A 57671-nucleotide genomic window follows, 5' to 3' on the forward strand; every position below is an offset into this window, starting at 1 on the left:
GTAATAAATTTATCAAGCCCCAAGGTATCAACCCCTTTTTTGATCTTTAGCTGGTCAATATGATCAAATATCTGTTTAAAGCCGCTATCTGCCAGTTTAGTAGCTTGTTGTTTAATATCGCTACCCAGTTTTTTGAATGGTATCATTTTCATAGCCTGTTTGTTTTAATCAGGTATAATACTTTATAATTATAGTGCTATTCACGTGCCAGTTTATAAACGACCGGCAAAATTTTATAGTACAGTCTTTATTGTGTAATAAGTAATTACCTTTTGTTGGTAAACAAATCCAAAGTCGCTGGCATTATGTAAATTCGCCCTATTAATAAATTAGTTACATTGAAAAATAATATTCTTATTGTTGATGATGTCCACCCCATATTCATGGAAATGGCCGAGGCCAAAGGTTATCACTGCGATTACAAACCACTTATAACGGCCGCCGAGGCCTTGCAAATAATAGGAGAGTACGCCGGTTTGGTTATCCGGTCGAAATTCCTGGTTGATAAACAGGTAATAGATGCTGGCACTAATCTGCGTTTTGTAGCGCGGGCCGGTGCCGGTATGGATAATATCGACGAAGCCTATGCTGCCGAAAAAAACATTGAGCTGATCAATGCGCCTGAAGGTAATTCAGATGCGGTTGGTGAACATGCTATTGGCTTGCTGTTATCATTAATGAATAATTTAAACCGCGGCGACGCGGAGATTCGTGATGGTAAATGGCATCGCGAGGCTAACCGTGGCTATGAGCTTAAAGGCAAAACGGTTGGTATTATTGGTTATGGACACATGGGGCAAAGCTTTGCCCGGAAGTTATCAGGCTTTCAGGTTGATGTTATTGCATACGATAAATATAAAACCGGCTTTAGTGACAGGTATGCCCGTGAAGTAAGCATGGAAGATATTGTAAAGCACAGCGATGTGCTGAGCCTGCACATACCACTGACAGCTGAAACCAACGGGCTTGTTGATAACGAATATCTGTTCCATTTTAAAAAGCCCATATTTTTTATCAATACATCGCGGGGTAAAACCGCCAAAGTAAGCGCGGTGCTCAATGCCATTAAAGAAGGCAAAATTTTAGGAGCTGGATTAGATGTATTGGAAGTTGAAAAGTTTCCGGCCCTTGCAGAGCAGGCTTGGTTCGATGAATTGCGCCAAAGCGGCAAGGTATTGCTGAGCCCACACGTAGCCGGCTGGACATTTGATTCGTACCGCAAAATAAGTGAAGTAATGGCCGGGAAGCTGGTCGCTGTGTGAGTTGTGAGTTGTGAGTTGTGAGTTGTGAGTTGTGAGTTGTGAGTTGTGAGTAATTTTGGATTAACAAGTTAATAAAAATCCAATGAATCCTTGAATCACAGAAATCGTAGTTCATATAAAAAATCAACGAAATCAGCGCCATCAAAAGCAATCAACGGTCAAATAAATTTGGATATTAAAATTTAAATAACTTATCTTCGTTAAATACCAAACAAGACTATGTAGGCCCAGCCCATATAGTCTTGTTTGTTTTTATGGTCATAGCGTCCTTCTTAAAAAGGGGGGCGGTTTTTTTTGGATGACCAGTCAGAATAATAATTAAATAAATAAAGTGTTATGGCAGAGGTATCATACTTTACCAAAGATGGTTTAGAAAAATTAAAAGAAGAATTACAAAGATTAAAAACAACCGGACGTGCAGATATATCAAAGGCGATAGCTGAAGCCCGGGATAAAGGCGATTTATCAGAAAACGCCGAATACGACGCGGCTAAAGAAGCACAGGGTTTGCATGAGGCTAAAATTGCTCAGATACAGGAAACCCTAGCTAATGCCCGCTTGCTTGATGAATCAAAAATCGATGTATCAAAGGTGCTTGCCTTATCAATAGTTAAAATAAAAAACCTGAAAAACGGCGCTACCATGAGTTACCAGCTGGTAGCTGAAAGTGAAGCCGATATGAAATCAGGAAAAATATCGGTAACGTCACCTATTGCCAAAGGTCTTCTGGGTAAAAAGGTTGGTGAAACCACCGAGATCACCGTACCAGCAGGTAAAATTGAATTTGAAATACTGGAGATCAGTAGGTAGTTTTGGGTGCTGAGTTTTGAGTTATTTGCTGAAGCTAATTAAACTCAAAACTCAATACTTATTACTCATAACTTAAAACAAAATGACCATTTTTTCAAAAATAATAGCAGGGGAGATACCTGCATATGTAGTAGCTGAAAGTAATGAGTTTTTGGCTTTTCTGGATATTAATCCACTTGTAGAAGGTCATGTGCTGGTAATACCCAAAAAAGAGGTTGATTATATTTTTGACCTTGACGATGAAACCTATACCGGTATGCAGATATTCGCTAAAATTGTGGCTACGGCACTTAAAAAAGCCGTTCCCTGCACCAAAGTAGGGGTAGCTGTAATTGGTTTAGAAGTACCGCATGCCCATATCCACCTGATACCCATGAACCGGGTTGATGATATGAACTTTGCCCGCCCCAAATTAAGTTTTACACCCGAAGAGCTGAGCGCTACCCGCGATAAGATCAAAGCCGCACTGAGAGATTGATTTAGATTGATGTGCGGATGTGAGAATTTCAAATGTGCGGATTAATAAAGAAGTAGTATTTAGATAAAACGGTTATCTGCACATCTATACATTTGCATATCCCCATATCTATTTCACAATTCTTTTCGCGTTATCTTTTACAAAGGTATCCCAGCCAGAGTATGATTTTTTGCTGCCAGAACCGGATTTGCTGCCGGTACTAATACGCTGAAAGGAATGGCAAACAGCAATAGCCAAGCCATCTGTAGCATCTAAAAAGTCAGGTGTTTCCCTGAATTTTAACAGGTTTTGCAGCATAGCCGCTACCTGTTCTTTAGTGGCGCTGCCATTACCGGTAATAGATTGCTTTATTTTACGGGGCGCGTATTCTGTGATTTCTATATTACGCGATAATGCTGCCGCCATAACTATACCTTGCGCCCTGCCCAGTTTTAACATTACCTGTATATTTTTGCCGTAAAAAGGTGCTTCAATAGCTAAACAATCCGGATGGTAATTATCAATAAGGGCTACGGTTTTTTCAAATATGCGTTGCAGTTTCAGCATATGATCATCGGCTAAGTTCATCTTCACTACACCGAGGGCAATAAGTTCAATTTTGGGACCGGTTTCTTTAACCAGGCCATAGCCCATAACGGCCGTACCGGGGTCGATGCCTAAAATAATACGTTCTTTGGTGTTAGCTTGCTGCACGTTTCAAAGGTAGGTATATCGTAGCTAAAAGCGGAAGGCTTAAAGCCGAAAGCCCATGTGAATTTTTACGCAGAGCTATTTACCTGCTTAAACCGGATTGTAAAGCAGCCATATACTGTTCACGACTAATCATTCGCGCACCCATTGATTCCAGATGTTTGGTGTGTATCTGGCAGTCTATCAGCTCAAACTGTTTGCTTTGGCAGAAATGGATCAAGGCTGTTTTTGAAGCATTACTTACACGGCTGAACATGCTTTCGCCACAAAAAACTTGGCCTATCTGCACACCATAAAAGCCGCCAACCAACTCCTGATCTTCCCATACTTCAACAGAATGTGCGTAGCCTTCGGTATGCAGCTTATTGTATGCCGCAATCATTTCATCAGTTATCCAGGTACCGTCTTGTCCTTCGCGTGGTGCGGTTGAGCAGGCTTTGATCACCTCATTAAAACAGGTGTCGGCAGTTACGGTGAACTTACCCGACCGTAGCACCTGTTTCATAGATTTGGATATTTTTAGCTCCTGCGGATATAATACAAACCGTTCATGAGGCGAATACCACAGTATGGGTGAATCGTCACTATACCAGGGGAAGATGCCGTTTTGGTAGGCCAGTAGTAATCGTTGGGTCGATAGATCGCCGCCTACAGCTAAAAGCCCGTCTGGTTCTGCCAGATCGGGCTCAGGAAATAGTAATCTTTCATCGAGCCTGAATATCATCAGGCGCAAATTTACGCTTTGCGATGAATCACGAGTTTTTTATTTTGCGCTTTGGCAACAGCGTCCAGATAAACCTGCATTTCGTTGTATTTTGCTGCAGGAATAACCTGGTTAGTTAGGTTAAATCTGGCGGTACTTACTACCTGATTTTTAGTAGCATCATACTTGTATTTTACCTCATAAGTGCCATAAGTAAATTTAAGGTTCTGGTCTGTTGGTAATGTTTCTATTTCAAAACCCGCAGGTAGGTCAATAGTGGTTGTGCAGGTTTTGAGCATGGGCGAGTTAAAATAATAGTTTGATCTCCGCTTTTCTTCGGCAGGTAAAGTGGCCGACCAAAGCATAAACGGCTGTGGTTTATAAAATTGCTTATCGCCTGTAGCTATATCACAATACTTATCATATTCCATATTGATAGTGACTTCTTTAAATCCATCTTTATCAGTTTCCGGTACATACTCAAAAACAGAAGGCTGTTTTATACGGAGCTCTTTAATAAGCATTTCCTTTTGCTCATCAACTTTATAATAAGGTAGCCTGTCAACAAACATACTTCTGTACTCGCCGTTGCTTGAAATTTTAATTTGTGCTTTTGCACCCCCGTCAGCATCAAGCACAAGGTGAACATAACTATTGAATTGATTGTCGGCAAAAGTACTTTTAGGCGTATTAACTAATTTACCGCCCTCGTCTGTTATTAATAAAGCATTGCGATTTTCGGTAAAGGGGCCGAGTTTGCCAAAGGCTGTAGTGTTACTTGTACATTCGAGCCAGGTGGTGTCATTTTTAAAAGGAATACATAATATGGCATGGTTAAAAGTGTTGCTGGGGAAAGCAAAATCTGCAGGCTCCGCGTTATAACCAGCCCTGATAATGGCATAGTTTGAAGGTATATTAACTGCGCTTAGTAATGCTCGCATGTAATTTGACAATGCTTTACAATCACCATATTTTTTTTGATCAACAAAAGTTGCCGGAAAAGGCTTATAACCACCAATACCTAACTGTATACCTACATAGCGCATGCTTTTTTGCATGTATTCATATAAAACGCGCGCCTTGTCTTTATCGGCCTTAATGGTATCGGTCATTTTTTTTACTTCGGCTATGCGCTCCGGGCTCAGCGTACAAACATCATCATTTAATGATTTTATCCAGTTACCAAAAGATTGCCAATTGTTGAAATCACCTGGATAGCCGTAACAGTTAAAAAGGTTGGTTGCGAAGGATATTTTTTTTTGAATATTCCAAGCCATTACGTTTTCTTCTTTTTTGATGGCTTTCAGGTTTTTAACCGTCCAGGTATAAGTGTCAAGTCCATCTGAAGTGCCTTTTTCAGGTTTAATATTGGTATTGCTGGCTTTATATCTGAAACCAACTGATGGATTTACAGAAATTTTGCAATATTCATTTTGCACAGCCTGCTCCATTTTATCCTGCACGTACCAGCTGCTAAGGCCTATAAAACTGCTCTCGTTTTCTTCGTAAATAATTTCAACGGTGGTTGGATAATTGGCAATAGCGTGTTTAATGGCCAGGTAACGATCATCTGTTACCATAGTTTCATCGTTAGCGGCAGAGCCGTCATACATATCGCTTTTGCGGTACTTTTTAATAAGTAAGCCTTCGGCGTTATAAATATTTAGTTCAATATTGCTATAGGTATCATACTTGCGGTTATAGGCTATTTCAAGTATGGCATCATTATCTCCCTTGTCATTAAGTATAGTTACAATGCTATGTTCTTTTGTTGTTTGCTTACCTGCTTCTTTGATGATAGTTTCGTGCGCCTCATATCGGATCACCACATTTGCATCCTGTTTCAATGAATCAGGTATAGTTGCCGCTAAGTATAGATCTTTAGGGATGTTTTTGTCCTGGCTATAGCTATGGCTATAAAAGGTACATAAGGCCACTATCATCAATAACGGCCTTTTATAGTTTTTAGTAAACATATGATACTATGATTTTTTAAGTACTATTTGCTCGTTAAGCATTTCATACATCTTTTTACAAAATTCATGGAACTCGGGATAGTTCTCTTTAAAATACATTGACTTTTTAAAATCAACATTTAAACGTATCATAAGTGAGCCATCCTGTTCGGCCACCATTCGCCTGAAAACAACACTTTTGTCGGGTATCATCATACTGATGCTTTTGGGTAGGGCATCAACTTTATAACCGGCGGGCAGTTTAAATACGCCTGTAATGGAATAATTATCCTGATATCCAAAATCAATATCAGTTACACGGGTCTCATTTAAAAACGGATTGGTTTTAAGGTCTGTAAACAGGTTGGAGTTAAAATAGATATAGTTATCATCCGAGCCTGTGAGGTCAAGGTTGAAATCCATCTTTTGCCTGAGCGGTAAGGTGTCAACCTCCATGTTTTCAAATGTAACCGATGCTATTTTCATATTGTTATTATCATCCCTTATATAGTCGATGTATTTTTTTTCGCCGTCGGTTTTGTATTTTTTGATGTAGTTAATGCGGTTGTAGCTAAAGCTGCTGATATCTGCAGATCCGCTCATTTTTCCATCAGGCTTTATTTCAGCATTGATGAGTACTACCTGCCTTACCGGGTCTTTGTCATCTAAAAACTTAAGGTCATAAACCTTATCATCCTTGTTTACAGATAGGCCAAACGAGTTTAAAAAGTTGTTAGGGATCTGGTTGTAAATATTGTATTTGTTAGAAGCATCAAGCACATAGTATTTATTGCTATCAACCGGGATGTAAGCCACCGCGCTGTTAAACTGGTATGAATTTGGATAAGCGGGATTGATACGGCCATGATTGCGCGTGCTTACCAGCATTGGATATGCTTTTACACCTGATTTTTTTAATAGGTGAGTAAGAATAAGGTTAATTTCGGCCGAGTTGCCTATCTTTTTATCCCATACTTTCACTGTTCCCTCATTAGCATAACGAGCGTATGTCTCGTCCCACTTCAGCGTGTTTTTAACGGTATTAAATAAATAAGCGATTTTATCCTCATCAGTTTTTAAGCTTTTTGCCTTGCTGATAATTGCTTCTTCGCCATTTAATTTACGATTTATCTGACCGCCAAAATCCTCATCGTCGGCCCAGTTTTGGCCAACTTTCGTCCAGGTATCAGAAAAAGTTTGTACCATACCCTGTGTTGGTTTTATGCTTAACAGCTGAAATAATATACGTTCGGAGTTATCATTACGGGCTCCCATAAAAGGTTCGTCACGTAGCGACGGAATGTTAGCCAGCGCCTGGATATGCATATTTGACGAATTTGTTTTATCGATAACGTATGGATAGTGCAAACTTTCCAGTCTTTTGTAATATAAAACATCAGGTATATTAGTACCTAATTCGCTATATCGAGTGGGTAGGTGGCTTTGAAAATACCAGTCAGGGAAATCGCCTATAGATGCTGCGGTTAAATGGTATTTAAATTCAATAATTGAGCCTGGTTTTACATTAGGAAATGAAAACACAACGGCCGAGCGGTATTTATCAACCACTTCGGTAAATATCTGCTTTTTATCTACTTTAATAATTTCCGGTTTACCGTCAGTAGTATTTATGGTTTCTGCCTGCAGGCCGGTTATGTATTCGGCCCGGTTTGCACTGTAGTATTCAATACGAATGTTGGCTTCTGATTTGCCATTGTCATTGAAAATTTTGATGCGCTTATGTCTGTCTGTTACAATGTTATAATTGGTATCAAAATAAACACCGGCCTTGTCAAAAAGAATTTCGGCATTAGCATCCTTTTCAAATTCGCAGGCTTTAAGCTCAAGATCGCTTTGATCAACTTTTCCGAAAGCTTGTGCAACTGGTATTGAAGGAGTGGTTTGAGCGTTAGCACTCAATGCTAAACACCCTAAAAAGAATAGAGTAAAAGTTTTATTCATGTGATGAGGTTTAATATTAAAAAGTTTAAATTGGTAGTAAATGTACTATAAGGAAGTAAAAAATAAAAAATAATTAAAACAATATGAATGCTTAATTGTATTAAAGGGCTTTTGGCGAAAAAATATTATTTCATAAGCAACCTGACATCATTTGAAAGCCTTGTATACATATAGAAATATAAGATTGCTTTTATGTAATTTTGGCATTAATAAATATGCCGGTGCATAATTGTATGCCATATATCAAACTGGCATTCAGATTGATAATAAGTAATTAATGAAACAAAAATTTTATGATACTGCTGTGAAGCAGGAAAAAGCTGTTCTGGTTGGGGTAATAACCGCCAACGAAACAGAAGAGCAGGAGAAGGAATACCTGGAGGAGTTGGAGTTTTTGGTTGCCACAGCCGGTGGTATTACCGTAAAAAGCTTTACCCAAAAGCTACAGCGGCCGGATAGGGCAACTTTTGTGGGCTCGGGAAAGCTGGAAGATATTAAAGCCTTTATAATTGAAGAAGAAATTGATATCGTAGTTTTTGACGACGGACTTTCACCATCGCAACTGCGTAATATTGAAAACGAATTACAGGTAAAGGTGCTTGATCGTAATAACCTGATACTGGATATTTTTGCTAACCGGGCCCAAACCGCGCAAGCTAAAACTCAGGTTGAGCTGGCCCAGTTACAATATTTACTACCCCGCCTTACCCGTTTATGGACGCACTTAGAGCGCCAGAAAGGTGGTATTGGTATGCGTGGTCCGGGTGAATCGCAAATTGAGACGGACAGGCGTTTGATCCTGAATAAAATAGCCTTGCTAAAAGAAAGATTAAGGCATATTGACAGGCAAAACGAAACCCAGCGGAAAAACCGCAGCCAGATGGTGCGCACCGCGTTGGTTGGTTATACCAACGTAGGTAAATCAACTATCATGAACATGATCTCCAAATCGGAAGTGTTTGCCGAGAATAAATTGTTTGCCACGCTTGATACAACGGTGAGAAAGGTAGTGATTGAAAATTTACCTTTTCTGCTGTCAGATACGGTTGGGTTTATCCGCAAGCTTCCACATCATTTGGTGGAGTGCTTTAAATCTACCTTGGATGAAGTGCGCGAGGCTGATATATTGATTCACGTGGTTGATATTTCGCACCCTAATTTTGAAGATCAGATACTTACTGTTAATGAAACCCTGAAAGATATTGGTGCCATTGATAAAAGGATAATTACTGTTTTTAACAAGATAGATGCCTTTAAACCCGAGGAACATCAGGTTGAACAACATCCCGAACCGCTTACTTTAGATGACTTTAAACATAGCTGGATGGCTAAAAACAACAGCCCGGCCATATTTATATCTGCCACTAAAAAGGAAAACCTCGATGAGTTTAGAAGTTTACTTTACAACGAGGTAAAAACTATTCATGTTGATAGATATCCTTACGATAAGTTATTATATTAACATATGAAAAAGGGCGCATATCATATGCGCCCTTCCTAAAAAACACCATAGAGATGCATTATATGCGTCTTTTTTATTTTAACTTAAAAACAATTCCTCTTGTATAGCCGGAATGGTGTTGTTTTTTAAAGCGGTATCAAAAAGCAGCGTTATCGCTTTGCGTCCTTCCTCGCCCAGATCAACCGAATATTTGTTTACATAAAGTTCAATGTGCTTGTACATTACCTCTTCGCTCATTTCCTGCGCGTGCGAGCGGATAAACTCTAAGCCCGATTTTGGATTGGCAAAGGCAAACTCAACAGATTTGCGCAGCACCCTGTTTAATTTATGCTGAACATCTGTAGGTAAGTTACGGTTAGCCACAATGCCGCCCAGCGGTATGGCGCAGCCGGTTTGTTTTTCCCAGTAATCGCCCAGGTCAAGTATTTTTTTCAAATCTTTGTCCTGATAGGTGAAACGGTTTTCATGAATAATGAGGCCAACATCAACCCGGCCTTCTAACACGGCGTTTTCAATATCAGAAAACACTAATTCTGTTTTATTGGTAGCATTCGGAAAAGCATAGCCCAATAAAAAATTTGCAGTAGTATATTTTCCAGGAATGCCAATGCGGAGTTCAGGGTTGCTGGAGCTCAATTGCTCACGAAGTTCATTTTCATCGCCTTTGCATATCAGCATTGGCCCAACACCATAACCCAGGGCGCTGCCAGCGTCAAGCAGCACGTATTTATCAGCTACGTAGGCAAAAGCGTGATAGCTGAGTTTGGTAACATCCAGTTCGCCGCGAAAAGCTTTTTGGTTAAGGGTTTCGACATCATCATAATAAACCTCAAACTCCAAGCCTTCGGTGTCAATTTTATGATGTATGAGCGCGTCGAAAATAAAAGTATCATTAGGGCAGGGCGAAAAGCCGAGGGTTAGTTTCATAGTAGATATTTTTTATTGGATCAATGATGTTTGGATTAAGGATCAAGGATTTTTTCTTTATTCCTTGCTCTTTTCATCCTTGTTCCTAATTATTACTGATCCGGTTTATCAGCTCGATGGCAAAGTTATTCAGATTTTTAATGGCCAGTTGTATGTCCCAGTTATCGCGATTGCGTTTTTCTACATAATTTGACACTGCCCTGATCTGCAGGCAGGGTAAGTTGAATTGGCGGCAGGCATAGAAGAAGGCGGCACCCTCCATGCTTTCGATCTGAGGGTTTAAACGAGAATGTATTTTTTTGATGGATTCCTCGTTGCCGTGAACGGTGTTTACCGTGATAGCGTTGGCCCTGGTTAGGTAAAGGGAATTACAAACGTTTTCAAGCGTTGTGGTTGGTTTAAAAGTGTTTTCGCCAAAACCAAGTTTGCTGATAGGGATAAATTCCTGGTCGTCCTCGGCACCGGTCTCAGAAAAAGTATCTTCTGTTATTTCCACAACATAGCCCGGGTGGATGCTTTTGTCAAAGCTGCCGGCTATGCCCAGGTTAATTACAAGGTCATATTTGTGCATACTAAACTGACGGCCTAAAGCAAAAGCCGTAGGTACCATACCTGCTCCAGTTATCAATATATCAAGCTTGTGGCCAAGGCTATTTGCCAAAGGATCAACCTCAAAGGCTGTGGCGGCAACAATCAATATCAGCATATTGCTTTTTTTTGACGGCTAAGATAAAACAACTCAGCTATTTTTGTTTTGTATATTTGCACCTACGATTATTATGATGATACATATTACGCGCAAAGAACATTTTAATGCCGCTCACCGGATGTACCGTGAGGAATGGAGCGCTGAAAAAAACAATGAGGTATTTGGCAAATGCGCCAACCCCAATTGGCATGGGCACAATTATAACCTGTTTGTAACGGTTAAAGGCGAAGTTACGCATGCAACAGGTTACCTGATGGATCTGAAAGAGCTGAAGATAATTATCAATGAGTATGTTATTGAAAAGCTTGACCATAAAAATATCAATAAGGATGTTGAATTTATGGCAGGTAAAATGGCTTCGACAGAACTATTGTGCATTGAGATATTTAACCAGCTTAAAGCGCCAATTGAAGCGTATGAGGGCGTTTTTTTACATTCGGTTAAACTATACGAAACCGAAAATAATTCTGCCGAGTACTTTGGCGGATAACCTGAAGAGATGAACAGCAACAACAACAATAACATTCCGGGACGGGATGATGACGATGATGATGACATTGGCGGCGGATACACCAAGGTTGACAGGTATAACCCAACACTGATCCACAACCTTTCTACTCATTATCATGATGTTTTAAAACAAATTGGTGAAGACCCAGAACGCGAAGGTTTATTAAAAACACCCGAACGCATGGCTAAAGCCATGTTATACCTTACACATGGTTATGACCTTGATGCAAAAGCCATCATGCAATCGGCTATGTTTAAAGAGGAGTATAGCCAAATGGTAATTGTTAAGGATATTGAGGTTTACTCCATGTGCGAGCATCATATGCTGCCTTTTTTTGGTAAGGCGCATATAGCTTATATCCCTAATGGATATGTAGTGGGCTTAAGTAAAATACCCCGTATAGTTGATGTGTTTGCCCGTCGTTTACAGGTACAGGAACGCCTGACCAACGAGATCCGGGATTGTATTCAGGATACCCTTAATCCCATAGGCGTAGGTGTAGTTATTGAGTGCCGGCACTTGTGTATGAGTATGCGTGGTGTACAAAAACAAAATTCTGTAACTACTACATCTGCGTTTACCGGTGAGTTTTTGAAAGAGAAAACCCGTACTGAGTTTTTAAATTTAATATCTGCAAAGCTGAGCTAATCCCTTTAAAAGGTAACAAAAGCTATTAATAAACATAAATTATAAATATTTTACAACAATTTCCCCTTTAGGGGGTTAGGTGGCTAATGAAAGCATACATTTTTCCTGGGCAGGGTGCTCAGTTTCCGGGTATGGGTAAAGATCTGTACGAACAATCAGAAAAGGCTCGTGAATTATTTGAAGAAGCCAATGAAATATTGGGTTTCCGTATTACCGATGTCATGTTTGATGGTACAGCTGATGATCTTGTGCAAACCAACGTTACCCAGCCTGCTATATTTTTACATTCGGTTATTTTAGCCGCTGTTTTAGGCGATGATTTTAAACCCGAAATGGTAGCTGGCCACTCACTGGGCGAATTTTCGGCATTGGTAGCTGCAGGTGCTTTATCATTTGAAGATGGCTTGCGTTTAGTAGCGGCGCGTGCCAATGCCATGCAAAAGGCTTGTGAATTGCAACCATCCACAATGGCTGCTATTTTAGGCCTTGATGATTTTACCGTTGAGGATGTTTGCCAGCAGATTACCGAGGTTGTAGTAACCGCGAATTATAACTGCCCGGGCCAGCTGGTAATTTCAGGCAGCATTGCCGGAATTGATGAAGCCTGCGAGAAATTGTTAGCGGCAGGTGCCAAGAGAGCCTTGAAACTAAAAGTAGGCGGCGCTTTCCATTCTCCATTAATGGAATCGGCCAGAGTTGAACTGGAAACAGCCATTGTTGCTACAACAATTAACCAGCCGGTTTGCCCTATATATCAAAATATCGATGCTAAACCATATACCGATCCGGAACTGATCAAGAAAAACTTAGTTGCTCAGCTTACGGGCCCTGTAAGGTGGACGCAAACTGTAAAACATATGCTTGAAGATGGTGCTACCTCTTTTACAGAAGTAGGGCCAGGTAAGGTACTGCAAGGCCTTGTAAAAAAGGTAGACGCGGCAGTAGCCATAAACAGCGCGGTTTTAGAACAATAATAATTAAAATACAGGCACTGCAAAGTGCCTGTATCATTTACTTGAGGTTTATTTATATAAGGAAATTTGACTTACTCCGGGAAAATACGCTTGTTGCTGACCGTTATAGGAATAGGCTTATTATTAACGGCTATTATTGTTCAAAAAACTTATTCACCGGTAAATAACCTGGTCAAATCTGGCCTAACACTCGAAGATAATCTGCATAAAAAGGAAGCTTATGTAAATGAGCTGATCAATGATAAGCTAAAATTCAGGCTGCTAAAATACCTGCCGGCTAATGAGCAGGATGCGCTTAATAATATTAGCGAGGTTACCGTTAAAAACCGCATTTTATTTGTAACACTTCATAATAACCGGTTGGCATTTTGGAGTGGAATAAAAGTTTTGCCAGAAAATTTATCGGCCATAAAGGAGGGCTATTCCTTTATAAAACAACCTAATGGTTATTTCGAAACCATAAAAAAAACCAAAGGCGATTTCTCTATCATCTTTTTTATTCCGGTAAAAACCAGCTACGCCTTTGAAAATCAGTACCTCCGCAATGTTTTTGATAAAGATCTTGTTAAAGATGACAATATTGATATTGCCGATTTTTCTGATAACAATATCTACGAGGTACATACCAGCAGCAACGAATATTTATTTTCAATAAAGCTTAAACCTCAAAGTGTTAATTACGCTTTTGTATACTATGAGCTCATATTCTGGATATTAACTATTATAGTTTTATGCGTTTTGATGCATAAAGTTTGCAGTTATATAGCCTTAAAAGGCTACGCGATGTTATCAGTTGCGTTGTTGGCCGTATTTATAATATTGTTCAGATATTTTAGCTTGCGTAGCAACCTGTTTGATTTTACTTACACGCTTGCTTTATTCAATCCGGTATACTACGCCTCAAGTATCATTTATCCCTCCCTGGGCGATTTTTGTATTAATATTCTGTATATACTATGGTTTGTTAGCTACCTGTATCAGCAAAGGCACCGGCTGTTTGTCGCGGTGCCTGGCAGGGCTGCAAGTTACCTGATCACTACAGCTTGTATAGTTGTACTTATAGGTTCTTCTACACTGTTGCTTAACTTATTTTATGGATTGGTTATTAATTCAAAAATAGGTTTTAACGTTAACAATGTACTTAGCCTTTCGGGCTTTAGCCTGGTTGGGGTATTAATGTTATGCTTTAGCTTCCTGATATTTTATATCATTAATGAAATTGCCCTGTTCATTTGCTTCAAGTTAGTAATACCCCGAACTCATCAGTTGTTTATGCTGGTATTGGGTGTGGTTTTAACAACAGTTGTTTTTGCATTATACCAGGAATATACTTCGTTTTATATTTTACTGTTCATACTCATTATTATAAGAGGCTACGGTTTTATATATCACAACGGGAGACTTAATTCAGCAACGTTTCTGGGAATTGTATTAATATGTTCGCTCATTTCGGCTATTAAGCTTAATCATTTTGAAAATATTAAAGAGCAGGAAACCCGAGAGGCACTGATCCAAAAACTCGAAATTCCGGATGATGCCACAGCTGATTATATCTTCAAAAAAATAGAAGGTCAGATAATCGCCGATTCTGCCATTATTGGCTACTTTAACAATACCGCGCTACATAACGCTGATTTTCTCAGGACCCGTTTTCAGAAACTATATTTTGATGGCTATCTATCCAAGTATGAGTTTAAGGTACACGAGTACAATGAGCAGGATCAGCCCATCGCCGATGATAATTACTCGTTAAATGTATTTAAAGATCTGGTACTGTACAGCTCATTCAAGGTGTCTGATTATTTTTATCGGGAAAATGAATCGTTTGGGTTTCAGAATTACTTTGCCATATTACCTGTAGTGCATGGCGGCCGGCAGTTAGGTACTTTGGTAATTGAGTTAAAGTCAAAACCTTTGCAGCCATCAGGTTCGTTTCCGGAGTTGCTGGTAGATGGACATATCAAATCTGAAGATGAATTTAAAGATTACTCCTACGCGTTTTATATAGATAATAAATTGCTGAGCCAAAAGGGTAACTACGTATATACCCTTAACAATACAGAATTTACAGGCAGCATTAAAAAGTATCAGCTCAAAACCACCAGCAACAACAATGGCGAATGGTATGAAAGCTTTACCAATTACAGTCACCTGATATATAAACCCAGTAACCGTAATTTAATCATTGTAAGTAAGGAAGAAAATCCTTTATACAGCAGCGTTACATCACTTACATTCTTTTTTGTACTGTTGCTGTTGTTTAGCGGCACTATAGTAGTTATCAGGTGGGTATGGGTACGCATGCGGATATTGAACATTAGCGATCATGAAATAAAATGGTACTTCAAGATAAACTTTGACAGGATATTATACCGTACGCGTATACAGTTCTCCATGATATTCGCAGTAATGATAACGTTGCTTATGGTAGGTTTTATCACCTTTGTATCTATCAGTACCCAGTACCATGCCCAACAGGATAAAATGATACGTGATAAAATTACCCGTATTGTTACAGCCTTTGAAACCGGTGCTTTTAATAAATACATCTATAATGTGAACGAAGAAAGCCAGGTAAGCTTTAATGAACTGGCCAATAACTATTCAACAGATTTAACCTTGTTTGATACCAATGGTGTGCCCTTGGTAACCACCCAGCCCAAAATTTATGAATACGGCTTAACGGCTAAAAGAATGAATGCCCGTGCTTTTATTTATTTGAGCAAGCTGCAAAAATCGGAGTTTGTGAATGAGGAAAAAATTGGCGGATTGAGTTATAAAGCAGCTTATGCACCTATCATCAGTTCAAATAAAATTATAGCCTACATCCAGTTGCCTTATTTTTCAAACGAGGCGGATTACAAAGAACGTATCAGCGGATTATTAAATGTGATGATCAATGTTTATGCCATTGTGTTTATCGCTATCGGTCTTTTTGCCATTATTATAGCCCGGCAAATTACGGCTCCGCTGAATTTTATCCAGGAAAGCCTGAGTAAAACCATCTACGGTAAAAAGAACGAGCATATTAAATGGGCGCGTAATGATGAGATTGGTGCATTGATAAAGGAGTATAATAAAATGATATCGGCGCTGGAGCATAGCGCGCACAGACTGGCACAATCAGAACGTGAAAGTGCCTGGCGCGAAATGGCCAAGCAGGTTGCCCATGAAATCAAAAATCCTTTAACTCCTTTAAAGTTGGGCTTGCAGCTGTTGGATAAATCATGGAAGGATAAAGACCCGAAGTTTGATCAGAAGTTTGAGCGTTTCAGCAAATCATTCGTAGAGCAGATCGAGAGCCTGTCGTCAATAGCGTCCGAGTTTTCGGCTTTTGCCAAGATGCCTGATACCCGGATAGAACAGATCAATGTTTTTGAGATGCTGGGGCAGGCGGTTACGATATTTAAGCAAATGGATAATATCCATATAGCTTATCAGGCACCTGAAACCTCATTTATTATCAGTGCCGACCGCGACCAGCTTTTACGCTGTTTTAACAATCTGCTTAAAAACGCTATTGAGGCTACCCCGCCTGACAGGCAGGGAATAATTGAAATTAACTATCTGATAACCAGTAAAAATGTCTTGCTTACCATAAAAGATAATGGTAACGGCATACCCGAAAACATGCGCGAAAAAATATTTGAGCCTAACTTTACTACCAAAAGTTCCGGAACGGGTTTAGGGCTTGCGTTTGTTAAAAACTCTATTGAAAATGCCAATGGTAAAATCTGGTTCGAAACAACCATCGGCAGCGGCACATCATTTTACCTGAGTTTCCCAGCGGCAAGTTGAGTGTCAGGTGAAAGGTCAAAGGCAAAAGGTTTGCTGAGCATTCATCAAGAATTATGATTCACTTTATCCTTTCGTCTTTGCCCTTTACCCTTTCACCTATGCTTTCACAGCAAATTTCTTAATCGTTTCTGTAATATGGGCCAGATGGTGCCTGCCATGCCATGAATACATAGCTAAAGCTCTGACAAGTGAGATCGTATCACCCGATTCGGGATGAACAAATGTCCGGGCCCATTCATTTTCGGTAAAGCTTTCCAGCAAGGCCACAAAGCGCTGATGTATGCCTTCCAGCATTTTTAGTGAGGGTTCTACAGGCAAACGGTAATCGGGTAGTAAGGCCCAATCAGCTTCTTCATATGGTTTTATAGTGGGGTTATTTTCAGTTAATGCCAGTTTAAACCGGGTAATAGAGTTCATATGGCTATCGGCCAGGTGATGTATTACCTGCCTTAACGACCAGCCTCCGGTACGGTATGGCGTATCCAGCTCTTGATAATTTAAACCTGTTATAGCATGCCTTACTTTGCCCGGTAAGGTTTTAAGGTCATCTATCCATTTACGAATATCTTCATTAGTATAGGATGCCGGCGGGGCAAATTTCCCTATCGGGAATTTCATCTGTTCGTCTGTCATAGTTAAAAAAAAATTAATTTAGGGATAATTTAAAACTACCGCAAGCTTTGCTATAATTTAGCGGTTAGTACCTATTTGCTTAAACCGATGATTAAGAAGATATTTTTACTGCTGTTTCTTTTAAATACCTCATTTACTTATGCCCAAACTATTAAAACAGAGATTTTGGTAATTGGTGGCGGAGCTGCTGGAACAGCGGCGGCTATACAAGGCGCACGCAGTAAATTAAAGACCATGTTGGTTGAACCAGGCCCTTGGCTAGGTGGCAGCATGACCGCAGCGGGGATGTGCGTGGTAGAGGGTAACAGGAATTTGCCATCGGGTATCTGGGGCGAATTTCGCAGGCATGTAAGAGATTTTTATAAGAACAGGCTGGGGTATGATACTACCATAAACGCTACCCTGCGTTTTGAGCCATATACCGGGGCGGCCATCCTGAAAAAAATAACCGATACCGTAAAAAATTTGACTGTAAAACTTAATACTCCTTGGACGGCTATTGAAAAAGATGGTACAGGCTGGCAGGTTACTATTACCCTTGACCATAAAAATACCACCATAAAAGCCAAAGTAGTTATTGACGCAACCGAAACCGGCGATGTAGCCGCTAAGGCAGGTGAAGCGTTTGTTTCAGGTTTTGATAGTGCTCAGGATACCGGCGAGGAGCTGGCCCCTCCATCGGCTTTACCACGTATACAGGATATTACCTGGATAGCCCTTGTAAAAGATTTTGGCAAAAAAGCTGATAAGACGATTATCAAACCACAAGGTTATGACGCGAATGAATATGCCTGTTTGAAAGGTAAAAATATCACTAAGATGCTTGATGACGGCAGGCTCCCTAATGATAAATTCATGATCAAATGGGCGGGGTGTGGTAACCAGTATCCAACCACGGTTGAAGATCTTAAACTCGCCAATCGGGATGCATTTTATGCTAAGGCACGTTTGCATACCCTTGGCCTTATTTATTATTTGCAAACAGAACTGGGTTTTAAAAACCTGGGTTTGGACGATGAGTTTCCAACACCTGATCATTTGCCTTTTATCCCATACATCCGCGAAGCTGCCCGTACAAAGGGAGTATTGCGGATGACGCTTGATGATGTTTACAAACCTTACGACCGCCCGGCTAAACTGTATCGTACAGCTATAGCTGTTGGCGATGCCTCACCTGGGCAGCATTATGGCGAGGGTACAGCACCTAAAACCAATTATCCACCTTTTATGGCTTATAGCATTCCACTGGGTTCAATTGTGTTAAAGGATATGGATAATTTACTGGTTACAGAAAAAGCCATGTCTGTATCGCATCTGGTTAATGCCAGTAGTATGTATCCTTCCGTTCAAATGGCGGTAGGGCAGGGAGCCGGGGCAACGGCCGCCTTTTGCGCGTTCTTTAAAACCACTACAAAAAAACTAAACGTACGTGTTATACAGGGCGAGTTACTTGATTTTAAAGCTTATTTATTGCCTTTTGCAGATATTAAACAAGCCGACCCTTATTTCAGATCGATGCAGCAGGTTGGTGCTACCGGTTTGCTAAAAGGTGTATCAAAAGTAAACGGGAATAGCGCCCAATTACTTTTCATGCCCGATTCTGTAGTAAGCACAGCTGAGGTTGAACCCTTTTTTAAAGAGATTTATACGAGGGCTTTTTTATGGTTCAACAAAGAAAAGCCTGGCGATAAATTTACCCAGGGTAACCTGCTGTCGTTCATCAGCGAAATTACCCTGACCGATCCTAAAACCTTGCAAATAGGCATGCAAAAGGCCTGGAAAGCTCAATACAAGTTTACATCTGATTTTGATATGAACCGTCCGGTTACCCGGCGTGAGTTTGCTGTTTTGGCCAATAAATATTTAAATCCCTTTGCCCGCACAGTTGATCTTTCCGGCAGAATGGTGAATTAGTTGGTAGTGGCCATTATTCAGGTTTCAGTATGGCATACATGTGTTTATCTATTACTTTACCGTGTTTAATAATAGCATTGCGCATAATACCTTCTTTAATATATCCGGCTTTTTCCAATACCCGCATTGATGCCGCATTTTGGCCAAATACACCTGCCTGTATACGTATAACATCTAAATTTTTAAAAGCGTAATCGGTTAGGAGTTTAACAGCTTCGGTTACAATACCGCGGCCCCAGTAAGGTTCGCCAAGCCAGTAGCCTATTTCGCCCCATTTACTATTTGCATCAATCGTTAGATCAATAGCTATGCCTCCGCAAACGTGGTCATCAATGGCAATAGCAAAATTGGTTTGTTTTTTTTGATGCCGCATGTAGGTAACCCATTTGTCGGCATCGTTCATGGTATAAGGGTAGGGAAAACGGTCTAACAAATAAGTAGATACATTGGGGTTATCGGCATGTTTTTGCAGTGATTCCTCGTCGCCATCAAGCCATCCTCTTAAAATAAAGCCCGTTCCGTGAAGTTCCATATTGTAACAATAAAATGTCTAAAAATAGCAATGATTGCCGAAACTGCTAAATTGCAAACATTTTATTGCCATTAGGCATCTCATTAATTCATGAAAAAATTATTTATAATACTTCTGCTCATTAATACTACCGGCGTCTTTGCGCAAAAATTGGATACACTTACCATCGAAAAGATCATGCGCGATCCTAAGTGGATCGGGCTATCACCATCAGCTATTCGCTGGACCGACGATAGTAAAAAAATATTATTTAACTGGAATGCTGACCAAAGTGGTTCTGGAGAGTTATACAGTATTTCGACTGTTAATGCCAAACCACAAAAGGTAAACATTGCCGAACAGCGAAGCTTAAGTGCTTCTGATGGCGATTGGAATAAAAGCCGTACACTGAAAATTTATGAAAAAAATGGCGATCTGTTTTTGGCCAATATCAAAACAGGTAGTACTATTCAGCTAACCAATACAGAGCAGCCTGAAACTGCTCCGGTTTTTAATGCCGATGGTACCGAGGTTGTATTTAAGCAAGGCGCCAACCTGTTCGCCCTTAAACTCAACAGCGGGCAACTAAAACAGCTGACCAACTTTGTACGCACGGCAAAAAAAGATGGTGAAGAACCATTAAACAATCAGGAACAATGGCTTAAAAGGCAGCAGCTGGAGCTTTTTGATATTATTAAAAAAGAGACTAAAGAGGAAAAGCTTGATTCAGCAAAAACAGCTGCTTTAGCACCTCAAAAGCTAAAAGAGCTGGTTACAGGTACCGACAAGGTAAACGCAATTAAAATAAGTCCCGATAGTAAATACATAACCTACCGGCTTACTAAACCGGCCAGCGGTGTAAAAGATGCCATTGTACCTAACTATGTAACAGCTTCAGGATTTACAGAAGATATCCCCAACCGGTCAAAAGTTGGCAGGCCATCTTCAACTTCACGAATGTTTATTTTTGATACCCGTCGCCAGTCGGTATATCCGGTTTTAACCAATGATATCCCCGGCATAAAGGATCTGCCTGATTATCTGAAAAATTACCCCAATGAGCTGGCCGAAAAGAAAAAGCAGAATGCTGATAGAGAGGTAACGGTTGCCGGCCCGTTTTGGAGCGATGATAGCAAAAACGCCGTTGTAGTAATCAGTTCACAGGATAATAAAGACCGCTGGATTATGCGCCTTGACCCGGTGACCGGTAAATTATCCCTGCTTGACCGCCAGCGCGATGAAGCCTGGGTAGGTGGTCCGGGTATAGAAAACTCCGAAGCAGGTAATGTCGGCTTTGTTGATAACACACATTTTTATTTTCAGAGCGAAGCCAGCGGCTATTCGCACATTTATTTGGTTGATGTGCTGAGCGGCGTGAAAAAACAACTGACCAGCGGCAAATGGGAGGTGCAAACCTTGCAGCTATCCAATAATAAAAAAACATTTTATTTTACTGCAAATATAGATCACCCGGGCGTTACTGATTTTTACAGTATCCAGGTAAGTGGGGGCAACCCAGTTAAAATAACCGGCATGAAAGGGGGTAACGAGGTAACCTTATCGCCAGATGAAAAATGGCTGGCTATCCGTTACTCTTATTCCAACAAGCCCTGGGAGTTATATATTCAAGCGAATAAACCCGGGGCAAAAGCAGTGCAGGTAACTCATTCTGTATCACCTGAATTCACCTCATACCCGTGGCGCGATCCCGAGATCATTACCTTTAAAAACCGTTATGGCAATGATGTTTACGCGCGCCAGTATCTGCCTAAAAAAGCAAATCCGGCAAAACCGGCAGTTATTTTTGTACACGGCGCAGGATACTTGCAGGAAGTAACCTACTCCTGGAGCTATTACTTCCGGGAGTATATGTTTAACAATATGCTGGCCGATAATGGCTATACCGTATTGGATATTGACTATACTGCAAGCGCGGGCTACGGCCGCGACTGGCGTACCGGAATTTACCGCCACATGGGGGGTAAAGACCTTACCGACCAAGTAGATGGCGTAAAATATTTAGTTGAAAAGTTTGGTGTTAACCCTAAACATGTTGGCTTATATGGCGGTTCATATGGTGGTTTTATTACGCTGATGGGTATGTTTACAGAGCCCAATGTTTTTACCGCAGGCGGCGCTATTCGTTCGGTGACTGACTGGGCGCATTATAATCATGGCTACACCTCTAATATTTTGAACGAACCTTTTACCGATGAAAACGCTTATCGTAAAAGCTCGCCTATATATTTTGCTAATGGTTTAAAAGGTAACCTGCTGATGCTGCACGGCATGATCGATCAGAATGTGAATTACCAGGACATCATCAGACTTACCCAAAAACTAATAGAGCTACATAAGGAGAACTGGGAACTGGCCTCATACCCGGTAGAAGATCACGGCTTTGAACAACCAAGCAGCTGGACAGATGAGTACAAACGTATATTTAAACTGTTTGAGCAAACGCTTAAAAAGTGATGGAGGGATTGAACTGCAAGCGTCCAAAGTTATTACCCTCTTTCTGGCGCAGCCAAAGAGAGGGTCGGCCAGCGAAGCGATGCCGGGGTGAGTCTTCGCCTCTATTCAAGCGTCTCTTGAAGAAACGGACTTGTTATATTTGGATATTTTTATTTTTTTTCCTTACGGGTTGTATCAATAGCCCACAGGCTCCCGTAATTCAGGTAAGTGTGGTTAACGGCAGGAAGTCGGTGAAGATTACAGGACTCGATAAAGCTATTGTGCAAGAGATCGCACGCGATTCTGCCGGAGGCAACTGGCAGGCGCTGATACCGGTTTACCGTATGCCTGCCGATACTGATTTAAAAAATTATCAGCCGGTACAGCCCGGAATATACCATGTTCAGGATAACGCCGTTATTTTTGTACCTGATACTCCATTTATAACCAATCAAAAGTATTTTGTACGGTATTATAAATTTGATGCCGGTACCAAGGTTACTGATTTTGTTACGGGGCGTAACAGACCAGGAAGTTTACAGTATTCTGATTTGGAATTTAAGTAATAAACTGCGCTGAATTGCTTGAAAATCAAATATAATTATGTATATTTGCACCTGATAAAATAAAAGAGGGGGCAATTTAGTCCCCTCTTTTATTTTATCGATCAAATTATCAATCAAAAATATCGAAGGGTAATGAATATTGAAAAAAGGGTAAAAGAGCTGGTTGAAGAAAAGATTGCCGATAAGCCCAATTTGTTTTTAGTAGATGTTAAAATGCACTCGAACGGAAAACTAATTGTGTTGATTGACGGTGATAACGGTGTTGGGATTGATGATTGTGTACAGGTAAGCAGGCATGTTGGCTTCCATCTGGAAGAGGAAAATGTGATCGAAACTGCTTATAACCTGGAAGTATCATCGCCCGGGATTGATTTTCCGCTGTCATCACCAAGGCAGTACGCCAAAAATGTAGGGCGCAACCTGGGTATAAAAATGGCCGATGGGGCCAAAAGAGAAGGGGTGCTGACAGCTATAACAGAAGATGCTGTTATCATTCAGGAAAAAGTAAAGGAAAAGGGAAAAAAAGCTGAAACTGTTGAAAGCGTTATCCCGATTGATCAAATAACAGAAACAAAAGTTTTAATATCATTCAAGTAGAAAATGAGCAATATTAATTTAATTGATTCTTTTCAGGAATTTAAAGATTTCAAGAACATTGACCGCCCAACCATGATGAGCGTTCTGGAAGACGTTTTCAGAAGCATGATCAGGAAAAAGTTTGGCACCGACGAAAACTGTGACGTAATTGTTAATACGGATAATGGTGACTTGGAAATTTGGCGTACACGCCAGGTGGTTGAGGATGGCTTTAGCGAAGATGATGACCTGGAAGTAGAACTGGCCGAAGCTAAGCTTTTTGACGCCGACCTGGAAGTGGGTGATGAGCAGATTGAGCAGATCACGCTGGAAAGCTTTGGCCGTCGTGCTATTTTAGCAGCTCGCCAAACACTGGTTTCAAAAATCTTGGAACTGGAAAAAGACGAGATATTTAAAAAATATAAAGACCGTGTTGGTGAAATTGTTACAGGTGAGGTTTACCAGGTTTGGAAAAAAGAAACTTTGGTACTTGACGATGAAGGTAACGAATTGTTGCTTCCAAAAACCGAGCAGATACCAGCCGATTACTTTAAAAAAGGTGATAGCGTAAAAGCGGTTGTATATAAGGTAGATATGCTGAACAGCAACCCTAAAATTATCATATCACGTACCGCTCCTGAGTTTTTACAACGTTTATTTGAGCTGGAAGTACCGGAAATTTTCGACGGATTGATCACTATCAAAAAAATTGTGCGTGAGCCAGGCGAAAGAGCAAAGGTTGCCGTTGAATCATATGATGACCGTATTGATCCGGTAGGTGCCTGTGTGGGTATGAAAGGATCACGTATACATGGTATAGTGCGTGAATTGAAGAATGAAAATATTGACGTAATTAACTTTACCAACAATATTCAGTTATATATTCAGCGTGCGTTATCTCCGGCAAAAATCACTTCAATTAAGCTTGATGATGAGAAAAAGACCGCTGCAGTATATTTAAAACCCGATCAGGTATCATTAGCTATTGGTCGTGGTGGTCACAATATTAAACTTGCAGGCAAGTTAACCGGCTACGAAATTGATGTTTACCGTGAAGCCGATGAGCATGACGAAGATGTGGATATCGAAGAGTTTTCAGATGAAATTGATAGCTGGATCATCGATGAATTTAAACGAATTGGTTTAGATACAGCTAAGTCGGTACTTGCTTTAACAGTAGGAGAATTGGTAAAACGCACAGATTTGGAAGAAGAAACTATAAAAGAAGTGCTATCAATATTGAATGCTGAGTTTGAATAAGCATAATAACCAAAATTAAAATCGTATTTTTGCGATAATTAGCAGAGAAAATTTAATAAATGTCAGAAGACAAATCAATAAAATTAATTAAGGCAGTAAAAGAACTCAACATTGGTATGGGTACCATTGTCGATTTTTTGGCTACAAAAGGCTATAAAGTTGAAAAGCAACCTATGGCTAAGCTGGATGGCGACATGTATACCGCATTGTTGAAGGAGTTTGCTGTGGACAAAAGTATTAAGGAGGAAGCCAAGCAGATCAGTATCGGTAAGATCAGAAAAGAAGAACCTGCTCCGTTTCCGGAAAAACCGGTTGATAACCGCCGCTCAAGAGATTTTGAGAACGAAGAGATATTGATCAAAAATGCTGGTCAATATGCTTCGCCACAGGCAGAAAAACCAAAACCGGTTGAGCCTTCAGCGCCAGAAAAGACTGAAGAGCGTAATGACGTTTTGCCAGGTGTTAAGGTAGTTGGTAAAATTGACCTTAATAATTTAAATGCAAAACCGCAGGCGCCTGCTGAAAAAACAGCAGAAGTTAAACCTGTTGAAGTTGTTAAGCAGCCAGAAGTAGTGGTGCCGGAGCCAAAACCAGAGCCTAAGGCAGAAACACCCAAAGAGGTAATTGCGCAAGCACCTAAAGTGGAAGAGACGCCTAAAGTGGAAACACCAAAGGTTGAAGAACCCAAACCGGTTGTTGCTGAAGCACCTAAAGCCGAAGAGCCAAAAGCACCGACCCCTGCACCAGCTCCTGTTGTTGCACCTGCACCTGCCTCAGAGCCGGTTGCAGAAGAGCAAAATACCCAGGAGCCTGATGTGATCAGGGCTAAGGCCGAAAGATTGACCGGCCCTAACGTGATTGGTAAGATACAGTTACCGGTTAACGCTCCTAAGCGTAACCCGATAGCATCTTCATCAAACGCCAATAATGCTGATCATAAACGTAAAAGAAAGCGTAAAGATAATCAGGGAAATCCTCAGCAAGGTGGTGGACAAGGCGGTGGCAACAATCATCAGCACCATCCACAACAGCAGGGAGGTGGTCATAACCAGCCACCGGCCAGTGGAACCATTAATCCTAATCGTCCTGATTTCAGGAACCGTGGTAACAATCCAAACGCAGGTGGCCCTAACCAGGGTGGCGGCAATCGTCCTGATTTCAGGAACAGGAATGCCCCTCAAAACAATGTTCCGAAAGAGGAGCCATCAGAAAAAGATATACAAGACCAGATCAAGGCAACACTGGCCCGTTTAAGCGGTGCCGGTAAGTCAGGTAAATTTGCGCAAAGGGCCAAATTCCGTCGTCAAAAACGTGATGATGTAGCCTCTTCGGCAGAAGAACTGGCACTGGAGCAGGAATTACAGTCAAAAGTATTGAAAGTTACAGAGTTTGTAACTGCAAACGAATTGGCGCTAATGATGGATGTATCTGTAACACAGATCATATCTACCTGTATGAGCCTGGGGATGTTCGTATCTATTAACCAAAGGCTTGATGCCGAAACACTGAGCATTGTTGCCGATGAGTTTGGTTACCAGATTGAGTTTGTAAAACCGCAGGATGAAGAAGCTAACCTTGACCAGATTGATGATCCGGCCGATCTGATACCTCGTGCGCCAATCGTAACCATTATGGGTCACGTTGACCACGGTAAAACATCATTGCTTGACTTTATACGTAAAACAAACGTAATAGGCGGCGAGGCCGGCGGTATTACCCAGCACATTGGTGCATATGAGGTAACTTTGCCGGGCGATAAAGGTAAAATCACCTTCCTGGATACACCTGGTCACGAAGCGTTTACCGCTATGCGTGCAAGGGGTGCGCAGGTTACAGATATTGTAATTATAGTAATTGCTGCTGACGATAGTGTGATGCCGCAAACCCGCGAGGCCATAAACCACGCGCAGGCTGCCGGAGCACCTATTATTTTCGCCTTCAACAAAATTGATAAGCCAGGAGCTAATGCTGATAAGGTGCGTGAGCAACTTTCGGCCATGAATATTCTGGTTGAAGAGTGGGGCGGTAAATATCAAACCCAGGAAATATCAGCTAAAACAGGTTTAAATGTTGACTTGCTTTTAGAAAAAGTATTACTGGAAGCTGAATTGCTTGAGTTAAAGGCTAACCCTAAAAAACGTGCAGTAGGTACTGTTATTGAAGCAGCCTTAGATAAAGGCCGTGGTATAGTAACTACCATATTGGTACAGGCAGGCAGGTTAAAAGTAGGCGACCCGATACTGGCAGGCTGTTACAGCGGTCGTGTTAAGGCGTTAACTAATGAGCGCGGTCAAAGAGTTGAATCTGCAGGGCCTTCAACACCGGTACAAGTGTTAGGTATGCAGGGCGCACCTACAGCGGGTGATAAATTTAACGCCTTGGAGAGCGAACCGGAAGCACGCGAAATTGCTAACAAACGTTTACAATTACAACGTGAGCAAGGTTTACGCACCCAGAAACACATCACGCTTGATGAAATTGGCCGTCGTTTGGCAGTTGGTAACTTTAAGGAACTTAACATTATTGTTAAAGGTGACGTGGATGGATCTATCGAAGCATTATCCGATTCCTTACTTAAATTATCAACAGAGCAGATACAGGTTAACATCATATCTAAAGCGGTTGGTCAGATATCTGAATCTGACGTATTGCTGGCATCGGCTTCTGATGCGATCATTATAGGTTTCCAGGTTCGTCCGTCAGGAAGTGCCCGTAAATTGGCCGAAGCTGAGCAAATAGATATCAGGTTATACTCTATCATTTACGATGCGATCAATGAGATCAAAGCCGCGATGGAAGGTATGCTTGCACCAACCTTTGAAGAGAAAATTGTTGCCAACGTTGAGATACGTGAAACCTTTAAGATCAGTAAAGTTGGTACCATTGCAGGTTGTATGGTGCTTGATGGTAAAATTAACCGTAACAGCAAAATACGTGTAATACGCGATGGTGTAGTAATATACACTGGTGAACTGGCATCATTGAAACGCTTCAAAGATGATGTTAAAGAAGTATCTACAGGTTATGAGTGCGGATTAAACATTCAAAACTTTAATAACATTGAAGTAGGTGACATTGTTGAAGCTTATGAAAATGTAGAAGTAAAACGTAAATTGTAACAGTTTTGCTAATGGCATAGAAAATAAAAAAGGCCCTTGTCAAGGGCCTTTTTTATTTTACATTTTGTGATGATGGTGTACCATATGATGATGACGATGGTGTACACGATGATGACGGTGACGTGTTTGAGCATTTGCTGCAGTGCAGGCAAATGTTGCAACTAAGGCAACAGCTATTATTTTTAGAGCTTTCATAAAATAGTTATTATAAATTAAATTATAATGGATAGACTGATGGTAGCTGTCTGGGTTTAGTGTGCACTGATATTTTTATTAATAAGCAGGCGATAAATCCTTTCTATCGGGAAGGTCTTCAATACCAGGTTATTGCTCAAATTCAAGAGCTATATCAATATTTAGTGTTTATGTGACCCTGACAATTGTAACATCATTAATACATTTGGATGAATTTACAGCTATTATTTTTTTAATTATTTGATTTTCAGTTAAAGAGATGTAAATTCCATTTCATAAATCATTTAATGATAAAAATCATAAACCTATATCTTATTGTAATATTCTTCATACTCCTGAGCAAACCTGTTCTGGGGCAAATATCACTTCATGACACAGCTGCACAGCAAATCGTGTTGAATCATATCAAAGAAGTATATAATACCGCTATCGGGCAGCAATCCCGTTTGTATAATGGTCCTGAATACGATGTTTATAGCCCGATAATAAAAGGAAATGCTAACTTTTTGGATAAGGTTGAATTTGTACCAGGCACAGTTACATATGATGGTATATTTTATAAAGATGTGCCCATGATGTATGATCTTAACAAGAATGTTCTTGTAGCGCTTTTGTACAATAAGTTTTCAAGATATGTGCTGCTTAATGAACGGGTACAAAGTTTTGATCTGCTAAATCATCACTTCATTCATATTATAGCCGACTCTGCAAACAATAACACGGTAATCCGTGATGATTTTTACGACTTGGTTTATAATAAGGAACTTGTAGTGCTTGTAAAACGGTCGAAATCTATTCAGAATACTTCAGGAACTAATACGCTCGAAACCTACTTTACGCCCACCTCCCTTAGCTTTTATTTAAAAAAAGATAACAATTATTATAGCGTAGGCGGGCAAAATGCCCTATTGACTGTTTTAAAAGATAAGAAGAAAGAATTATTGCAGTATATAAAAGCCAATAAGATCAAATTTAAAAAAACACCAGAAGAGGCTATGATTGCCATAGTTAGCCGATACGATGAGTTATCAAAATAACAGTTTGCGCTATATAATAAGGTAGTGGGCTGTATTAGCTACCTCAATACATTTTTACGGATTAAACAGCGGGAAAATAAAATTGCTAATGAAAAAACTTTACTTTTTGAGTTTGTGTTTCTTGATGCTGTGTAAGCTGAACTATGCCCAGCAAAATGCGGGGACGTTAATAAGCGTAAACTTTCAACAGGCTGGCATTAGCCAGGTAGTTGCTGAACTGGAAGCTAAAACAGATTATCATTTTTATTACAATCCTTTACAGTTTGATAGCCTTAAGGTTACCATTCAGCTAAGCAATAAACCTCTTGAAGCTGTTTTGGAAATGGCCTTTAAGAACACAAATTTTCGTTATGCTATAACATCCGGACATCAGGTATTCCTTACCCGCGGTCGCGAAATTCAAACCAGGTTGGCTGCTGATTTTTTTGGAAATAAACCTGGAGTTAATCAATCATCGCCTAACATAGTTACGAATGTTGCTACTGCTAATTTTACAGATGAAAAGGAGGTAAAAGTCCCTGAAGCTACTACTGAGAATAAACTTTACGAAATAGGGATAAAAACAAATACGGTTGAGCCGGGTAAAGCTACACTGTCTGGTTATGTACGTGAAGGTAAATCGGGCGAATCGGTGGTTGGAGCCAGTATTTATGTTACCAACACCAAAACGGGTGTAGCTACAGATCAATTTGGCTATTTTACTATTACGTTGCCCAAAGGTAGGCAGATCTTAAGTATTCGTGGTATTGGCATGCGCGATACCCGCCGGCAAATTATATTGTACTCTGATGGTAAGTTAAATATTGATATGCAGGAGCAGGTAACGAGTTTGAAGGAGGTAAAAATATCGGCCGAAAAGGTTGCCAACGTGCGTAATGTACAATTAGGAGTAAATCACCTTGATATTAAAAGCATTAAACAGGTACCCACTGTATTTGGCGAGGCCGATGTATTGCGTGTGGTACTTACGTTGCCCGGGGTACAAACAGTGGGTGAAGCATCGACCGGATTTAACGTGCGTGGCGGCTCGGCCGATCAAAATTTGATATTGCTGAATGACGCTACCATTTATAACCCGTCGCATTTTTTCGGATTTTTCTCGGCATTTAACCCTGATATTGTAAAAGATATTGAGCTATACAAAAGCAGTATACCTGAAAAATTTGGTGGGCGCTTATCATCGGTGCTTGATATAACCGATAGGGAGGGAAACAAAAAGAAATTCACCGGATCGGCCGGTATAGGCTTATTGACCAGCAGGCTCAATGTAGAAGGGCCCATTATTAAGGATAAGACCTCTTTTATATTTGGCGGACGTGTTACTTACTCTGATTGGTTACTCAATCTGCTTCCCGAGGCGTACAAGCATAGTCAGGCATCGTTTTATGATTTTAATCTGGATATAAGCCATCAAATTGATGATAAAAATAATATTTACATAACAAGTTACCTGAGTAAGGATAAGTTTAAATTAAACAGTGATACCGCCTACAGTTACAGCAATAAAAACATCAATATTAAATGGAAGCATAACTTTAACGACAAGCTATTCAGTGTAATTACAACCGGTATTGATCATTATCAATATGATATTGCAAGTTTTGATAATGCTGTAAATGCCTACAGGCTTAATTTTGATATCAACCAAACAAACCTAAAGGCCGATTTTACCTATTATCTTAACCGTAAAAACACGATCAATTTTGGTGCAAGTTCTATTTACTACAAATTGCATCCAGGCAACCTGCAGCCGAATAATACACAATCGTTGGTAATGCCTGATGTAATACCTGCACAACAAGCACTGGAAAGTGCCGCTTATGTAGGTGATAAATATGACATTACCGACGACCTGTCGTTAAGCGCAGGTATCAGGTATTCGTTATACAACTACCTGGGGCCGCAAACGGTTTATAATTATGCACCGGGCCTGCCCAAAACCAGTGCTAACCTTATTGATAGCACAAGCTATACAAAAAATAAGGTGATCAAAACCTATTCCGGGCCCGAGTTCAGACTATCTGCACGCTATAACCTGGGCGATAATACATCCCTAAAAGCAGGCTACAATACATTAAGGCAGTATATCCACTTGCTTTCCAATACCACGGCCATTGCACCAACCGATGTTTGGCAGCTTAGCGATCCTAACATTAAACCACAATATGGCGATCAGGTATCATTAGGTATATACCGTAACCTGAAATCAAACACCATCGAAACTTCGGTTGAAGTGTATTATAAAAGATTAAGGGATTACCTTGATTACCGGAGTGGTGCTAACCTCATTCTCAATCACCACATTGAAAATGATGTACTAAGCACCGATGGCAAAGCATACGGAATTGAGTTCCTGATTAAAAAAGCTACAGGTAAAGCCAATGGGTGGATAAGCTATACTTATTCACGTACATTTTTGAAACAGGACGACATAAACGCCGGCGAATTAATTAATGGAGGGGCTTATTATCCAGCCAACTTTGATAAACCACATGATTTTAATTTTATAGGTAATTACAGGTTTTCGCACAGGTTTAGCATATCATTAAATGTTACTTATAGTACCGGCCGGCCTATAACTTTGCCAATTGCCAAATATTATTACGGTGGTTCGGAACGTATTTATTATTCAGACAGAAATGAGTATCGAATACCAGATTATTTCAGGTCTGATTTTTCAATGAATATTGAAGGTAACCATAAGGTACATCAGTTAACACATAACTCATTTACTATAGGCATTTATAACCTTACTGGCAGGCAAAATGCGTATTCAACGTATTTTACGCAGCAAGGTGGGGTAATTAACGGGTTTAAGCTATCCATATTTGCTAAACCAATACCATTTATTAACTATAACATCAGGTTTTAATAACTGTATGATATGATATATACAGGCAATTTAATTTTAAGATGGTGAAAATTAAAAATATATACTGTTTATTGGTGATAGGGGCTATTGTATGGGGCTGTAAAAAGCCATACAACCCGCCTGTGGTAAGTAGTGATAATCATTATTTAGTAGTTGAAGGGGTGATTAACAGCGGGAATGATTCAACCGTGATCAACCTGAGCAGAACAGTGAAATTGACCGAAAATGTAAGCACGCAGGCTGTAAGCAATTTTAGTGTAGTTGTTGAAGATGCACAAGGGAATGGCTATACGCTAAAGCCAGAAGGCAATGGTAAATATGATATTGGTCCTATGCATCTTGATATTTCAAAAAAATATCGTCTTCATCTAAAAGATCCTACAGGCAAAGAGTATGCTTCAGATTATGTAGAGGTGAGGCAAAATCCACCTATAGATAGTATTGGTTTTTTTCCGAAAAATAATAATCTTCAATTGTATGTAAGTACACATAACGCTACCAATAATACACGTTACTACCGCTGGGATTACGCAGAAACATGGAGATTTCATACCCGGTATCAATCAGGTTATATAGTTGATACCGTAACTAAGGAAGTGCGAGGGCGGCGCATAAATGAACTTGTATATTTCTGCTTTGCCGGTGATAAGTCAAGCAATATTATATTGGGTTCATCAGAAAAACTTGTGCAGGATGTAATAGCTCAGGGGCCAATAACAACAATTCCAAATACTTCCGAAAAGCTGGAATTGAGGTATACTATATTATTAAAACAATATGCGCTAACCAAAGAAGGCTACCAGTTTTGGGAAAATATGCGGAAAAACACTGAACAATTGGGTAGTATATTTGATGCCCAGCCTTCGCAGTTACAAGGAAATATTCATAATATAAATGATCCGGCCGAACCTGTTATCGGTTATGTAAGTATTACTGATATACAGTCAAAAAGAATATTTATTGATAATTCACAATTGCCGACGGACTGGATTGCAAAATACCCTTATGATTGCGGCCCACTTGATACCGCATATTATAGTGCTCCTAAAAGTGGTCATAATGATGTAGAAGATCTTATTATCAAAGGGAATGGTATTCCGGTAGTCCCATTTGGAAATTTTAGAGTAGAAGGTTACCTCTATACTTCAGCAGGATGTACAGATTGTACCATAAGAGGCCGGGTGATGCAACCTTTGTTTTGGAAAGAGAAATAGTTAAATGGTATTGCTGCTACGAATAAATTAAACAACTGTATTTTGACTATGGAGAAAATTAAAGGATGTATTAAAAATGTATTTACACCAGTTTTAATATTGTTGCTACTGCAAACTATATGTGCGGCACAGGGAATAAGCCAAATTAAAAACAGTTTTGTCCAGAACCAGCAGTTAACACTACAGGAAAAGATATTTGTAAATACAGATAAAAGCGCTTATTTAACCGGAGAAATTATCTGGTTTAAAATTTATTGTGTTGACGCCAGTTTTCACAAATCGCTTAACCTGAGCAAAGTGGTTTATGTAGATGTACTTGACAATAACCAGGGTGCAATAATGCAAGCCAAAATAGCTATGAGTAATGGCATAGGTTCGGGCTCCCTGTATATTCCGGTAACGGCAGTTAGCGGGAATTACAAACTAAGGGCCTATACCAACTGGATGAAAAACTTTAGCCCCGATTATTATTTTGAAAAGCAGCTAACCATTATAAATACTTTTAAGCCTTTAGAGCAAGCTGCCAAAGAGCAAACTGCAACTTATGATATTCAATTGTTCCCGGAAGGTGGAAACTTAGTAGGAGGTATTGCAAGTAAAGTAGCATTCAAGGTGACTGCGCCTGATGGCCGGGGACTTACAACTTATAATGGTGCTATTGTTGACCAGCATAACGATACTGTAGTCCGGTTTCAGCCATTAAAATTTGGTATTGGGAGCTTTGTGTTCGTACCAGAGGCAAATGGTGTTTATAAAGCTGTTATTAAAGTTGGGAAGAGGACTGCTGTTAAGAAAGACCTCCCAGCTATTAGTAATCAGGGTTATGTAATGCAGCTGAAGGATGACGGAGGCCCTCGGCTCGAAATTACAGTGAGGAGTGCAGGTATCAATTCAGACGAAGTATACCTATTGGCCCATACCAGACAAACAGTTAAAGTTGTTGCTAATGTCAATTTAAATGCCGGTGTGGCCGGCTTTACTATTGATAAAGACAAGCTGGGCGAAGGGGTATCGCACATTACTATTTTTAATAGTGCCAGGCAGCCGGTATGCGAACGGCTTTATTTTAAAAGGCCCAAGCAGCAGGTACTCATTGAAGCCGCAACAGATCAGTCTCAGTATGCCCCACGCAAGAGGGTGGGGCTGAATATCGGGGTAAAAAATGTTTCTGGCACTTATCTGCCGGCTAATTTATCATTAGCTGTTTATCGTATCGATTCTTTGCAACATGCTGACAGGGATGATATTGTTAATTATCTCTGGCTGAAGTCTGATTTGCGAGGCTATGTTGAATCGCCTGATTATTATTTTAAAAATATTAATGCTGAAACTGATGCAGCCATCGATAATCTGATGCTTTCGCAAGGATGGCGAAGATTTCAATGGAATAGTATATTAAGTAACGCAAAGCCAGCATTTAATTTTCTTCCAGAGTATGACGATCACCTGATATCAGCTAAAGTGGTAAATGGGGTCACTGGAGCGCCAGCTGACAATTTGGTGGTCTATTTGAGTGTTCCGGGTAAAAGAGTACAGCTGTACGCCTCTAAAAGTGATTCTCTGGGAAGATTGGTATTTAATACCAAACAACTGTTTGGTGCAGGTGAAATTATAGTTCAAACAAATTCAGAGCGCGATACTAATTTTCGTATAGATGTTTTAAGCCCGTTTTCGGAACAGTACTCAAAAAATACCAATGCTAAATTTAATTTAACACCAGGTATGCAGAGTGCAATAGAAGTGCATAGCTTAGGTATGCAGGTACAAAATATATATGCAAGTAATAAAATAAAGCAATTTTATAATCCCGGAGTTGATAGTGCTGGCTTTTACGGAAAGCCTTATAAAACCTATCTTTTAGATAATTACACCCGCTTTACAACTATGGAAGAAGTGCTGCGGGAATATATCAGGGAGGTAAACGTGGTACGGTCACAAAAAAGATATCATATAAAAGTGATGAACGATAATGGGTTTTTAAATGGCGATCCGTTGGTAATGCTGGATGATGTGCCGGTATTTAATATGGACAAAGTGATAGCTATTGATCCGTTGAAAGTAAGAAAGCTTGAAGTGATAAGAGACAGGTATTTTTATGGCCCTTCTGTACAAGAAGGCATATTGAGTTATACCACCTATAAAGGCGACCTCGGTGGTGTTGAAGTAGATCCGCACGCCGTAATACTTGATTATGAGGGCTTGCAGTTGCAAAGAGAGTTTTATTCGCCGATTTATGATACAGAGGATGCAGTTAAAAGTCGGATACCCGATTTTAGGAATTTGCTGTACTGGCAACCTAATGTTAATATAACCGCAGCGGGAAAAGTTCAGTTGTCTTTTTATACCTCAGATGAAAAGGGAAAATATATAGGTTTGATTCAGGGAATAACCAGTAATGGGGAAATTGGGAGCCAATATTTCGACTTTGAAGTGAAATAAATATTTTTTTCAAAAAAAATGAGCAGGGATTTTAACGATAGATGGTGTTTATTGATAGTTGATATTGAGTTATTTATGATGTTTTTTAGATATGCGACGTCGCCTTTTAAAGATCAAAAAGGACTTGGAAAGAGAATTTAAAACAGATTTTTTTGAAAAATCATTTGCGTAATACAAAAAGCTGCGTATATTTGCACACCGAAAAAAACGGAGTGGTAGTTCAGCTGGTTAGAATACATGCCTGTCACGCATGGGGTCGCGGGTTCGAGTCCCGTCCATTCCGCAGAAAACAATGTAAAAATTGACTAAAAGCCTGTAAATCATCGATTTACAGGCTTTTTTGTTTAGCCGAAATACACCAAATTATGCATGTTTTAGCATAAAAAAGGTGAGCAATTCGGTGAGCATATTAAAGCTGGAAAAATGCTCACCAAAAACACCATAAGTAACTGATTTATAAGATGTTCAGCGAGTGAACATCTTGATTGCAAATGATGGAATAATCAATTTTGTTTCACTATTTAATTCATTTGTAATGAGAACTAACATCAATCTGCTTTTTTATTTAAAGAAGCGCTCTACCCACAAAAATGGCCCCGTAGCTATTTATCTGCGGTTTACTGTTGACGGCCAAAGAGCAGAAGCTTCAACAGGCAAAACTTGCGAACCTTCTCGCTGGAATGCACAAGCTGGCCGTGCTATCGGCACCAAAGAAGAAATTCGCACCCTAAACGCTTATCTCGACACCTTACAAGCCAAAGCCCAGGAGTTTCATCGATGGATGACGGCTAATGATGAAATGGTTACTGCTGAAAGCCTCAAAAATCGCTTTATTGGTAAAACAGAAAAGGTACGCACTTTGGTTAGTGTTTTTGAAGATCATAATCAAAAGATGCGCAGCTTGGTTGGGCAGGAATTTGAAAAGAGCACCCTGCAGCGTTATGAGACAGCCTTAATGCATACCAAAGATTTTATGCAATGGCAGCACAATGTATCTGATATACCAATCAATAAAATCAATTTTGAATTCCTAAATGACTTTGAATACTATTTGCGGAGCGTGCGCCGGTGTGCTAATAACTCTGCGATTAAGTATATTAAAAACTTAGGCAAGATTGTCCGTATCTGTTTGGGAAACGGCTGGCTTACTGTTGACCCCTATCTGAATTATAAACCCAAAACAAAAAAGGTTCATCGAGTAGTATTGACAAAAGAGGAATTGAGAGCGATTGCGGATAAGCAACTTCCTGTAGATAGACTAAGATTAGTTAGGGATATTTTTCTGTTTAGTTGTTATACTGGTCTAGCTTACGTCGATGTTAAAAAGCTTAAACGTTCTGAAATGGTTAAGGGGATCGACGGTGATCTCTGGATCTATACCAACCGCCAAAAAACGGATACTTTATCCCGCATTCCTATTTTGCCAGCGGCATTGAAGGTTATTGAAAGATACGAAGACAATCCGCAATGCATTGTCGATGATCTATTGCTGCCGGTAATGAGTAACCAAAAGATGAATGCCTATTTAAAGGAAATTGCGGATCTGTGCGGCATTTCTAAATTACTAACCTTCCATATAGCCAGGCATACATTTGCGACAACAATAACGCTTAATAATGGCGTTCCTATAGAGAGTGTGGCGAAGATGATGGGTCACACCAGCATTAAGACCACGCAGATTTATGCTAAGGTAATGGATCATAAGATCAGCTCCGATATGGCAACTCTTAAAATGAAATTATCATCAATTAACTAATTACTTACAGTCAATTGACAAATATTCACAAATATTAGGCAGTTTATATAGTTTTTGGTTAAATTTGGGTATGGTAAAAGAAATCAATAAAAGGGTGGTATTGGTGCAATGGAAACGTTTTGCAGGAGTTGATATTGATGTTTTTTCAAGTCTGAAAGGTTTTTGCGATAGCTACCCTGATTTTAATTATCATACCCTTAATAATTATCTTTCTAAAAAAAAGGTTCCATTTGAAAACGACGAGGTTAAAATAGAACGGCAGCCACTGATACAAAAAATCAGCAGACCCAATTTATCGCCCGTGTTATTCTGGGACTTTGAGTTTGATAAAATTGATTGGAGACGGTCTAGGCTGACTATTATTGAGCGAGTGCTTAACAAGGGCGACCAATCAGACTGGGAAGAAATAATACGATTTTATGGCCGGGATAATTTGATCCACGCTTTAAAGGAAGAAATCAACTATTTAACCGACATGACTGTAGAAGCTGTTTGTGAATATTTTCAGTTGAGCAAAAATGAGCTCAAATGTTACACGAAGAAACAGTTAAACCAGGGACACTGGATCTAATCCACAAGCTGATGCGTGATCAGCAATTCAAATCTTTTTACCTTGTTGGCGGAACCGCCTTGGCACTAAAATTAGGCCATAGAGAATCCATTGACGTAGATCTTTTTAATACCGGGGATTTTGATGCCGTAAAATTAGCGGCGCATCTGGAAAAACAATATCATGCATTGATCAGAAGGCAAAAAAGCAACTACGTAAGTGGGAATATTTTTGATGTGGATTTTGACCTGATTAGTCATAAATATCCAGCAGTTAAACAAATCGAAACCATTCAAGGAATTCGAATGATGTCTTTAGAAGATATCGCCGCAATGAAAATAAATGCAATAGTTCATAGCGGGCAACGGATAAAAGACTTTATTGATATTCATTATCTACTTCAACAATTTGAGTATAATGACATACTGGAGTTTTATTGTAGCAAATATCCTAATGTGGATCGAACTCAAGCTCGTAATTCACTTCTTTACCACAATGATATTGATTTTAACGTTCCGGTAATTCTTAAAGATAAAAGCTTAAAATGGCAGCACGTAAGTACGAGTATTAACAATGCCATAGCAAAACATGATAGGGAGCAGCAAAATCGAGGATTTTATAAGGATAATAATGGCAACTCTGAAGATATAGGCCCGAATAGAGGTGGATTTAGAAGATAGTATATTTTGTCATTTTTAAATTGATGCGGAGAATCCCGACTATATTCTCCGCAAATTTGCGGAGAATAATACTGGCAATATATATCTGTGTAGCTATATAACGGGATATACAGCTACACAGATATATAATTACTTTAGATGCCCTCCTTATCTTTCTCTGTAAGCAACTCATCATAAGCATTAATAACCGGATCAAGCCAATCTGCTTTATGATTTGCCCATGAAAGCCATTCGTGGTCTGCGTTTGGTATGGCAGTAAGATACTCACGAATTAATTGGGCTTGCTTCCACCGTTTAGCCTTGACCATCAGTTCGTGGAATCCTTTTTGTTCCTTTCGCTGACGCATTTCTCGCTCTGCTTGTATTATCCTTTGCCTTTCCCAGTTTTCTTGCCATAGGCGTGCCTTCTCTAAATATTCTTCCTCTTGCTTAGCGGCCAATTCAAGTTTTGCTAATATCTTGGGTAGCTGATCCTCAAGTAACTGAGTTTTCAAATCCTTCCATTCTGCTTTTAGTCTGCTATCAAGACGAAATGATAATTTACCGTTAGGACGCCATTCAAAATCCTGGTATGGCTTATTATGCACCCTGAATTTATTTGTCTGCTCGCGAAAATTAACACGAAGTTTAATATCATCTACAATAACGAAGTTACCATCGTTATTTACTTCAAAAAAATAACCTCTCGCACGTACGCATTTAATCAGCGTATCCATAAAGCGAAGTGCCCGGCCAGTGTTTGCTGGGGCTACACGAATGTCTAATTGGCCTTTTGTTGTGACAACCATTCCAGGATAATTAGCATCAGTAAGTTTAGATAGACTTTCTTTAGCATCAACAATTAAAATATCTGGTTTGGTTAAGCGTTCAGGAACTTTAAAAGGAAGTTTCTCCAATGCGACTTGCTTAACAAGCCTATCCAATTCAGAAACTTTCTTGACCTGCTCGCCAGGTGGACGTTCGTTAAGTTCAGCGAACGCTTTTCCTTTCCATGCTGATGATAGTTTAGGCTTACTTAGTTTATAACCAGCTTTTACTTTAGCCCAATCCCCATTTTTCGGAATGGGAATATTCAGACGAAGACACAATTTACGAAAGCCAACATCCGATATTATATACCTTTTAGCGATCTCAGTCATTGGTAATTCCCAAACCATGTCGTATATTTCTTCACGGGTAAGCCTAATCATAGTACTGGTGCTGCTGCTCTTAATTCATCTGTATTAAATTCACCGAGGCTCCGCAAATATTTAAGTGTTACAACTACCGAGGAATGTGCCATCATTTTCTGAACAACATATACATCTTTAGTTCGTCTGAATACATTGATTGCGGCTGTATGCCGAAAGGAATACAAGGTTTGTTTTGGACAGACCAAGCCATGACTCAGAAGTTTCTTTCTCTCCCGTGACCATTGTTTAGCAAAATACGTATAATTGAAGGGCTCTTTAGTTAAGCTAAATATGTTGTCGTCTCTTTTTAGTTGGGCGAGCACCGGCTCAAGTTCTTCTCTTACATAATCCGGAACAAAAGCAACTCTTACTCTCCCGCCTTTATTTTCATTTCCGGCTAAATGAATTTCGGTATTGTCCTTTTTGAAATGCTTTTTTGTAAGTAATCGTATCTCCTCATGTGGTCGTAATAAGCAGCCATAGGTCATCAGACAGCAGCGATATAGATTGGTATGATTCCCTTTTAAAAAATCAAGCACAGGTTGTAATTGTTCTTTTTCATAAGCCAAATGAAGCGTAGCTTTTATTCTCTTTACTTCTGTCTTCTTGATCGTCATTAAATTTTCGTCTATCAACCTTGTGGCAGTATTAAAAAGCACGCTCAAGTCTCGCCGTTTATTCATATAGCTGGTCGCAGATGAATTGTATCGTTGAAGGAACTCTTCAATTTGAGCTGTTTTTAATTTTTTGATTGAAGTTTCGCGACCATCTTCTCCCAAGAAAGCCATAAAATGATTGTAAACATACCGCAGGCTGTCTTTATGCTGTTTACTAATATCCGATGTGAGTTTTTTGTCGAGGGCCTGTTTAAAAAGAAAGGCGGTAGATTTATTGTTCTTTGTATTATTCATTCGACAAACATCTGTTTATCCCGAAGAACTGGCGGAGTTAAGTTTTCTTTTTTTGACAGCTGTGAACGATACTACCTTAATCATCACTTAAGCAACTAAAAGCAAAGCCGGATAAAATGTCAAGGGCGAGCCAGCCGCTGAAAGCTTACGATGCGGCTCGCTTGTGTACCCTTGACTTTTTATTCTGGCTTGGGCTACCTTTGCGGTAGTGGTGAATAAGGTGTTATATCATCCAAAAACTTCAACGACCAATACCTCTACCCTGACTTTTCTTCCTATTTCTCCCATGCATTGCTTCATCATCTACATCATTGCTTATTTCGAAGCCGTAAGAATCATAATGACTATTATCGCGATCAATAGGGGAATCATCATGGAGAATATAAACATCCTCACCTGTTTCAAAATCTCTTTGTGGTTTTGATCTACCTTCTTCTCCAATCTTATCTGCCTCTCTTGAACCTCCGTCGTCAAAGTAAGAATCAGCTGGACCGCTTATATAAAGTTCATTATCTCTATTTCCTCCATATCGGTTTGGTTTGGCCTCTCGGATCGGCCATGATTGATTTCCATAGTTTGTTCTTGTTCTGCTGTTTGCTTCGCTAATTGCTTTACCATCCCTAATTTGCTCATAGTTGATCTGTTTAATTAGTTCTGCCCATTTAAATCTGTTGCCTAAAGCTTGTCCTTTTATCTTAAAGCCATTATGAAAATAGGTGATGCCTGATATCTTTCCGGTTGTCGCCTGGTTGAAAAGAAAATGAATTCCTTGCCGCTCGCCTCGTTCTATTAGTTCTTTAATTGTTATATTTCCAAGATTGAGGATGTTAATTAGTTTGTTTTGCAAGAGCAATTTATCTGAGGGCTTACCTGTCCTTAATGTCCGTTCAATCTCTCCGATTTTAGCTGCTTTCAGCAAGGTTTCTTTACTGGATTGCACCTCTTTTAAATTATACTTTTGTTCCAGTTTCCTTGTAATACCCTCACTACGTTTAAAATTGTTACTGTCTGAAACTACTGTTCCGTCAAAGGAAATTCGGTTTACCAATAGGTGTATATGAGGATGAGGAGCATCATGATGACGAAAGATCATATACTGATTATTAGTATATCCGCTTTCTTTTAAATAATCATGGGCAATCGACAACAACTTATTATTGTCCAATTCATCTTCAATAGAAAAATTAAGGCTGGTATGGTAAACATAGCGGTTAAGGTTAGGCTTTAAGGTTTTAATTAATCGGATCTCTTGCTGTATCATCCTGGAATCAGTAGATGCGAAACTGCTGTCCAATAATTCCGCTCTCTTATTTTGGTCAGGATGGTAAAGCTTTTTGAGATTATAGTTTAATGCTCCTAAAAAGCTTTTACCTATTTTCTGACTGGCTATCATAAAATAATCCCCTAATAATTTTTTCCTCCTGCGCTTTTAATTTATTCAAAAGTGCAAGCAACCCTATAGGTAACTTACCTGCATTCAGCTGCCTGGTTTGCTGGTTGATATTTATCCCGATTCTTTTTAATTCCACATAGGTATCCATATCAACTTTGGCGATTTTTGCCTCTGGAAACCTTCCTTTAAAAAGTTTTTCCCTTACAAGCACCACTGGCGGTAAACCGCAAATAGCTGCGGCTTTATCTATCTTTTTCTTTTCCTCTTTTGTCAGCTTTAAAGTAATCCTCTCTGACCTTTTTTCCTCCTTTGATAATTCTGGCCTTCCCATAAATTTTATGCTAAACGAAGTGAAGTATAACGGGTCAGGGTGTCCCGGCAAGCGTTTCGGGAGGCCCGAAACATGGCTTGCTTTAAACAACCGGGTAATATATTGGTATATACAGGCAGCTGTATGTGTGGATCGTAAAACCGAAGCTTTACTATCATTGGATCACTTGATCTATCCCGTGCTGTTATTTCGTTATAATGGTACATCGATATTCAGTCATACTGTTAATTGGTTATACTGTTGCTACGATAGTAGGATACAGCGTTACACAGATATACAATTATACTATGGCATGTTCTCCGGCCAATACATTAGGCTTCCCTCTACTGGATGATACGAAGGCTCATAACGAATGTATCCGTAAGCAACTAACTCCTTTATGCATTTGTGATAAGTAGCAAATGATGCAATCCGGCTGTACAACATTAGCTGACGGCGACTGACTGAAAAAGGATTTCTAAATCCATTTCGCTGCCAACTGATAAATACAGCAGTGAATAAACTTAAGTGAGTGGGATATAACAGTTCATTGCTTCCTATAAGCTTAACGCGTTCTGCATATTCTGCCAACTGCCTATCTTTAGTAATCGACTTCAATGCCCACCTCCTTCCAGAATTTTATAGATGTCCTCCAACTTGTAATACATCATGCCACCGATTTTGGTATAAGAAAGAGTGCCATTAACACGAAGATTTTGCAGTGTCCCTGGCGAAATGTTTAATAGCTTTCTCACTTCATTGCTTTTTAACCATTGTTTTTGTTGTCCTTTTCCCGGCTGAACAATAGCCCTTATATCTTCCAGTAATTCTTTCTTAAACGCCTTCAGATCTTCTTTGGTAATCAACTCAATTGCTGTCATTACTAATAAATTAATTGTTAATATTTCATAATTATCATCCATCTATGTCAGTATTGGTGGACTTGAGCCTGCTTAACAGCATTACAGTTGGATTGATAATAAAACAAATGTAGAGCAATGTTTTGATAAATTAAAATATATCAAAACAAATGATTATCTTTGAGTTATTAATTCAGCAATTGACATAATTAGATTTGGCGACTTTTGATGAGATTTGATTTATCATAGATCTACTATTGCCATTGAACTTGATCAAATACAGCAGAATTCTATTAAAATATTTTTAAAATAAAATGAAAATAAGTTTCAAGACCTACCTAAATGACCGGCTAAAGCAGGTGGATTTTCATGGACAACTTACCCATCCGCTGTACGTACAGGTAACTTATGAGCGGAAGACCATTTTTTTTAAAAGCTATTATTTTGAATTGTTCTCTAAACCGAGGTATGCTATGCAACTGGCGGACGGCAATGTTAAATACCCAGACCTGGAGCAAATAATTGAGAAAGAAAATGAAGTTATCCGTTTTGTAATAGACAAGCTTAAAGATGGATTTTCATTAGAAGCGTTTAAAAAACTTTACGTCTACTTCAGCACTGACCTTTGCGATGCCACAGAGTTCGACTTCATTACATATCTGTACTTGTTTTTCACTGATAAAGAATTACCGCACATGGCGGAATTAGTAAAGTGGGGCACGTTGCGTCTCGTGACATACGATCTCGTAAAGGAATTCAAAAATACCCTCAAGAAATCTTTGTATGCTGAACTCGTTGAGCAAGCGTTTGAAAAGGCACCACCATATCTCCAATTATATAGTTTTGTAATGCACAATAAGCGTTCGCCTTTGCATTGTCTCACTGCAATGGAATGGGATAATGTCGAAACGGTTAGGTCTTTTAAGGATTATGTAGAATTACATTATTCGGAATTGAAGTCTACTATATTGATTGGGCAGGTGAATGCTTGGCCGAATTATCGAAGGAAGGTTTATTGAATTTTCAATTGATAAAAGTTTCTAATAAGATAGCTCAGAGGCTTAAAGATTGGCTTCGTATCTAAGTATACGCCTGCGATACTTTTACGATTCAGATTTGGGTTATGTTTTTGGTCTGACCTATAGCAGTTCTGCGATCATATGTGGCATTAAATTTAAACTACTTGTGAAGGTTGGCATCGTTTTGAAAATTGGAGACTTCATAGCCAAATTTACAATTGAAATCTTGATTTACGAAGAACCATAAGTTACAAAGCTTAATTTGAATTAATTATGATCGAAAAGATCTTATCGATACGTTTAGAACAGATCCTTAAAAATGAAATCGAGGAAGTAAAAGGGAAATTAGGAGGTGTAACTCCATTTAAAGCAATCGAACTTATAAAATGTATTGACCACTGTTTCGTAGCTCAATCGTACATTTATCCTAAGAATTCAATATATTATCAGAATAATCTAACGATATATCAAAAATATACAACAGGATGGTATGATCTCTTGAAAATATCTCTTGAGGGCTTAACGTCTCCCGCTTTAATTACTCCTATAGCCACAAGTAAAGCTGGCATACAGTGGGCTAATGATCTTTTCGGACACATGGGGAATGTCGGCAACGTTAAAAGAATTATTGCTTTAGCTGAAACTACAGATTTTGTGTCTTGTAAATTTGAGCGGGACGTTTTTAAATTCAAAGTTCAAACCGATGATGCAGGTATTGAATTTTTGGAAGCACAGGAGCAGTGGAAAATGGGACAAGAACATTTCAATAAACAGTCTATTCCAATCAGCAACGAACTGACGAAAATAATGCGGGGTAATTCATATTCCGCAGATAAAGTGACCGTAACATATAATCCTAATGAATACGTCGACAATCATTTTATTGCTGCTGGGCGTGCTTACGCTAAAGCGGCGGTGTCCTTTGACAGTTTTCCCGGAGAATCCATTTTTAACGGCATCCCTTATTCATTATATCAAGAGGTGTTGACGTGCTTGATCAGCCGTTGCTATAAACATTTACAGTATTGCCTTCAATTTCAAATAAAAACTGGACATCAAATTCTCAACCCTTGGAACATCTATACGCAAGTGGTGAATAAGAACAGTTTGATAAACCAAGTCTCTGCATATACCAAGATCTGCCTGGAGCAAGTGGAAACGATTCTTAATGTGATAACACTCGACGCTAACAAACTTGTAGCTGTGAATTTTCAGCCAGCTTTTGCTCCACCTCCAATTATTAAGACAGGCGGTAACTCTTTAGCGCTATCTATGATGGGGCACCTTTCGAATCCATTTATTTATTTCAACAAATGCCTCGACAAGCTTTTCTCTAATGACAGATCTGTTGCGGGCAGTGTCAGGGAAAAAGCTTTTAAGGAAGAATTGTATAGTGTATTTGAAAACAATTTGATAAAAATAAAGCACGAAGTAAGACTAAAGGAGGGGGGTAAAGAGCTGACTGATATTGACGCTGTTATATTTGACAGGCAACATCAGATATTATGCTTATTTCAATTGAAATGGATGGATGATTGGGGGACAGATATGTACCGGCGGCGTAATATGATTGCAAACTACAAAAAAAAGGTTGACAAATGGATTGAAATGGTGGACTATTATATTGACAAACAAGGCAGAGATAAACTATACAACATTTTACAAATTAATGGAATTGATGGACAAGCTAAAATTTACAAGATCATTTTGGGTCGTCACTTTTCTTTGTCGTCTGGGTATCAATTACCAGAAGGCACGGTTGCTCTAAACTGGGCTAGATTAATAAATCTGTTGCACAAGAATCCAAATTTTCAAAGTTCATTACTTGCCTTAATCAATCATTTAAAAGACAATCCTTTAACCCGTTCTTTAGATAAACACCGAATTTCGCCATTGACAATACCTTTGGGTATCTATAGCGTGCACTTATCTTCCGGCGGCGACACTTTATAAACGTCTTTGATGTTTATTTAAATCCAGGATTTGTTTTAATTCTTGGATAGTTAAGGCTGGAGTTCTTTTATGGAGCATGGAATGACAGTTGGGGCAAACAGGTATTAAGTCATTTAATGGATCGACCTGGTATTCGGATTTTATTGCCGAAATGGATGTGAGATGATGAACGTGAATAAAATCTTTCCCGATTTCACCATAATAATCTTCGAAATTGAAGTTACAAACCTGGCAAATGGCTCCAAAATGTTTCACACATTCCCGGCGTGCCCAAGGATTTCTTTCGTACTTATTTACCAATACTTGACTTACGGCACCTTCCGGAATAGATCCTGGAGGAATTTGTCCAGGTATTGCCGGGTCGTAATTATCGATATTACCCGCATTATCAAAAGTCCAAATAATTTTAACTGGCCGGGTGTCAAAATATTCTTTAACTGCACCTTTTCCTTCATAAGTAAAAGGATCAGTATCATTTACCCTGGTAAATATGAAAACATTGGTCCCTTTTCCGCCATCCAATAACTTTGTTATAGAGCCCAGACCTACGTGACTTTTAGCTTTGCCTTCCCAATGTAAATCAGGTCCATCCCAATAATTACAATAATTGTGGCCTGTACGGCCAGGGATGCCTATGTTCGCAAAAACGTAAAAATCACCATGATATTCGGTATACCCGTGTGCCAGTGACCACCTTGTTGAATTTCAGGAACGCCTGCAATTACATAAATTTGCTTTTTTGTATATGTCTGATTGACTTTAAACATACCTTAAGGTTTTAAATTAGCGCTTTCCGGGTAAGTTTTAATTGTATCTAATAGCATCTTTAATGCGGCTTCGTCAAACTTGCGCTCAAGTTCACATTCCCAAACTACAATTACCTGCCAACCAGCCTCTCTTAATTTTAATTGATGCATCTCGTCCCGTTGAATGTTTTTTGAAAGTTTTTCAGTCCAAAATTTACTATTCGTATTGGGAATTCTTCCTTCCCGGCACTCACTATGGTAGTGCCAAAAGCAACCATGCACGAAAATAACGGTCTTATATTTAGCTAAAACTATATCAGGCTTGCCTGGGAGGTGTTTGACATGCAGCCGGAATCTGAGTCCATTTGCATATAAAACAGACCTTAAAAGCTTTTCTGGCTTTGTATCCTTTGAACGGATTTTTGCCATTACAGCGCTCCTTTTTTCCTTAGACCAGATATCCATTTTAAGTTTTTGTCAATCGCCTCAAGTATCGTGCAAGGGATTCTGCTAATGCATTTGCCATTAAGACAGGAACACCGTTTCCAATCATTTTAAATTTTTTACTCAAGGGTAATTCGGGTGGAAGCGCATATGAATCCTCAACGCTTTGTATCCTTAACGCTTCACGTACTGAAAGACGTCTATGTTGGTAAGGGTGTAAATGAACTTCATTATTTCCATAACATGTGGTCGGGCTGTATTTATAACGGTGGAGCCGTTTAAAAGATGGACGGTTTGTCTCGCCTTCCTTTATTGCCGCAAGTTTTTCTTGAGGAATTTTTAAATTAAAATATTCATTAGCATTCGAAACAACATTTTCCTGGCCGGAGGGCACCAAACACGATTCCACACATAAATTAATTGCGATACCTTCTGGAACCGCTGGTACTAAACCGAAAGCCTGTGCTTCTGGCCAGGCGGCAGTATCCATTTCCAAGCTTGTTTTTGTACCCGCAGGAAATGGAAACCAGGTGCCATCAGTACATGTGATTATTGAATCAAGATTGTATTTTTTTTTATTTATTCCTACAACAAAAACACGCTCCCGGCTTTGGGGGACACCGAAGTCTAAACTGTTAAGGACGCTAAAGTCTATCAGGTACAGTTCCCGCATGATATCCAACAAGTGAAAAAAATGTTTAGCATTCTTTTTGACTTTAACCAAGCCGGTGACATTTTCCATAATGAAAAATGATGGTTGCAAATCAAGTATCTTGCATAGATAGGCGTCAGTTAATGAACCTCTATCTCCTTTAAACCCCTCAAGATTTCCATTGATGCTAAAATCCTGGCAAGGAGGTCCTCCAATAATTCCAAATTCCTTCGGCAATTGCCCACCAAATGCCTCATCCACAATCTCTTGTTCAGTAATATCTTTGATAGACTTTTCATTAGTGATCTGAAACTTACCAGTGATACCCTTAGCATTTTTCCATGAGGTTATCCCATGGCTAAATAGTTGGGCGAAATGATGATCGTATTCATTACTCCAAACGACATTAAACCCAGCTTTTTCAAAGCCCATATCCATAAAGCCACCACCGGTAAAAAAACTTAATATTTCTGGCAGGTCACTTTTCATCAATAATTATTTTTAACATAGATTTTAGTATATTTTGAAGTTGTATACAGCTTTTTTTCTAGTACTTCATACCGGACATTTGAGACGAATACCTTTTTCTGAATAATCTCTTTTAATTTTTCCGGGCCTCCTTCAAATGGCAGCTTGTGAAATAAGTGTTCCCCATTTTGCAAGTGTATGGTAAAATTGCCATATGGAGGAAATTGGACATTACTTACAACTCCCTCTATATCAACGAATGCATCACTATCACTGCTATACCGCCATTTACATCCCGGTTTAAACGGGCAAAACCTGCAATTTGACAACGAAGGGTTCGCTAAATCGGCAGCGATTTCATTTTGAATACGGTCTTTGCAAGACTTTATCATATTCATTAAAAAATCAACCTTACCCTGTTCACAACCTGTTCTAATTTCTTCTCCCGCAGCTGTCACTATTGTCAAAAATTGGGGATAGCTTCCATATTTCCGGTTTACCAAAAAAGCGTACAAGTGCAATTGATTTTTAAAACCTTCTTTTATTTCCTCAAAACTCCGGTTTTGTTCTTCTCTGTCTGGCTCCAGAGTTACCGGATCAAATACCTCACCTGTTTTGTAATCTTTTATTTCATACGGAACATTATACCTGAACGCAACTAGGTCAGGTTGCCCCTTCACACCATGCTCCTTGTCTTCAATCATTTTTTCAGGTATGCCATAATAGCCTTTTGCATAACTCTTTAAACCATTTATACGGGGTTTGACAAGTTGTTTTCTTATCGAATATTTAATCTTTCCGTAGTTAGGTACAATATTTTTTAGTCCCCCTTTAATTTGTTTTTCTTCCGCTGAATACCAAATTTGACTAAAACTCTCATCAGAATTAATATTTCCACGATTGGCTGATTTAAATACGTCATGGATAACGTTACCAAGCGATGCAAAATGACTGTTTCCCACCGGAAAGTATGCACTATTTCCATCATGATTGTATAAACCACTTAATGGGCATTTAAGGATCGTATTAAGCCTTGAGGGAGATAAAAGTCCCAAGGGCCTCTCTTCTAATGGGGAGACAGTAACTATTTCCATATCACCACACCTTGCATTTTGCAGGCCTCCTCAAACCATTGAATGTATCTGCAGTAACCAATTGTTTTCGAGCTCCTTTATCCTTTAATGTAATTTCCAAACCCTCGATTTCCGATGCCAGCCATTCTTCTTGTATGTCGTTTATATTCCATAATGGGTGAATAATTATTACTGGTTTACCCTTGGCAACAAATCCCCATAGTTTGCCATTTGGGCTAGTAAAAATTTCGCCATTACTGAATGCCTCACTTAAATCCTTGGCTACCTTTTTGGCCGACTCAGGCCAATCGGTTAATTCAACAAAATTAAAATTACCATCTGTACCGAACTTGTAATCTGAATTGGTTATATATCTCAACCAAGACATGCCCAAGCGCCAATCTAATAATGCATGATAATTCATGTTCCTGTAAATCTTCAGGCATTTGTAGCAACTGGTTAAACAATGTTGGTGTTCGGCGCTGCGTATGTATTCAAAATAAGCATTGCTTTCAACTTGTTTTAGCCCAAGTATCCTGTCAATTATTAATGTTTGAAGGTTATTGAACCCATATCTGACAAATCCCGATCCATTGGGCAATTCATCTGTCAACGTAATTACCGGCAAGCCATTAACGTCCTTCACAATTTCAGCAATTTCAATTTCCAAGGGATCGACATCAAGCGCTATCGCTATTGCGCGTTGGATTAAAAAGGCAGCAGAATAAACAGCAGATTTTACACCCACCGCCTGTTGTGATTGAAAATCAAACATTTCAAATAGAATGCCTTTCATCGTTTTATTTGGAGAAATTCGCAATACTTCGGTTGTTTTATTCGCAGCCAGAGCCGTTGTTATTTCCAATTGCTGATATTCAGGCGTAGCACCAATAATTCTAGGTGGATTCCCTTTATCGATAAACCATTGGCCCTCTATAGTCGCGATAGCAATTGCGCCCCCTCTCGCCCTGTAATTACGTTTGAGCTCATATTTCTTCAAATGGAAAAAGTCATCACCATTTTTGTTGATACGCCAAGTTGTGTCCGTTTCAGATATGCGTGCTGTTCCATTTGATAAATAACTGGCTTCAAGTAAATTGGCGGATTTACTGTCTGGTTCTGCATAAACGGAAGGCCGGGAAATTACCATTTCGGTGTTTTCTGTAGTATCCCTGCCTTGTGAAAAATCAGTGCGGTACGCAGATGGAATAATCATAGGAAAGCGCTCTGCTGATGGCCATTGACATTCCGGACATTCAACTTCTATTGGTGTGCCAAGATTTTCATTTAGTGGGTCTGCATTCCCGCCATCATAAGGAGTTGTTTGTATAAGACGGCAGTTAGGACATTTAATCATGTGTCCAGAGTACCGGAATGCCAGACCATCAGTTTTCATCAGCTCAGGATAATGGCTTCTTTCTTTAAACTCTAATTCCGGGGTGATACCGACTGCAGTGTAAATCCTTTTGTCCTTGGTTTTTTCAGTACCAGGGGCAAACTCAGTGATAGCCATAGCCTGATCCCGGTCTATGGCTTTCATTTCTTTAGCTCTGTCGTCAAAGCCATGATAAAGGTTTTTTACACTGGTTGGCATTCCGAACATTGGCAATATTCCACCCTCAGCTAAACGGTCAGCTGCTTCATCACCAGGCAAATCCCGGTTCAATGCCATTTTATCGACTATGTCAAAAAAATCCTGATAATAATAATTTCCAGCGTTAATATCGCTCCATAGCAACCCAGTTCCATAGCTAATTGAATTGAAAAAGGTTTCCATCTGTCCCTGATTGGCATTCAACCAATCAGATAAAAATTTCTTGTTGTGTATCCAGTCATCAAAAATACCCATTTCTCCATGCGTACTTTTGGATAGCCCATTACGGGCTAATTGGGCCTGCCTGAAAGCTCTGGCGAAAATAAATTTATTGAACACTCTCCTGAATATCCTTGCCTGCCCTGTACTTAAAACCGGTGTAGGCGGAGGATCACTTGTTATTTCCTGCGGACTGTTAAAGTAATGTTCATCATGACTGCGGCCCCGGCAAAAAGTAAGAATGGCGGCAAATGCTTGCCCACGCCGCCCAGCGCGACCAACTCTTTGCTGATAATTAAACCGCTGAGGTGGCATATTTGCGAGCATAACAGCTTGCAAGGAACCAATATCAACACCTACTTCCAATGTTGTAGTTACAGACAATAAGTCGATGTTACGGATGGTATCTGGACCTTCGTCCGCCAAAACCATGTTTCTAAAATGCCTCTGTCTTTGAAACTGATTGTCTGTTTGGCCAGTCATTTCCTCACAATGCAACCTGATTGCCTTCCGCTTCTCAACTATGGCGTGAATAGCCAGGTGATTCCTTAATCTCAGGTCTTTTACGGCCTTGTTAGTTTTCCGCAATCTTTGATTACAAAATGTGCAAAGATGGCCCGCCGCATGCAGGTGTGGCCTAAAGCAATTTCCACATTCATAATAAGTTTCTTCTTCATCGAGTACAGGATATAAAGCCAAGGCTTCAAAACGCAGAAGTCCGGTGGGAGTAATAACCTTCCAAGCCAAAAGTTGATCGTATACATCAAGTGGCGTATCTTGGTGAGTGGAGATGAGCGCTCTGACTCTTGCATTCCACGCACCGTTAACCCCAGCCGTGTCATAATCATTATCCTCATAATAGTAATTATCCCCGAGTTTCCTGATATAAGCATGATACTTGTCTACCAAATGAGCTGGCACCTTTGACAAGATATCTTGCGCCATTCCAATGTAAGCTAAACCACTGGATTCCAACCCGAAATATAGGCGGCCGAAAAGTGCTTTTGCCGCTTGATAAATCGTATCGTGTTTAGTTTCATCATTTTCCAACTGGGTACCTGTCAGGTTAACCTGATTTTCGGATGAGGTGAAAATAGTAAACCATTCAGAGTGGCTGCTTTGGAATTTTTGTGCCTCTAAACTTAGTCCCCGTGGATTAACTCCGGTAACATATAGTTTTTGCATAACACTTGAGATATTCGAAACAGCCAGTTCTTTAAAGGGTACGCTGGGTGCCCCGTTGATAATTTGAAGCCAATCGCGTTCCAGCCCCGGAATCAAATCTTCAACTGGACTGTTGAATTTATTATAATAGAGGCTATAGACCTCATTGAATATTTGCGTGTTATACTTGGATTTTATTTCGTCAGCAACCGCTTTATCCAGCCGGCCACCTTGTCCTTTTGCTGCAATCTGTAAAGCTATCGATTTTCTTTTGAGCCCTGGGTTATCATATAAAACTGATATCAACGCCTCCCTCACTAAATCAACAAAATGTTCCCTTTCGATAGCGTTCGACATTTTTGCGGCATCTTCTCGACTATCGGAAAAAAGTACTAGTTTTCTTTTTTCGGGATCATCAGGCAGTTGATAAAATAGCTCTTTAGAAAGGATTTGTGCTGTTTTTCCGAAACCGGACCGGAAACCTCTCACAGGGCTTGTCCTGGTTTTTCCTTTTTCATAATTGCTGGCACATGCTGGGCATGTACAGGGTAAGCAACGTTCTTCGATGCCTTGTCCCGACACTTCATTGTCCAATACAAATAAGAGACCTTTCACATAGTTCTGGTCTGTATCAACTTGTTGCTCTAAATCGCCTGTTTGTTTATGAAGAAAATATTCCTGCCATTCACCCGTGATCCTATGCCGCGTATAAGTAATATCTGAGGCCGGAGCAGCCTGCTGAAAGCCCTGCGGCCAAAAGACAATATAATCGCGGTACTTTCTTTTTTCGACCAGGCTTTGTGGATTGTTTTCCGGAATTCCTTCAATATCTGGACTGATGGCGATCATTTCCAATTTCGCGTTTACAAAAAGCCGGCTTCCGCCTAAAAAGGTGGTGCCACAGTTCTCGCAGTAAAGGACATCAAAAAGCCGATTCCCTTTTTTATCTGCTATATCGCCTTTCGGGTGTAATTGGCCAATTGTCCGTTTTAATTCTGCCGGTAAACCTTCATCCTCTGAATATTTGGGATTTACTGTATTGAGGTCTGCATTAGCCCAAATACCTTCGATATTCCGGATAAAATAATGAAATCTTAAACGCGGTAATTTAATTTTCTTGATGTCTGGATCTGTTTCATCAAGATCATCTTTTAGACCTCTTAACGTCAGCATTCCCCTTACCGCCCAGTATAATTGCCCGGCATCATAAGCACTGCCAAACAAATTTCCAGCAAACGTTTTATCGTTAGTTGAAGAGTTCCAGATTTCGAGCGAACTCGATTCTTTGAAAGCTCTCATAATCTTCTTTCTAAATCCAGCATTGGCCAATTTTTGTATGGCCCCAGCAAGACCGGGCCCAGAACCCTGGCTAAATGCTGAACATGCATCTAAAAACCGGACATCCTCAATGTTATTGTTTACTTGCTCGTAAGTTTGCGCAACAGTCGCCAGGTCGTCAATACTGAATGGCTCGCTTTCTGTATCAGGAATCGGCTCTGAAGTGCCTTGTATAATTTGTTCTGGACGGAATGGCACACCGAAGAAATCACTTAGAAATTTTAAACTCTTATCATCATTAGGGTCTAAAGATGCACTTGAAGCTAATATCCGTAATTGTTTGCTATCTGGTTTTAGCCCAATGCGCTCTAAAAGCATCCGCACCAAAAAAGCGACTTCTGTTCCCTGAGTCCCTCTGTATAGGTGCAACTCATCTATAATCAAATGAAAAACATTGTTAATCTTGTCAGATTCAAGCCATGCTTTGGTTTTGTCGAATATCCCAGTATCTGCCTCACGCATGAGCATAATGCTCATCATGGAAAAATTAGTAATCAGAATGTCTGGAGGGCTTTCCTGCATATCAAAGCGGGTGCGCATCTCCGCACCATCCAGTTGCTGAAAAAAGTATTTCTTATCGGAATTTTTCTTTTTGGGTGTATCCGGATGGTCAGCTAAGTACTGCGTTACTTTTACATTGTTATGGTCAATTTCCCTTAATTTGGTTCTTAAACGTTGTAACTGCATTCTAGCCTTAGCTTTTTTTGCCGAAATGTCATCTTTGGAATCGGAAGGCAAATACTGTGGGAAAATTCCAGGCGATGGAGTTGCCCCATTATACCGGCCGAAATAAATGCGGTTATGCATCCATTTTTCATAAGTTTTTCCGGTGTCTTCCTTTTCGAAAAACTGACGCGCCTCATCAGAATCGAGAGCTACCCGTAAGCGCGTCATTTGATCCTCAACCAAAGCATTCATAGGATACAAAATAAGAGCTCTAACTGCTTCGGGCCTTGTTTCATGCCCCCTCTGTAAAATTTCTTTTTTTAATTTTCCTTGACTAAAACTGATGGTTTTATTGATGTTTACACCGCCGTCAGCCTTCTTCCTCCACCAAGCTAGTTCCTTTGTCCGCACGTCTGATCCTGATGGTGGGTATAAATTATTCCATTTTTGAGCTTCTTTGGAAAGTTCTGCAAAAAGAGGTAACAGGAAAGATTCGGTCTTTCCTGAACCGGTTCCAGAAGTGATAACACAATTTTCTTTTCCCCGGACGGCCATTTGAAGCATTTGTAATTGATGCTGATATAGTTCTATTTCCTTCGGAAATAGCCCTGAAACTGCTAATTTCTTGAACCAGGCCAAGGTTGTCGCATCAAGACCCGTATCAGCTTCAGTTAATTGTGATATTGTTTTCCCCGAGCTTTTATATTCTGGCAAAGCCTCGACCCAAGGCTGGCGGTAAAGCACGCCATCTGTATTCAACAGGTTTTCCCGTTCAGCTTCAAAAGAAGGAAACCGCGTAGAGAAAGCGGTTTTAATATAACTTTTATAGTTTTTAATGATAGTCTCGAAAGATTTGAACGGATCAATCATAATTAATTAAAGTTTTTAATAACATAGTTTGGCCCAGATTTCCAGTCAATATTTCAGCGGTCGTTTTCAAAATTCCTTTATACATTAAATATGACCTAGCACCTCTTTGGTGAGGGCTGATGATTAGCTGGCTGGTATTGGATATCAATTTTGCAACCGACGGCATCCGGCCAGTTAAATAAAATAGATTGCGTTCTATTTCAGCCGGTAGCCGTAGCGAAGCGGGTATAAACAAGATGTTTTTACGATCATCGAAATAGCAGTGGCTTTCTTGTTGCAGCTTATTTAACAACATATATTTCCCCCACCTTGGATCAATTGACCCTTTGTAGGCTATTTCATCCTCTTCAAATCGAAGCACATGGTATTTTTGCCATGGACTGATCTCGTATAAAGATAATGATGGGAACATGATGGCTTTAAGTTCTGGCTTTTTGGTGAAAGCGAGCTTTTCCACATCAAAAATTTGATAACGGGAAGGCATATGTAAATCCCATTCCCGTTGTTTTTTGAAATCCTCGAACTTACCTTGAAGCGTGAAATGGCTTGATAAATATCTAAAGTAAGGGAGGATAATTTGCTGGTCTAATAATTGACATATTTCCGTTATAGGAGTCTGGTCATTTTCCACATAGACAAAAACAGATGGCGGTATCAGAGCTAAATCCGACCCTTCCTTATATATTTTAAATGTGGCATTATTAGTTTCGCAGATTGTCCTTATTCTTTCAAGTAGAGATATCGAATAAGCCCCAGCCAGCACGTAAAGAGCTCCTTTAAAGGGCTGCATTCCACTGTTAATTCCTTCTACCCGGAAATTTTGTAAATTGCCTAAACGGAATAGCCATGGTCTTACTGGAGAGATCCTGCTAACCGCGTTCCCTTCACTTGTTTGTACCGTTATACGCGAACCTTCTTTCAGCCCGTTTATGGTATAACTTGACATTTTATGAAAATCAATGTCTGCTGGAATGTTCTTTGAAACACTTCTTTGTATGGCTGATAATCCGTTATCAAATGACATTTTCGATATATCACCTTTGCTAAGCAGATATTCCATAAGTAATACCGCAGCCCGTTGACTTGCCGGCATCGTTTCTAAATTCAATTCTTCATCGTGCCATATTCTAAACTGAGGCGGAGGCGGGTAATCAAAGCGCCCGGAGCTTGTCAAGGCAATGCCTTGGTGATAATTCGTCGTTTCTGCACCTCCTTCTTCCGGGCAGGGGTCTATGCTTATCAACTTTGTATCAGAAGGTTGCGGCAGGTCTAGTGCACTGAATATTATATGACCGCCATTCGGCAAGAAAACAAATTCTGGTGCATTCAAAATTTTTAGCTGATATGAACCTGGTAATACCTCTGGACTGATCTCAAAAAACAATCCGCTATTGAGCTCGAATTCGTAATATTCAGCACCTTCCAAAACCAATACTTCATTCCCTTTTGCACCAGACAACGTTGCTATTAGCGCAAAGCCAGCGATCCATTCACCCCGCTCATTACCTTTTAGACCGTCATGCAATTCCAATGACCGGTTGGAGGGCGATTTCAATTTCGATAGCGATGGATAGTTACTTTTTATGCCGCTCTGAAAATGAAACAAGAACCAATCTTTTTGATCAGCTAAACTTAAGTCTTCTGATTCATCAAGCCCCCCATTTGTAGATAGCCAGTCGTCCAAATTCGTTTTTACAAGCCGGTTTATAAGCAAATATTGGCTTGCCGCCTGATGAATATAATCCGACTCGATGTAAATCTCAGAATGCAAGCCTTCTGCACGGCCGTTGACGAATACAAAAACCATATCCTCAGATGGCTTAAATGTTAATTTCAAGCCTATGGATTCATCAATCAATACTTGTTGACCGGGTATACCATTCAGAGGCAAAGGCGATGACCAATGATTATTTGAAATAGTAACATTTTGTTTGCCTATTAATATTTCCGTTTCATGATAAATTTCTTCTTTAAAACGGAACGAAAATGCCGCAGTTCCAGAATGATCAATTTGGAAGCAAAGTCTTAGTTTACGTGATTGAAATACTGTTGTAACTCGTTGATTTTCAACCTCTGTTTGATATTCTCCATCCCAGGCAAAGTACAATTGCCTCAATATTGCAAAAATAAGTTCCTGGTCGGGCGACGGGACAA

General features: G+C 39.7%; 42 protein-coding genes and 1 tRNA gene (1 of these 43 running past the window's edge). 24 read left to right on the forward strand and 19 right to left on the reverse strand.

What is annotated here, in order from left to right:
• Positions 1-338: 338 nt before the first annotated feature.
• From AAGC65_RS05070 to AAGC65_RS05080, 3 genes are all read left to right on the forward strand, one after another.
• Positions 339-1262 (forward strand): NAD(P)-dependent oxidoreductase, encoded by a 924-nt coding sequence (locus AAGC65_RS05070; protein ID WP_343111331.1) that lies wholly within the window; start codon positions 339-341, stop codon positions 1260-1262.
• A gap of 336 nt (positions 1263-1598) precedes the next feature.
• Positions 1599-2072 carry a transcription elongation factor GreA gene (gene greA, locus AAGC65_RS05075; protein WP_343111332.1) on the forward strand — a complete coding sequence of 158 codons (474 nt, stop codon included), beginning with the start codon at positions 1599-1601 and terminating at the stop codon, positions 2070-2072.
• 82 nt (positions 2073-2154) lie between these two features.
• Complete coding sequence (locus AAGC65_RS05080) at positions 2155-2550, forward strand: HIT family protein (protein ID WP_343111333.1); 396 nt, start codon at positions 2155-2157, stop codon at positions 2548-2550.
• A 108-nt stretch (positions 2551-2658) separates the two neighbouring features.
• On the opposite strand, the gene ruvC is transcribed toward AAGC65_RS05080, so the two are convergent.
• The 4 genes from ruvC to AAGC65_RS05100 form a co-directional block, all read right to left on the reverse strand.
• Positions 2659-3243, reverse strand: coding sequence for a crossover junction endodeoxyribonuclease RuvC (gene ruvC, locus AAGC65_RS05085; RefSeq protein WP_343111334.1), 585 nt, complete (start codon positions 3241-3243; stop codon positions 2659-2661).
• A 79-nt stretch (positions 3244-3322) separates the two neighbouring features.
• Entirely contained in the window at positions 3323-3964 is a 642-nt protein-coding gene (aat, locus tag AAGC65_RS05090; protein WP_343111335.1) for a leucyl/phenylalanyl-tRNA--protein transferase, read from the reverse strand.
• A gap of 11 nt (positions 3965-3975) precedes the next feature.
• Positions 3976-5919 (reverse strand): DUF3857 domain-containing protein, encoded by a 1944-nt coding sequence (locus tag AAGC65_RS05095; protein WP_343111336.1) that lies wholly within the window; start codon positions 5917-5919, stop codon positions 3976-3978.
• A gap of 6 nt (positions 5920-5925) precedes the next feature.
• Complete coding sequence (locus AAGC65_RS05100; protein ID WP_343111337.1) at positions 5926-7860, reverse strand: DUF3857 domain-containing protein; 1935 nt, start codon at positions 7858-7860, stop codon at positions 5926-5928.
• Positions 7861-8137: 277 nt separating this feature from the next.
• On the opposite strand from AAGC65_RS05100, the gene hflX reads away from it, so the two are divergent.
• A complete protein-coding gene (gene hflX, locus AAGC65_RS05105; protein WP_343111338.1) occupies positions 8138-9322 on the forward strand; it encodes a GTPase HflX in 1185 nt (394 codons plus the stop codon).
• Between the two features lie 78 nt (positions 9323-9400).
• On the opposite strand, the gene AAGC65_RS05110 is transcribed toward hflX, so the two are convergent.
• Positions 9401-10249, reverse strand: coding sequence for a 1,4-dihydroxy-6-naphthoate synthase (locus AAGC65_RS05110; protein WP_343111339.1), 849 nt, complete (start codon positions 10247-10249; stop codon positions 9401-9403).
• An 85-nt stretch (positions 10250-10334) separates the two neighbouring features.
• Positions 10335-10955, reverse strand: coding sequence for a futalosine hydrolase (mqnB, locus tag AAGC65_RS05115; protein ID WP_343111340.1), 621 nt, complete (start codon positions 10953-10955; stop codon positions 10335-10337).
• Positions 10956-11031: 76 nt separating this feature from the next.
• On the opposite strand from mqnB, the gene AAGC65_RS05120 reads away from it, so the two are divergent.
• The 4 genes from AAGC65_RS05120 (at position 11032) to AAGC65_RS05135 (ending at position 16889) form a co-directional block, all read left to right on the forward strand.
• A complete protein-coding gene (locus AAGC65_RS05120; RefSeq protein WP_290327822.1) occupies positions 11032-11448 on the forward strand; it encodes a 6-carboxytetrahydropterin synthase in 417 nt (138 codons plus the stop codon).
• A 9-nt stretch (positions 11449-11457) separates the two neighbouring features.
• Positions 11458-12117, forward strand: a complete 660-nt coding sequence (gene folE / locus AAGC65_RS05125) for a GTP cyclohydrolase I FolE (RefSeq protein ID WP_343111341.1) — start codon at positions 11458-11460, stop codon at positions 12115-12117.
• 86 nt (positions 12118-12203) lie between these two features.
• Positions 12204-13091 carry an ACP S-malonyltransferase gene (fabD, locus tag AAGC65_RS05130; protein WP_343111342.1) on the forward strand — a complete coding sequence of 296 codons (888 nt, stop codon included), beginning with the start codon at positions 12204-12206 and terminating at the stop codon, positions 13089-13091.
• Positions 13092-13157: 66 nt separating this feature from the next.
• A complete protein-coding gene (locus AAGC65_RS05135) occupies positions 13158-16889 on the forward strand; it encodes an ATP-binding protein (protein WP_343111343.1) in 3732 nt (1243 codons plus the stop codon).
• Between the two features lie 96 nt (positions 16890-16985).
• Here AAGC65_RS05135 and AAGC65_RS05140 read toward each other — a convergent pair whose 3' ends face one another.
• Entirely contained in the window at positions 16986-17522 is a 537-nt protein-coding gene (locus tag AAGC65_RS05140; RefSeq protein ID WP_343111344.1) for a YfiT family bacillithiol transferase, read from the reverse strand.
• An 87-nt stretch (positions 17523-17609) separates the two neighbouring features.
• Here AAGC65_RS05140 and AAGC65_RS05145 point away from each other — a divergent pair, with 87 nt between their 5' ends.
• Positions 17610-19436, forward strand: a complete 1827-nt coding sequence (locus tag AAGC65_RS05145; protein ID WP_343111345.1) for an FAD-dependent oxidoreductase — start codon at positions 17610-17612, stop codon at positions 19434-19436.
• A gap of 13 nt (positions 19437-19449) precedes the next feature.
• Here AAGC65_RS05145 and AAGC65_RS05150 read toward each other — a convergent pair whose 3' ends face one another.
• Positions 19450-19968, reverse strand: a complete 519-nt coding sequence (locus AAGC65_RS05150; protein ID WP_343111346.1) for a GNAT family protein — start codon at positions 19966-19968, stop codon at positions 19450-19452.
• Positions 19969-20058: 90 nt separating this feature from the next.
• Between AAGC65_RS05150 and AAGC65_RS05155 the strand changes: the two genes are divergently transcribed.
• From AAGC65_RS05155 to AAGC65_RS05215, 13 genes are all read left to right on the forward strand, one after another.
• Positions 20059-22422 (forward strand): prolyl oligopeptidase family serine peptidase, encoded by a 2364-nt coding sequence (locus tag AAGC65_RS05155; protein WP_343111347.1) that lies wholly within the window; start codon positions 20059-20061, stop codon positions 22420-22422.
• A 230-nt stretch (positions 22423-22652) separates the two neighbouring features.
• Positions 22653-22967, forward strand: a complete 315-nt coding sequence (locus tag AAGC65_RS05160; protein ID WP_343111348.1) for a hypothetical protein — start codon at positions 22653-22655, stop codon at positions 22965-22967.
• A 132-nt stretch (positions 22968-23099) separates the two neighbouring features.
• Positions 23100-23564: a ribosome assembly cofactor RimP gene (gene rimP, locus AAGC65_RS05165; RefSeq protein ID WP_343111349.1), complete on the forward strand. Its 465-nt coding sequence runs from the start codon at positions 23100-23102 to the stop codon at positions 23562-23564.
• A gap of 3 nt (positions 23565-23567) precedes the next feature.
• Positions 23568-24803: a transcription termination factor NusA gene (nusA, locus tag AAGC65_RS05170; protein WP_343111350.1), complete on the forward strand. Its 1236-nt coding sequence runs from the start codon at positions 23568-23570 to the stop codon at positions 24801-24803.
• Positions 24804-24862: 59 nt separating this feature from the next.
• Positions 24863-27922 carry a translation initiation factor IF-2 gene (gene infB, locus AAGC65_RS05175; protein WP_343111351.1) on the forward strand — a complete coding sequence of 1020 codons (3060 nt, stop codon included), beginning with the start codon at positions 24863-24865 and terminating at the stop codon, positions 27920-27922.
• Between the two features lie 482 nt (positions 27923-28404).
• A complete protein-coding gene (locus tag AAGC65_RS05180) occupies positions 28405-29154 on the forward strand; it encodes a hypothetical protein (protein WP_343111352.1) in 750 nt (249 codons plus the stop codon).
• 88 nt (positions 29155-29242) lie between these two features.
• On the forward strand, positions 29243-32026 hold the full coding sequence (locus AAGC65_RS05185; RefSeq protein ID WP_343111353.1) for a TonB-dependent receptor: 2784 nt from the start codon (positions 29243-29245) through the stop codon (positions 32024-32026).
• 41 nt (positions 32027-32067) lie between these two features.
• The gene (locus tag AAGC65_RS05190; RefSeq protein WP_343111354.1) at positions 32068-33240 is read left to right on the forward strand and encodes a DUF4249 domain-containing protein; all 1173 of its coding nucleotides are present in this window, start codon (positions 32068-32070) and stop codon (positions 33238-33240) included.
• A 48-nt stretch (positions 33241-33288) separates the two neighbouring features.
• Positions 33289-35679 (forward strand): hypothetical protein, encoded by a 2391-nt coding sequence (locus tag AAGC65_RS05195; RefSeq protein WP_343111355.1) that lies wholly within the window; start codon positions 33289-33291, stop codon positions 35677-35679.
• Positions 35680-35888: 209 nt separating this feature from the next.
• Positions 35889-35962, forward strand: a tRNA-Asp gene (locus AAGC65_RS05200).
• A 252-nt stretch (positions 35963-36214) separates the two neighbouring features.
• Positions 36215-37435 (forward strand): site-specific integrase, encoded by a 1221-nt coding sequence (locus AAGC65_RS05205; protein WP_343111356.1) that lies wholly within the window; start codon positions 36215-36217, stop codon positions 37433-37435.
• Between the two features lie 70 nt (positions 37436-37505).
• Positions 37506-38006: a DUF6922 domain-containing protein gene (locus AAGC65_RS05210; protein WP_343111357.1), complete on the forward strand. Its 501-nt coding sequence runs from the start codon at positions 37506-37508 to the stop codon at positions 38004-38006.
• Positions 37964-38665 (forward strand): nucleotidyl transferase AbiEii/AbiGii toxin family protein, encoded by a 702-nt coding sequence (locus AAGC65_RS05215; RefSeq protein ID WP_343111358.1) that lies wholly within the window; start codon positions 37964-37966, stop codon positions 38663-38665. The genes AAGC65_RS05210 and AAGC65_RS05215 overlap by 43 nt, the downstream gene beginning before the upstream one ends.
• Positions 38666-38799: 134 nt before the next feature.
• Here the strand turns inward: AAGC65_RS05215 and AAGC65_RS05220 are convergent, their stop codons facing one another.
• The 5 genes from AAGC65_RS05220 to AAGC65_RS05240 all read right to left on the reverse strand — a co-directional run bounded on the left by AAGC65_RS05220 (position 38800) and on the right by AAGC65_RS05240 (position 43374).
• A complete protein-coding gene (locus AAGC65_RS05220) occupies positions 38800-39855 on the reverse strand; it encodes a hypothetical protein (protein WP_343111359.1) in 1056 nt (351 codons plus the stop codon).
• Positions 39852-40748, reverse strand: coding sequence for a tyrosine-type recombinase/integrase (locus AAGC65_RS05225; RefSeq protein WP_343111360.1), 897 nt, complete (start codon positions 40746-40748; stop codon positions 39852-39854). The genes AAGC65_RS05220 and AAGC65_RS05225 overlap by 4 nt, the downstream gene beginning before the upstream one ends.
• A gap of 241 nt (positions 40749-40989) precedes the next feature.
• On the reverse strand, positions 40990-42141 hold the full coding sequence (locus AAGC65_RS05230; RefSeq protein ID WP_343111361.1) for a relaxase/mobilization nuclease domain-containing protein: 1152 nt from the start codon (positions 42139-42141) through the stop codon (positions 40990-40992).
• A complete protein-coding gene (locus AAGC65_RS05235) occupies positions 42116-42472 on the reverse strand; it encodes a plasmid mobilization protein (RefSeq protein WP_343111362.1) in 357 nt (118 codons plus the stop codon). The genes AAGC65_RS05230 and AAGC65_RS05235 overlap by 26 nt, the downstream gene beginning before the upstream one ends.
• A 593-nt stretch (positions 42473-43065) precedes the next feature.
• A complete protein-coding gene (locus tag AAGC65_RS05240) occupies positions 43066-43374 on the reverse strand; it encodes a helix-turn-helix domain-containing protein (RefSeq protein WP_343111363.1) in 309 nt (102 codons plus the stop codon).
• Positions 43375-43784: 410 nt separating this feature from the next.
• Here AAGC65_RS05240 and AAGC65_RS05245 point away from each other — a divergent pair, with 410 nt between their 5' ends.
• Entirely contained in the window at positions 43785-44330 is a 546-nt protein-coding gene (locus AAGC65_RS05245) for a hypothetical protein (protein WP_343111364.1), read from the forward strand.
• A gap of 273 nt (positions 44331-44603) precedes the next feature.
• Positions 44604-46283: a hypothetical protein gene (locus AAGC65_RS05250; protein ID WP_343111365.1), complete on the forward strand. Its 1680-nt coding sequence runs from the start codon at positions 44604-44606 to the stop codon at positions 46281-46283.
• On the opposite strand, the gene AAGC65_RS05255 is transcribed toward AAGC65_RS05250, so the two are convergent.
• The 6 genes from AAGC65_RS05255 to AAGC65_RS05280 form a co-directional block, all read right to left on the reverse strand.
• The gene (locus AAGC65_RS05255) at positions 46278-46805 is read right to left on the reverse strand and encodes an HNH endonuclease (protein ID WP_343111366.1); all 528 of its coding nucleotides are present in this window, start codon (positions 46803-46805) and stop codon (positions 46278-46280) included. The genes AAGC65_RS05250 and AAGC65_RS05255 overlap by 6 nt on opposite strands.
• 248 nt (positions 46806-47053) lie before the next feature.
• Positions 47054-47458: a very short patch repair endonuclease gene (locus AAGC65_RS05260; protein WP_407940659.1), complete on the reverse strand. Its 405-nt coding sequence runs from the start codon at positions 47456-47458 to the stop codon at positions 47054-47056.
• Positions 47459-47495: 37 nt separating this feature from the next.
• Positions 47496-48614: a DNA cytosine methyltransferase gene (locus AAGC65_RS05265; protein WP_343111368.1), complete on the reverse strand. Its 1119-nt coding sequence runs from the start codon at positions 48612-48614 to the stop codon at positions 47496-47498.
• On the reverse strand, positions 48614-49687 hold the full coding sequence (locus AAGC65_RS05270; protein ID WP_343111369.1) for a PD-(D/E)XK nuclease family protein: 1074 nt from the start codon (positions 49685-49687) through the stop codon (positions 48614-48616). The genes AAGC65_RS05265 and AAGC65_RS05270 overlap by 1 nt, the downstream gene beginning before the upstream one ends.
• Position 49688: 1 nt before the next feature.
• Positions 49689-55517, reverse strand: coding sequence for a DEAD/DEAH box helicase (locus AAGC65_RS05275; protein WP_343111370.1), 5829 nt, complete (start codon positions 55515-55517; stop codon positions 49689-49691).
• A protein-coding gene (locus tag AAGC65_RS05280; RefSeq protein ID WP_343111371.1) for a hypothetical protein crosses the window boundary here: on the reverse strand, positions 55510-57671 show its 3' portion. The gene runs 730 nt beyond the window's last position; only the last 2162 of its 2892 coding nucleotides appear in the window; its start codon lies off the right edge, out of view — the gene reads right to left on this strand; its stop codon occupies positions 55510-55512. Before AAGC65_RS05280 ends, AAGC65_RS05275 begins: the two co-directional genes overlap by 8 nt.

This window comes from Mucilaginibacter sp. (genome assembly GCF_039207105.1).
In the GTDB taxonomy this organism is placed as follows: Bacteria; Bacteroidota; Bacteroidia; order Sphingobacteriales; family Sphingobacteriaceae; genus Mucilaginibacter.

What these genes read in the sequence shown, in the direction of transcription:
- greA (WP_343111332.1), top strand. Translation starts at nt 1,599, where the DNA reads ATGGCAGAGGTATCATACTTTACCAAAGATGGTTTAGAAAAATTAAAA.
- AAGC65_RS05080 (WP_343111333.1), top strand. Translation starts at nt 2,155, where the DNA reads ATGACCATTTTTTCAAAAATAATAGCAGGGGAGATACCTGCATATGTA.
- aat (WP_343111335.1), bottom strand. Translation starts at nt 3,964, where the DNA reads ATGATATTCAGGCTCGATGAAAGATTACTATTTCCTGAGCCCGATCTG.
- AAGC65_RS05095 (WP_343111336.1), bottom strand. Translation starts at nt 5,919, where the DNA reads ATGTTTACTAAAAACTATAAAAGGCCGTTATTGATGATAGTGGCCTTA.
- AAGC65_RS05100 (WP_343111337.1), bottom strand. Translation starts at nt 7,860, where the DNA reads ATGAATAAAACTTTTACTCTATTCTTTTTAGGGTGTTTAGCATTGAGT.
- hflX (WP_343111338.1), top strand. Translation starts at nt 8,138, where the DNA reads ATGAAACAAAAATTTTATGATACTGCTGTGAAGCAGGAAAAAGCTGTT.
- AAGC65_RS05110 (WP_343111339.1), bottom strand. Translation starts at nt 10,249, where the DNA reads ATGAAACTAACCCTCGGCTTTTCGCCCTGCCCTAATGATACTTTTATT.
- mqnB (WP_343111340.1), bottom strand. Translation starts at nt 10,955, where the DNA reads ATGCTGATATTGATTGTTGCCGCCACAGCCTTTGAGGTTGATCCTTTG.
- AAGC65_RS05120 (WP_290327822.1), top strand. Translation starts at nt 11,032, where the DNA reads ATGATACATATTACGCGCAAAGAACATTTTAATGCCGCTCACCGGATG.
- folE (WP_343111341.1), top strand. Translation starts at nt 11,458, where the DNA reads ATGAACAGCAACAACAACAATAACATTCCGGGACGGGATGATGACGAT.
- fabD (WP_343111342.1), top strand. Translation starts at nt 12,204, where the DNA reads ATGAAAGCATACATTTTTCCTGGGCAGGGTGCTCAGTTTCCGGGTATG.
- AAGC65_RS05140 (WP_343111344.1), bottom strand. Translation starts at nt 17,522, where the DNA reads ATGACAGACGAACAGATGAAATTCCCGATAGGGAAATTTGCCCCGCCG.
- AAGC65_RS05145 (WP_343111345.1), top strand. Translation starts at nt 17,610, where the DNA reads ATGATTAAGAAGATATTTTTACTGCTGTTTCTTTTAAATACCTCATTT.
- AAGC65_RS05150 (WP_343111346.1), bottom strand. Translation starts at nt 19,968, where the DNA reads ATGGAACTTCACGGAACGGGCTTTATTTTAAGAGGATGGCTTGATGGC.
- AAGC65_RS05155 (WP_343111347.1), top strand. Translation starts at nt 20,059, where the DNA reads ATGAAAAAATTATTTATAATACTTCTGCTCATTAATACTACCGGCGTC.
- rimP (WP_343111349.1), top strand. Translation starts at nt 23,100, where the DNA reads ATGAATATTGAAAAAAGGGTAAAAGAGCTGGTTGAAGAAAAGATTGCC.
- nusA (WP_343111350.1), top strand. Translation starts at nt 23,568, where the DNA reads ATGAGCAATATTAATTTAATTGATTCTTTTCAGGAATTTAAAGATTTC.
- infB (WP_343111351.1), top strand. Translation starts at nt 24,863, where the DNA reads ATGTCAGAAGACAAATCAATAAAATTAATTAAGGCAGTAAAAGAACTC.
- AAGC65_RS05180 (WP_343111352.1), top strand. Translation starts at nt 28,405, where the DNA reads ATGATAAAAATCATAAACCTATATCTTATTGTAATATTCTTCATACTC.
- AAGC65_RS05185 (WP_343111353.1), top strand. Translation starts at nt 29,243, where the DNA reads ATGAAAAAACTTTACTTTTTGAGTTTGTGTTTCTTGATGCTGTGTAAG.
- AAGC65_RS05190 (WP_343111354.1), top strand. Translation starts at nt 32,068, where the DNA reads ATGGTGAAAATTAAAAATATATACTGTTTATTGGTGATAGGGGCTATT.
- AAGC65_RS05195 (WP_343111355.1), top strand. Translation starts at nt 33,289, where the DNA reads ATGGAGAAAATTAAAGGATGTATTAAAAATGTATTTACACCAGTTTTA.
- AAGC65_RS05205 (WP_343111356.1), top strand. Translation starts at nt 36,215, where the DNA reads ATGAGAACTAACATCAATCTGCTTTTTTATTTAAAGAAGCGCTCTACC.
- AAGC65_RS05210 (WP_343111357.1), top strand. Translation starts at nt 37,506, where the DNA reads ATGGTAAAAGAAATCAATAAAAGGGTGGTATTGGTGCAATGGAAACGT.
- AAGC65_RS05215 (WP_343111358.1), top strand. Translation starts at nt 37,964, where the DNA reads ATGTTACACGAAGAAACAGTTAAACCAGGGACACTGGATCTAATCCAC.
- AAGC65_RS05220 (WP_343111359.1), bottom strand. Translation starts at nt 39,855, where the DNA reads ATGATTAGGCTTACCCGTGAAGAAATATACGACATGGTTTGGGAATTA.
- AAGC65_RS05225 (WP_343111360.1), bottom strand. Translation starts at nt 40,748, where the DNA reads ATGAATAATACAAAGAACAATAAATCTACCGCCTTTCTTTTTAAACAG.
- AAGC65_RS05230 (WP_343111361.1), bottom strand. Translation starts at nt 42,141, where the DNA reads ATGATAGCCAGTCAGAAAATAGGTAAAAGCTTTTTAGGAGCATTAAAC.
- AAGC65_RS05235 (WP_343111362.1), bottom strand. Translation starts at nt 42,472, where the DNA reads ATGGGAAGGCCAGAATTATCAAAGGAGGAAAAAAGGTCAGAGAGGATT.
- AAGC65_RS05240 (WP_343111363.1), bottom strand. Translation starts at nt 43,374, where the DNA reads ATGGATGATAATTATGAAATATTAACAATTAATTTATTAGTAATGACA.
- AAGC65_RS05245 (WP_343111364.1), top strand. Translation starts at nt 43,785, where the DNA reads ATGCAACTGGCGGACGGCAATGTTAAATACCCAGACCTGGAGCAAATA.
- AAGC65_RS05250 (WP_343111365.1), top strand. Translation starts at nt 44,604, where the DNA reads ATGATCGAAAAGATCTTATCGATACGTTTAGAACAGATCCTTAAAAAT.
- AAGC65_RS05260 (WP_407940659.1), bottom strand. Translation starts at nt 47,458, where the DNA reads ATGGCAAAAATCCGTTCAAAGGATACAAAGCCAGAAAAGCTTTTAAGG.
- AAGC65_RS05265 (WP_343111368.1), bottom strand. Translation starts at nt 48,614, where the DNA reads ATGAAAAGTGACCTGCCAGAAATATTAAGTTTTTTTACCGGTGGTGGC.
- AAGC65_RS05270 (WP_343111369.1), bottom strand. Translation starts at nt 49,687, where the DNA reads ATGGAAATAGTTACTGTCTCCCCATTAGAAGAGAGGCCCTTGGGACTT.
- AAGC65_RS05275 (WP_343111370.1), bottom strand. Translation starts at nt 55,517, where the DNA reads ATGATTGATCCGTTCAAATCTTTCGAGACTATCATTAAAAACTATAAA.